Below are 57,671 nucleotides of genomic sequence, written 5' to 3' on the forward strand. Positions count from 1 at the left end.
TTGCCGCTCCGGCGAGCGCGCTGATGCCGCGGGTCACCCGCTTGGAGATGCCGAACACGGCGAGCGTGACGAACAGCAGCGAAGCGAGCAGGGCCAGGATCTGGTAGATGAGGATGCGGTTCGTCGCTTCGGAGATACTCGCCTGTGCCGCAAACAGCGAGGCGTAGATTTCCCGCTCCGGTACGACGATGCCGATCGACATGGTCTCGCGGCGCACCGGGCCGGATACCCAGAGGTTCTCCGGCTCGAGCTGCTTCAGGAGTATGAGATAGGGGACCTTCTCACCGGCTTCGTCGAGCAGCACGCGCTGAATGGCGCCATCGGTGCCGAGCGGCAGCTCGGCGATGGCGGGCTGCGCGCTGCGGCGCAGCGAGCGCTCCAGTCCGGTGACGCCTTGTCCACCCGTGTCGCTGGATCGCCGCAGGCCGATCACCTTTTCGCCGACCGGATTGATGGCAAGCACGTTGCCGTCGGACATCACCAGAAATCCGAAGCCGCTGTCGCCGACCTTGACGCTTTCGACGACCTCGGCCAGCTGGTCGAGCGTGATATCGGTTCCGGTCGCTCCGGCGACACCCTTGCGGTCGGGTGTCCAGAGCGGCTGGAAGAAACTGACGATCAGCTTGCCCGAGGCCGCATCGGTGTAGGGGGCCGTCTGCGTGGTATCGGCTGCAACGGGCCTGAGGCTTGGGTTCTTCGCCCATTCCTCCCAGGAGTCGTACAGACCGGGGAAGAAGAAGTTCCAGAAGTTGGCTTCGTTGTGGCCGGGATAGAGACGGTCGAATGTCTGCGCCTGGTCCGCATAGGGCGCCATCCGCAAGATCGGCCGTTCCTTTGGCCCGACGTAGTACATCTGCAGTTTGGAGCGGCCGTGCTCAAGCAAGGCAGGCGCAACCAGATCGAGAACGGCACTGTTCTCGATATCGGCCTGCACCTCGGGCAGGGGTCGGTGGTCGGGGCCAAGCAAGTAGCTCCACACGCTTACGCTCGAGAGCTGCCCCGGAAGGTTCTGCGCCCACCCACCTTTGGCATCGTAGGTGACGGTAACGGATTCCGGTGCATGCCGCGCAAGCGCTTCACCGACGTCGGAGCGGCGCACGGGGCGGTCGATCTGCGCCTGGATTACGCCTGCGAGCGTGGCGACGTCGGCGTGAACCTGGCCGAGCAGAAGATTAACCCGTGCGGCCGTCGATTCCGCATAGGTGAGCATGTAATCTTCGTTGGCGTTTTGCAGGCCTTGTCCGACCTCCGTCGTCGCGTCGCGCGACAGCCTTTGAACGTTCCAGAGCGCCAAGCCGCCTGTCAGCAGGAGATCGAAGAGCACGGCGCTGCCGACCACCAGAACGAACTTGGCGCGAAAGGATCTCAAACCGAACCGGGGACGTTGGATATTGCTCGCGTTCATAGTGGTTTGCGCCCGGACGCTGCCCAGATCGGCCAGCCCGCATAACCCTTCGGATGCAGGGCAGCGAAGACGTGATCCCGGAAGCCCTGACGGAACCGCTCAATGAATTCGGGTGTTTCGCCGTGCCTCACCGCCATGTCCGCAAACATCTTCTCCCAGCCGGCGATGATATCGGCGAAATCCTGTGGATCACCGTCCAGATTGGTGACCATGAAGGATTCGACCAGGATGTCGTCGAAGCCCGTGTCGGCGAGATAGCGCCGGCTCTTCGGCCCGAACTCCACATCGATCTCGAAATTGGTCAAAAGCCGCGCGAGCTCATTGTAGGTCCATTGGATGCTTTGCGCTCGCGGCTCGCCGAGGCAGTGCGAGTTCTTCTCGTTGGTTATGTAGACGCGGCCGCCCGGCTTCACGATCCGATAGAGTTCCTTGAGAAGCAGCTCCGGCTGATTGAAGACCTGCAGCGAGTGGCGGCAGCTCACGAAGTCGAACTGGTTGTCCTCGAGCAGCATCTCCGACGCATCGCCGTAGGTGTATTCGATATCCGTAACGCCGAACTCGGCGGCCACCTTGCGGGCGTAGGCAAGGCTCGGCTTCGAGTGGTCGAGGGCGACGATCCGCGACGGCTGGAACTCCTTCTGCGCGAGCACGGCGAAATCGCCGATGCCGCAGCAGATGTCGGCCACGGCGATGCCGGGCCGCATGCCGTGGCGCGGCAGGATGGTGCGCTCGTGACGCCAGGTCAATTTCGTCTGCGCGCGAAGGATTGGAATGAAGCTCGTATCCTCGAAATAGTCCTGGCCGGGATAGAACATCGAATCGTAGACCTCTACTGAGATCTGCGGCTCGATCGTGCTCAGGTGCCGGAACATGCGCGTCGTCCAGCTGACGACGCTGGACGTGACGACGATCAGGCGCAGGTCCGACCGCTCGCGGCAGGCGTCGAGGGCCACCCGGATGAAGGCCTGGAAGGCCGTGTTGTTCATCTGGATGAGGCGCTTCACATCGATATAGAGAACGCCGCGCACCGTATCGATCGCTTCCCGCAGCGCATGGATACTCTCGGCGATTTCATCGATCGACCGCGGACGGATCGTTCCGGCAAGCGAGAAGATCTGGCTGTTCGGATCGAAGTCGACCTTGAAACGCTGAGGAAGGCTCGCTGCGATCAACTCACCATTCCTTCAAGGGGAAGATCCACGATCAGGGTGATGGCCGGGGCCGCCTCCTCGTCAAGCCGAAGACGGGCGTCATAGTTGACCGCGAGGTCCAGAAGCACCGATTCCCGGCTGGGGGCAAGGTCGTTGGAAATGGCGTCGAGATAGCGGGCCTGGACATCGCTCTCGCGGGTTTTCGAGACCGCCTCGCGATAGAAGCGCGCCTGACCAGGCGGGCATGGAAAGCTCAGTTGAACCCGTTCCGTGGCGCCTTGGCGATAGATCGACAGGCCGATCTTTCCGTCGGTGGTGCCGCCGCGAAACGAAACTTCCAGAAGCTCGTTGAGGGCGGAGGAAAAGAAGTTCGAATGCCGTACCGGATCGGTCCTGTTGTGGCTGATCATCCGGGCGAGATAGCTCGAGACATGATCGCAATGGTGCCAGTCCGAAAGGAAATCTTCCATCTCCATATCAAACTGAAGCAGCGGCTCGAAAGCCGCTTCCGTGGTCTTGTTGACACTAGCACCCATGCAGCAATGTCCTCCGCACCCCGAACTCTGCCACGGCCATACGCCACTTTCTATAATGATTTCTAACCACGCAACCCGGGATCTTGCAGAAAGACAACCCGGGTTTTACCTCGCGTCGCATCGGGCGCAACGCACGGATGCGGAGGCTACAGCGTTGCCATTGCAGATGAGCGGCGAAGATAGGCGCCGATCGCGTCCGCCGGCATGGGCATGCCCAGGAAATAACCTTGTAGACGGTCGCAACCCTCTTTTCGAAGCCAGACGGCCTGCCCGATCGTCTCGACACCTTCGGCGGTCACGCGCATGCCAAGACCGTGAGCAAGACCGATGATCGACCGGACGATCGTCTGGCTCTTTTCGTCGCTTTCCAGATCCTTGATGAAGTAGCGATCGATCTTGATCGTATCGAAGGGGAAATTCTTGAGGTAGCTGAGCGACGAATAGAAGGTGCCGAAATCGTCGAGCGAGATCTGGATGCCGAGCACGTTGAGCGTGTTCAGCGTGTCGAGATTGTTGGTCGTGCGTTCAAGCAGCACCGATTCGGTGACCTCCAGCTCCAGCCGGTCGGCTCTCAGGCCCGACATGTCGAGCGCTTGGGCGATCCGGTCTGTCAGGCCTTCCCGCAGGAACTCCGCCGGCGACAGGTTGACGGCGACGGTGAAGTGCGACGGCCAGGTGGCAGCCTGCCGGCAGGCCTCCTCCAGAACCCATTGGCCGATTTCGTTCATCAGGCCATCGGCTTCCGCCATCGGGATGAAGACATTGGGCGGGATCGTTCCGACCAGCGGATGGTGCCACCGCACCAACGCCTCGAAGCCGACGATCGAAAACGGTGGTTCGACGAGCGGCTGGTACTCGATCGAAAACTGCCTGTCCTGCAGCGCGGTGCGCAGACTGCGGCGCAGCATCTCGCGCTGTTCCAGCACGATCAGCATGGAGCGGCTGAAGGTCTTTGCCCGGCCCCGTCCGTCCTTCTTGGCGGCATAGAGCGCGATGTCCGCCGCCTTCATCAGCTGCTCGATGTCGTTTCCGTCATTTGGCGCAATGGCAATGCCGATGCTGGCGCCAACGAAAACGGAGATGCCGTCGATGGTGAAAGGTTCGCTGAATGCCTCAATCAGGGCTTCTGCGAGATATTCGGCGTCCGCCGGCTGGTCGCTTTGCCGCTGGATGACGGCGAATTCGTCGCCGGCCAGACGATAGGCGACTTCGCGGTCGCGAAGTGCGCCGCGAATGCGCTCGGCCGCCATCTTGAGGACGGCGTCGCCGGCGCCGTGGCCCAGCGTGTCGTTGACCGGCTTGAAATCGTCGAGGTCGATCTGCATCAGCGCCAGCTTCTCGCCGGGTGTCGGCAGGATGCTTTGCAGGTCGTCGCTGAACTGCCGCCGGTTGGGCAGGCCCGTCAGCACATCGTGGGTCGCCTGGTGCAGCAGCAGCGCGCGCTCGCTTTCGCCATGGCTGCCGACCTCGCGGCGTGTGGCGCGGCCGCTCGTTTCGAGCACGCCGATGCCGCGCATGGCGCGGAAGACGAGCAGCGTGCGTCGCGACTTGGTAACGGCGTCGACCACTTCGACGCTGCGCGGCACGCCGTAAGCGATGACGGATTCGACCGCCGCCTTGGAAACGGGCGCAAGCAATTCGGGATAGAGGTGCCACAGGGTGGCATCGACGAGCGTGCCGACTTCGTAGGTTTCCTGCAGCGCCGGCGAGGCGCTGGTCAGATGAAAGGCTTCGTCATAGAACGAGAGGACTTCGTCCATATGAGCCGCAACGGGATCCTGCACTGAAGCTGAAGCAGACAAGGTTGCATCAGTGTCCGGCATGCTTGCCTTTCCCTCTCTGTTTCGAACGCGCCGGAAGAATACAAAAGCCCGCTCCGGCGGAGCTCCGGTTCGGCTCGTCCTTCTGCAAAGCTACCGCGTCGCCCGCCCGGGTCAATGCCAATAGGCTGCCTGCGATCTTACCTGTGGAAACCTCGCTTCGAAGCATGGCGAGCGCTGCTCGATATCCTTTGCCCCACACGGTTGTATATAAGCTTCCTCTTGTATCATTTGCCATCATTGCATGCAATTTGGGGCGGAACGGCTGTGGGCGCTTCGGCCCCGCCTGCGCGCATGTCCCATTGTGGGACGCCGTATCAACAGGGGTTTCAGGTGTCTACTGCGGCCGGTCGCAGTCAAGCAAACGGCACATACGCCTGGGCAACAGACCTAGTTGGCTCCGTTTAAGTATCGGTTAACCATAAAGGAAGTTTTCAGGGGATTATGTGGCTTCACCCATCCCGCGATCACCCGGAATTAAGAACCACGGGCCCGTTGGCCACCGGGTTGCCGGTGGCCAATCGCTGTCATGCTCAGTGCGTGCTCAGAATCACGTCGGTCTTCTGGAAGGTCCGGACGTCGATCAGGCCCTTGTCGGAAATCCTGAGTTCCGGGATGACGACGAGCGCCAGCAGCGAGTGCTGCATATAGGCGTTGTTCAGCCGGCAGCCGCAGGCGCGCATCGCCTCGACGATAGCGGCGGCCTTTTCGGCGACGATCTCTGCCCGCTGGTCCGACATCAGCCCGGCGACGGGCAGCTCGACCAGGGCCAGTTCGCGGCCTTCCTTGATGACGACGATGCCGCCGCCGACCTCGTGCAGGCGGTTGGCGGCCATAGCCATGTCCGCCTTGTTCGTGCCGACGACGATCATGTGGTGGCTGTCATGCGCGACGGTGCTCGCCATGGCGCAATCGCAGTCATAGCCGAAGCCGGAGACGAAGGCGTTGACCACGTCGCCGGTGCCGCGGTGGCGCTCGACGAGTGCGATCTGGCAGACGTCGTTGGCCCGGTCCATCTGCACGAGGCCGTGTTCGATCGCGACTTCGGCCTGAAGCGCCCGCGTCGGCGCCTGGTTCTCGACGACGCCGATCACGTTGACCCGCGCGCGTGTCGCCCGTGCGTTGGATGGGATGTGGAAATCCGCGGCCGCCAACAACCGGCCGAGGTGGACGGTGTTGCGGGCGCTTTCCGGGTAGACATAGGCCGGGATATCGCGCGCCAGTGCGCCGTTTTCGGCCATCAGCTCGCCGCGGGCAAAGACCATTTCGATCGGCAGCGCGGCGAGATCCGAGGTGACGATCAAGTCTGCCCGGCGACCCGGTGCGATCGAGCCGATTTCGCGCTCGAGGCCGAAATGCTGCGCGGTGTTCAGCGTCGCCATCTGGATCGCGGTGACGGGCTTCAGGCCTTGCGCGATGGCATGGCGGACCACGCGGTTCATGTGTCCGTCGTGAACCAGCGTGCCGGAATGGCTGTCGTCGGTGCAGAGCAGGAAACTGCGCGGGTCGAGGCCGGATTCGGTAACGGCCTTGATCTGTGCCGCAACGTCGTACCAGGCCGAGCCGAGGCGCAGCATGGCGCGCATGCCCTGGCGAACACGGGCGATTGCGTCGTCGACCGTCGTGCCTTCATGGTCGTCGGCCGGGCCGCCGGCGGCATAGGCGTGGAACTCGCGGCCGAGATGCGGCGAGGCATAGTGTCCGCCGACGGTGAGCCGCGCATCCTGGGTGGCGGCGATTTCGGCCATCATCTTCGGGTCGTTTCCGGCGACGCCGGGGAAATTCATCATTTCGCCAAGGCCGATGACGTTCGGCCAGGCAAGCGCCTCGGCAACATCCTCAGCCGAAAGCTCGGCGCCGGCGGTCTCGAGACCCGGCGCACTCGGCACGCAGCTCGGCACCTGGACGAGCACGTTGATCGGCAGGCTCTGCGCTTCCTCATTCATCAGCCGGACGCCGTCGAGGCCAAGCACGTTGGCGATCTCGTGCGGGTCGATGAACATCGTGGTGGTGCCGTGGGGAATGACCGCGCGGGCAAATTCTGTGACGGTGACGAGACCGCTTTCCACATGCATGTGCGCGTCGCAGAGGCCGGGAACGAGATAGCGGCCGGCGGCGTCGACGACCTTGGTGCCGTCGCCGATCGTGTGGCTGGCGTCCGGGCCGACATAGGCGAAGCGGCCGGCTTTGACGGCGATGTCGGTGCCGGGGATGATTTCGCCGGAGTAGACGTTGACCCATTTGCCGTTGCGGATCACGAGATCGGCGGGCTTGCGGCCCATGGCGACGTCGACCAGTTCGGGTGCGGTCTTCGACCAGGATTGAAGCATGACAGTTTCCTTCGGATGGGCGATGTCGGCGCCCCACCATCGAGGGCGCCGAAGGATTTTCTGGCGGTTACTGGGTCTGGGCGACGAGTGCTGCGGCAAGCAGCGCCACGAACCACATGACCGGTCTTACATCGCCGGCCCGGCCGCAGACCAGCTTGATCAGCACATAGGCGATGATCGCAAGCGACAGGCCGAGCGTGATCGAGAAGGTGAGCGGGGTCAATACGATCGCAAGGAAGGCCGGGATCGCCTCGTCGAGCGCGCTCCAGCGGATGTTGCTGATCGGCTCGGACATGAAAAGGCCGGTGAGGATCAGCACCGGTGCGGTCGCGACCGCCGGCACCAAAGAAAGCAACGGCGACAGGAACAGGAAGGGCACGAAGAGAAGACCCGCCACCAGCGCGACGAGACCGGTGCGTCCGCCCTGCTGGATGCCGGCGCCGGATTCGAGATAGACGGTCGCCGGGCTGGTGCCGAGCGGTGCGGAAATCAGCGCCGCGATCGCGTCGACATGCATCGATTCCCTGATGTTGCGCGGCATGCCGTTTTCATCCTTGAGGTCGGCCGCTTCGGCGAGGCCAAGGAAAGTCGAGAGCGCCTCGATGAAGTTGGTGAACAGAAAGACGAAGATGAAGGGCAGGTAGATTAGGTTCAGCGCGCCCAGGAGATCGATCTGGCCGACGAAGCTGAAATCGGGCGCGGCGGAGAAGCCGCTCCAGTTGACGAGCGTATGCACGTCAGGCGTCTCCGGCCAAAACGCCGCTCCATCGCCCCACCAGCGGCCGATCGGGATCGAGAGGATCGTCGTCAGGATCATGCCGGCCATCATGGCGCCGGGCACCCGCCGCACCACCAGCGCCACGGTCAGCACGAAGCCGGCGATGAAGGTGAGGGTGACCGGGTTGAATTGCGTCAGGCCGACGATCGTGTCGGGGTTGGCGACGATGAACTTGGCGTTTTCCAGGCCGATCAGCGCGATGAACAGGCCGATGCCGCAGGCGATGCCATAGCGCAGATCGACCGGGATTGCCTCGATGATGGTCTGGCGCAGGTTGAAGAAGGCCATGACGGTGAAGAGCACGCCGGCCCAGAAGACACAGCCGAGCGCGACCTCGAGCGGCACCTTGGCGCCGACCACCATGGTGTAGGCAAAGAGCGCGTTGATGCCCATGCCGGGCGCCACCAGGATGGGGCTGCGCGCATAAAGCCCCATGGCGCAGCTGCCGATGAAGCTGACGAGCACCGTCGCCGTCACGCCGGCCGAAAACGGAATGCCCGCATGCGCGAGGATCGAGGGATTGACGACGATGACGTAGGAGGCGGCGAGAAAGGTGGTGAGGCCTGCGAGGATCTCGGTGCGGACGGTCGAGCCGAGCCGCGAAATCTGGAAGTAGCGGTCGAGTAGCGCTGCGAGCCAGGATGTCTCCGGGCTTGGTGCCGCCTCCACGGACTTGTTCTGATAGTTCATCTTGTTCCCCTTTTTTTTGAACGAAGAAGGGGGCCAGCGTGACCGGCCCCCTTCCAAGGCATCATTCCGCAGCGACGGCGCGCTCGTCCCCGCCGGCGGGCGAAAACGGCGAGATCACCTTCAGCCCGACACAGTCGACGACACCGAGATCGGTGATCGCATATTCCGGGATCGCGGTGATCTGCAACACGAACATGTACATGAAGGGCCAGGGCAGCGGGCAGCCGAGCGCCCGAGCCGCATCGTCGAGCTGGTCTTCCAGCGCCGCCATCTCGGCCGGCTCGATGTCGGAGACGATGCCGCCGATCGGCAGGTGCAGGAAGGCCTCGACCTTGCCGTTCTGGACCACCACCTGGCCGCCATTGTTGGCGATCAGGTGATTGATGGCGATGCGCATGTCCTCAAGATCGGCGCCGATGCAGATGATGTTGTTGTCGTCCGGGGCGGTGGAACTGGCGATCGCCCCTTGCTTGAGGCCGAAGCCGGAGGTGAAGGCGACCGGGCGGTTGCTTGTCTTGCCGTAGCGCTCGACGACGGTGACATATTGGACGTCCGCCGCGGGATCGGCGAGCACCTGGCCGCCCTTGACCTTCAGCGTCACGTCGCGGCGAGTGCGCACGAAGATCTTTTCCGGGGTGACGGCGATCGCCATCGCGTCCGCCGTCTCGCCGGCGCCATGATAAGCAACCTTGAGATCGCCGGGCTGCAGCGGTTTTACCTTGACCGAATTGAGCAGCGCGACGCTGCGCTCAGGCGGCGTCAGCTCGATCGCCATCTTGCCATCGCGGGCGACCACCTCGCCCTTGGCGACGACGGTTTCGATGTTGAAATTGCGCAGGTCGTTAACGAGCAGGATGTCGGCGGCGCGGCCGGGCGAGATCGAGCCGACCTTGTCGTCGATGCGGAGCGCATCGGCGCCGTTGATGGTTGCCATCTGGATCGCCGCCATCGGCGAAATGCCCATGGCGATCGCCATGCGCACCATGTTGTCGAGATGGCCGCGCTTCAAGATGTCGCTCGCCACCACGTCGTCGGTGCAGAAGCTGATGCGGCGCAGCGCCTTGACGCCCATTTCCGTGACGATGCGCAGGTTGTCGGCAAGGAAGTGCGAGATCGAGGATTCGCGCACGACCACATGCATGCCGGCCCGCAGCTTTTCGAGCATTTCTTCGGGCGTGTAGCTTTCATGATCGGCGCGCACGCCCGATTGCTGGTAGCCGTTGAGCCGCGCGCCGCGCGTCATCGGGCAGCAGCCGAGCACCGGCAGGCGGCTCTTTTCGGCAAGTTCGAGCGCCGCCAGGACGTCTGCGTCCTCTTCCTGGATGAATTCGCGCACGGTCTCCCAGATGCCGACGCATTCCGGCCAGTGGTGCGTCGCCTGGTGATCGGCCGGGCTGAAATAGTGGCCGACGGTCGAACGCGGCATGGTGTAGGGCGTCTTGCATGGCGCGCCCCAGAAGACCTTGAGCGGCGTTTGCTTGGCTTCATCGAGGAACTCGCGCGCAGCGGCGGGGCCGCCGACGACGATGATCTGGTCGAGACCGGTGACGATCGAGGTGGTGCCGAGCGGCACGACAGCCTTGGCAAAGCTCGTCAGCGACATCTTCGAGCATTCGACATGCAGATGTCCGTCGATCATGCCGGGTGCCAGGTACTTGCCGGTGGCGTTGACGATCTTGGTCTCGGGCCCGATATAGTCGGAGATGTCGCCGACCGCGATAATGCGTTCGCCATAGATGGCGACGTCGGCCTGATAAATCTCTTCCGAAACGACGTTAACCAGGCGACCGCCGCGGATTGCCAGGGTTGCCTTGCCGCCGGTGCCGGATGCGGCGCGAATGAATTCTCTGATATCGCTCACTGGAACCTCTTCTCCCTTAGCTCCAGTGAATATTCCCAATTCCCCGTCGTTTACACAATGGGCCGAAATAGGCTAATCTCTGGACATATCGTACAAGATTTTGGACGAAAAATGGATCTCTCGCTTATCGACTGCTTCGTGAAGGTTGCGGATTCGCGTTCGATTTCAGCGGCTTCCAGGCGCCATCGCCTGCCGAAATCGACGCTCAGCCATAAGATCCGACAATTGGAGGACGAGTTCGGCATCGAACTCTTCGTGCGCGAGGGCCATCAGTTGCATGTGACCGATGCCGGCGCGGAGTTCCTGCGCTACGCGCGCCTGATCCAGTCGAATTGCGACGATGCGGCAACGGCGATGGCGGAGATGCGCCAGGAGGTGGCGGGCACGCTGCGCGTGGGCTCGACCGGCGAATTCGGCACGACGATCACGTCCGAGCTGCTCTACGCCTTCCGCCAGCAATATCCGCAGGTCAATCTCGACGTCGTGTTCCTGTCCTCACGCCAGCCATTCTCCGACGTCACCGAACAGGCGCTCGACGGCATCTTCCACTGGGGCGAGCCTTCCGACGTGGACTACATCAGCCGGCGGCTTTCGGTCTCATCCTACGGCCTCTTCGCCAGCCCGCAATACATTGCCCGCCATGGCCAGCCGGATGATCCGGATGCGCTCACCGGCCATCGCGGCCTCGTCTTCCGCCAGCCGACGCGGTTGCAGTCCTGGTATCTGACGCAGCCCGGCGAGGACGAGGTGGATCTGCTTCCGACCGCCACCTGCACCACCAACGACTATTGGACGATCAAGTATTTCGCCGTCGCCGGCGAGGGCATCGCCTATCTGCCCGACTTCTTCGTCGAGACCGAGCGGCAGGCGGGGCTGCTCGAGCCGGTGCTATCGGACTGGCGCTCGCCGCAGACGGCGATCAACCTCATCTATTCGCGCCGCCGGCACGTCTCGAAGCGGTTCAAGGCCTTCGTCGATTTCTGCATCGACTTCTACCGCGACCGGGACCGGGTGAAGATCCCGCGCTACTACGTGGAGCGCGTCAGTCTCTAGAGGCGGGGCAGGGCCATGCAGCGGCGCCTCTAGCCCAGCAATGAAGGCAGCACGCTGGCGCCGTCGATATTGCTGCCGCAGAGCAGGACGACATTGGTCTGGCCGGCGCATTTTGCTGCGATCTGCCGGAAGCCGGCGAGCGCGAGAGCTGCCGCTCCTTCGACCAGCATATGCTCATCGAGAAGCACGTCTCGCATCGCCGCGGCAATCTCGGCTTCGGAGCAGGTCACGACCTCATCGACGACGGCCATCGCAAGCCCGAGTGTCATGCTGTCTTCGTCAAGACCGCCGGCGACGGCATCGGCGAGCGTGTCGAGGTGTTCTGTTTCGACCACCCGACCAGCCTTCATCGAAGCCGCGAGCGCCGCCGAATTTTTAGCGGAGACGCCGATGACGCGGGTCGACGGGCTGAAGCTCTTCAGCACCGAACCGATGCCGCTGATCAGCCCGCCACCGCCCATGGCGATGAAGATATTGTCGATGCGCTCGGCCTGCTCCAGCAGTTCAAGCGCGATCGTGCCCTGGCCGGCGATGATTTCCGGGTCGTTGTAGGGCGAGACGTAGCCGAGCTTTTCGGTCGCGGCCAGTTGCTGTGCATGCTGTTCGGCAAGCCCGGTTTCGGAACCGTGGAGGACGACGTCGACGCCGTAGGCGCGGATGCGCTCCAGCTTCGCCGGCTTGACGATCTCGGGCAGCACGACCGTCAGCTTTTGCCCGATCGCGCTTGCCGCATGGGCCGCACCGATGCCGTGGTTGCCGGAGGAGGCGGTGATCACCTGCTGGTCCCGCGGCAGCGAGGTCATCTTGCTCGCAGCACCGCGGATCTTGAAGGAGCCGGTCAGTTGCAGATTTTCTGCCTTGAACAGCACCGTCGAGGATGTCTGCTGCCCGATCGCGCGCGAAGGGATCAGCGGCGTCTCATAGATGAAGGGGCGGATGCGCTGGCGCGCGCGGACAGAGCGCGCCGCCGTTTCGAGGATATCTTTGGTCATTGGGTTGTTCCTTGCGGGCGGCCGAGCAGGCCGAGTTCATCGAGCGCGGTGCGGGCGATGGCGATGTCCTGCGTCGCGATCCCCGTGAGGTCGGCGATGGTGATGTCGCGGTCCGAACGCCGGCCTTCGGCCGCACCGGAAAGGATCGCGCCGAGCGCGACGCAGCGCTCCTCTTGGATCAGCCCAGCCCGCGCCGCTGCAGAAAATTCGCCATGGTCAAGGCATTGCTCGGCGAGATCGGCGACCAGCCGGTCGGCGCGCACAACGAGAGCAATGTCGAGCTCCTGCTTGCCGGGTGCGTCCGCACCCATGGCGGTGACATGGGTGCCAGGCGCGATCCAGTCCGATCGGATCAGCGGCTCCTTCGATGGCGTCGTGGTGACGATCGCATCGGACTGGCGACAGAGGGTTTCGAGATCGGTCGTTGCAGCGATGGAAAGTTCGAGGTCCTCAAGGTCGGCAAGCACGGCGTTGGCCCGTTCCATGGATCGCCCCCAGACCGTGAACCGTAGCGGTCGATCCGAGAGTGCGGCAAGCGCCCGGATCTGGATGCGCGCCTGCGTTCCGGTGCCGACGATTCCGATCCTCCGCGCGTCCTTGCGCCAGAGCGCCATCGTCGCGATCGCACCGCCGATGCCGGTGCGAAGATCGGTGAGCAGCCCCTTGTCGTCGAGCACGGCCACCACGTCGCCGGTCTGCGAGGATACCGCGACCATCATGCCGTTGCTCGAGGGCAATCCCTTGGCCGGATTGTCGTAGAAGCCGGAGGCGATCTTCACGACGAAGATCGGATCGCCGTCGATGTAGCCATATTTGATATGGCAATCCGCATTGCGCCCCGGAAGCGGCAGATAGCCGACCGGCGGCACGTTGGCGCGGCCATCCGTGACGGCGATATAGGCGTCGCGGATGGCCGGTGCGGCAAGCGTCAGCAGCGGCAGGGATGCGAGTTTCTCGCGGCCGACGACAATCATGGCGCGCTCCCCTGGCTCAGATATTTGTAGACGGTTGCGCGGCCCATGCCGAGGATGCGCGAGATGTAGGACGCGGCATTCTTGCCGCCGAAGGCGCCGTTTGAAGAAAGCGCGATCACCAGCGCCTGCTTATCGGTCCGGCTCAATGTTGAGATCGTCAGCCCCCGGACAGCCGTCCACTGCTGGACATATTCGTTGACGCGCTCGTGCCAGTCCTCCTTGAACAGGCTCTCTGGTTTGTCGGCGTCGACGGGAACGCGGACGAGCGCGTTGAGCGTGCGGAGTGCTGCATGGAAGTCCGAGACATCGGCATTGATGCAAAGCACGCCGATCGCCTTGCCGGCCGCATCGCGCAAGACCGCGCTGATCGCCTTGATCGAGCGCCCGTCCCAGTTGACCTTTTCGTAGGGGCCGATGATCCCATCGCCTTCCCTGAAGCCGATTTCGCTCAGCAGCGAGGGTTCGCCGATCTCGCGCTTGGAGAAGTTGCCGGCGATATGGACGACGGTTTCGGTTGCGAGGTCATGCAGCACGACCTCGGCATAGGGTTGGAACAGCAAGGCGACCGCGTCGCAGACCAGGCTATAGGGGCGGAGTTCTGGGGTCACGGCGTTCCTCTTCCTCGATGGCGCCCCTTAGAACATGCGTAGACAAAAGTGTCTATACTGGATTTATAGTCTTGAGTTGGTGCTGCCCAAAACGACAACAGCGGCGCGCGATGAGTTCGCGCACCGCTGTCCACGCAGCCGACAGGGAGGCGATCAGCTAGCTCGTCGCGGTCTTCATGCGCTTCGCCTTCCTCCAGCCGACAAGAAGCGGCATCACGGCCATGGCGCCCGCCAGAATCCAGAGGATGATAGAGATTTTGCTCTGGAACAGGATCGAGATGTCGCCGCCGCTGATCGCCAGCGCATTGCGCAGGTTCACCTCCATCACATGCCCGAGCACAAAGCCGAGGATGATCGGCGCCATGTCGAAGCCGGCCTTTCGAAGCATCCAGCCGATAACGCCGATGCCGAGCATCAGAAGGATCGAGAACACCGACGCGTGGGTCGAATAGACGCCAACGATCGACAGCACCAGGATGCCCGGAACCAGCAGCCAGTTCGGCACTGTCAGCACGCGGGCAAAGATGTTGACGAGCGGCAGGTTGAGGAGAAGCAGCAGCACGTTGCCGATGAACAGCGACGCGACGAGGCCGCCGACCACTTCCGGCCGCTCGGTGATCAGCATCGGGCCCGGCTGGATGTTGTAGAGCATCAGCGCGCCGAGCATGACGGCGGTCGTGCCGGAGCCGGGCACGCCGAGCGTCAGCATCGGCACGAAGGCGCCGCAGGCGGTGGCGTTGTTGGCCGCCTCCGGTGCCGTAAGGCCGCGCACGTCGCCCTTGCCGAAGGTGCCCTCGGTGTCGGAGATGCGCTTTTCCGTGGTGTAGGAAACCGCGCTCGAAACCGATGCGCCGGTGCCGGGCAGCACGCCGACGATAAAGCCGATGACCGAGCCGCGCAGCGTCGCGCCGATCGATTTGCGGATGTCGTCGAGGCGGGCGGTCATGCGGCCGAGCTCGCGGATGACCGTGACGCCGCTTGCCTGGTGCTCGAGGATCAGCAGCGCCTCGGACACCGAGAACAGGCCGATGACCAGCACGACAAATTCGATGCCGTCACCGAGTTCCGGCTCGTTGAAGGTGAAGCGGTAGGCGCCGGAGGTGGCGTCGAGGCCGACCGTTGCGAGCATCAGGCCGAGCGTGCAGCCGATCAGCGTCTTTACCGGCTGGCTGCCGACCATGGAGCCGAGCGTGGCGAAGGCAAAGACCATCAGCACGAAATATTCGGCCGGGCCGAAGCCGATCGCGAGGCCCGCAAGCAGCGGCGCGAACAGCGCAAGCCCGACGGCGCCGAAGACCCCGCCGACGAAGGAGGAGAGGCCCGAGAGCATCAGCGCCTCGCCGGCGCGGCCCTGGCGAGCCATCGGGTTGCCGTCGAGCGCGGTCATCACGGCGCCGGCATCGCCCGGCACGTTCAGAAGGATCGAGGAGATGCGGCCGCCATACTCGGCGCCGCAATAGACGGCGGCGAGCAGGATCATCGTGCTTTCGGCCGGCAGGCCCATCGTATAGGCGATGGGCAGCAGCAGCGCGATGCCGTTGATCGGACCGATCGCCGGCAGCGCGCCGACCAGGGTGCCGATAAAGCAGCCGGCAAGGCCGATGAGCAAGTTCTGCATCGTCAGCGCGACGGTAAAGCCGTTCCAGAGATAATCGAGGTTCATTGATATCACTCCATAACCGGCGGGTCAGCCAAACAGCCGGCCGGCGGGCAGATAGACGTCGAGCAGGTAGGAAAAGACAAACCACCAGAGGGCGGCCTGCCCGACGGCGCCGACGACGGCGAGACGCAAGGGCGCGCCGAAGATCCAGCCGACGCCGAGGGTGAGAAGGAAGATTGAGACGGCAAAGCCGGCGGGCTCCAGGAGCAATGCCGATGTGAACAGCAGCAGCGGCACCGCGGCGATCTTCACGAGCAACTGCCCCTTCGGGAAGGCTTCCGTCGAACCAGGGCTTTTCAGATAGAGAAGGCAAAGCGCCGTGAGGATGATGGCGAGCAGTACCGGCACAACGCGCGGACCGAGCGGGTCCGAAGCGAAGGCATATTCGATCTGGCTGCCGCCGATGCCATAGGCAATCGCCAGCGCAAGCATCAAGAGCCCGCCGATCCTGCCAACGAGGGAGGATGAGGATGGAGTGTCTGACATGTTGGGTTTCCCGATGATCACGTCGTCACGGAAAACGGGCATTCCTTCACGGCCAGGCGGATCGCCCGTGCCCGTGTGCCCGCAGGATGATGGCGATCGGAGCGGGAGGTCGTCCCGCTCCGATCCTCGGCATTACATGCCGGCTTCCTTGGCGATGATCTTGAAGCGTGCCACGTCCGACTTGACCTGCTGGTCGAAGGCATCGCCGACCTGGTTGTATTCGTAGAGGCCGCGCGCCTCGCGCTCCTTCACGAATTCCGGCGTTGCGACGAGCTTGGTGAAGGCGTCGGCCCACCATTTATAGTCCGCGTCCGAGACGTCCTTGCCGACATAGTAGCCGCGCCAGACCGGCCATTCGATGTCGACGCCCTGTTCCTTGGCGGTCGGCACTTCGGCGAGTTCGCCCGGAAGGCGCTCAGGCGCCATGACGGCGAGCACGCGGACCTTGCCGGCGGCATGGTGCTTGGACATTTCCGCCGCATCGCCGGCGCCGACCTTGACGTGGCCGCCTTCGAGCGCCGTCAGCACCGCACCGCCGCCTTCGAGCGCCACATAGCGCATCTGCTTCGGCTCCTGGCCGGCAGCCTTTGCCAGGAGCGAACCCTTCATCCAGTCCTGCGAGCCGACGGCGCCGCCGCCGGCGACCGAGAAGTCGGTCGGGCTTGCCTTGTAGGCGGCGATCAATTCGCCAAGCGTCTTGTAGGGCGAGTCGGCGGCAACGACGAGCACGCCGTAGTCGGCGCCGAGCGCGCCAAGCCAGCGCACGGCCGTTTCGTCATATTGGCCGAACTTGCCCTGGGCGATCAGAAGCGCCGAGCCGGACGAGGCCGCGGTGATCAGGTTGCCGTCGGTGCCGCGCTTGCCGATGACGTGGTTGTAGGCAACCGCACCAACCCCACCTTCCATGTAGGTGACAGCCATCGGCTTGCCGATGATCTTGGCTTCGAGCAGCGCATTGGCGGCGAGCCGGCAGGTGAGGTCGAAGCCGCCGCCCGGCTTGGCGCCGGCCAGGCACTCAGGCTTGCTGGGCTCGGCGCCGGCCGGCGATGCAACGGCGGCAAACAGTCCGGCCGCCAGAAGGGTCTTTACGAAGGTTCGGGTCATGGGCTCTCTCCCATCCATGAGTTGTTCTTTCGAAGGCGCTGTCGCGCGCCTGCCCCACCGTGACATCCAGGGCTTGGACGGGCATCGACCAGCATCGACGGACCGCGTGTGCGGCCGCCCGAAAATGCCCCGGCGATGATTGTCCTCCAGACCCTGGCCGCATCTCCCGTTGTCGCGGTCAGGCAACCCTCTTTCCTCCCCGAACCTGTCACCACGCTGTCACGAAAGCGGTCATATCCGCCGGGTTGATCGGCGGAATCTTCCGTGTCACTGCTTGCTCATGCGCATCTTTCTGGTGGAGGACACGAGGGATGTCGGGGAGGCTATCAGCCGTCGACTGGAAAAGGTCGGGCACACCGTCGATTGGCAGACGGACGGTCAAGCCGCCGCCGACATACTCGAATTTACCGATTATGATCTCGTGATCCTCGACGTCATGTTGCCGGGGCTCGACGGGTTCGAGATCCTGCGCCATCTGCGGGCCCGGCGAAAGACGACGCCGGTGCTGGTGCTGACGGCGCGTTCCGAAATCGAGGACCGGGTCGGCGCGCTCGACCTCGGCGCCGACGACTATCTCGTCAAGCCGTTCGATTTCCGCGAGCTCGAAGCGCGCACACGCGTGCTCCTGCGCCGCCGCCAGGGCGATCCGACCAACCTCATCGAGTGCGGCGATCTGGTGCTCGACCGCAACAGCCGCTCGGTGCGGGTGGGCAATCGCGAGGTCCAGCTCAAGCGCCGCGAGATCACGCTTCTGGAGGTACTGGCCACCCGGCCGGGGCGGGTTTTCAGCAAGGACGAGCTGCTCGACCGGCTGTTCGGCTTCGACGAAAACGTCAACCCCAATGCCGTCGAACTCTATGTCGGAAGGCTGCGCAAGAAGATCGAGGGCTCGTCGGTGCGCATCGTCACCATCCGTGGTCTCGGCTATCAACTGGTGGCCGATGAAGCGGCGTGAAACCTCTCTCTTCTGGCGGCTCGTGCTGCGCGTGGCGCTGGTGCTCTGCGGCGGGGCGGCGCTGCTTTCCGCCGCTGCCTGGTACTATGCCCGCGCGGCTGCCGACGATGCCTACGACCGGCTGCTGCTCGGCGCGGCGATCCAGATCACCGCGAACATGACCGTCGACGCCGGCAACCTGGGCGTCACCCTGCCGTCGTCGGCCTTCGAGCTCCTTGGCCTTGCCGAGCGCGACCGCATTTTTTATCGTGTGGTGGGACCGGATGGCCGAACCCTGACCGGTTACGACGATCTCGACACCGGCGTCGACGTGACAGCGGCCCGGGCCGGCCCAGTGTTCCTGACGACGGAATATCGCAAGGTGCCGGTGCGCGTGGCTGTGGTCTCGCGGGCGCTTTCGGACCCGTCCTTTTCCGGCTGGGCCTATGTGGTGATGGCGCAGACGACCGAAGCGCGGCGCGGGCTTGCCGGCGAACTGACGACGCGCGCGATGATCCTCGTCGGCATCATGAGCCTGCTTGCGCTTGCCGGCACCGTGCTTGCCATCCGCTATTCGCTGCTGCCCGTCGATGCCCTTGCCGCGACGCTGCGTGCCCGCGATCCGAAGGACCTGACCCCCGTCGAGGCCGACATGCCAAGGGAGCTCAAACCCTTCGTCGGGTCGATCAATCATTTCATGGGCCGCCTCGACGAACGCGTCACCCTGCTTCAGCGCTTCATAGCCGATGCGGCCCACCAGATCCGCACGCCGCTGACGGCCCTTTCGGCGCAGGTCGACATGCTCGAAGACGACGACCTCGACGCCAACCGCAGGCGGCATCTGGGGCGGGTGCGCGATCGCGTCAGCCAGCTGGCGCGGCTCACCAACCAGCTGCTCAGCCATGCCATGGTCATCCACCGATCCGATTCCGTGCGTTTCAAGCCGGTCGATCTTGGCGATATCGCCCGCAAAGCGTTTCGCTCGACGGTACCGATTACCGTCGACCCGGATGTCGTCGTCTCCTTCGAAGACTGCAGCGAGCCGGTCTATGTACTCGGCGATGCGGTGAGCCTGCGCGAGGCGATCGCCAACATCATCGACAACGCGCTGCAGCACGGTGTCGCGCAACGGCTGGCCGTGCGCGTGCGGCGCGACGACGATCGGGCCCTGGTGGAGGTCGCCGACGACGGTCCCGGCATTCCGTCGGGCGAATGGGCGGCGGTGACCACACGGTTCGTCAGTTCGAAGACGGGAGAGGGAAGCATGGGACTCGGCTTTGCAATCGCGGCGGAGGTGGCGCTTGCCCATCGCGGCACGGTCCGGTTTCTAGAGAAAGGCGCGCACGACTTCACCGTCATTCTCGATGTTCCCCTTTATCGGGAGGGACCATGAGGATGTGGCGACAGCTTCCTTCGATCGCACTTGTCGCGGTCCTTGGCCTTGCCGGCCCGGCGGGCGCGGTCGAGGGGACGCGCGCGTTCTTTCCGGCGCTCGACGCTGAACGCGGCCGGCTCGTCATCAACGGCGCGACCGACATCGAGGCGATGGAGCCGCTGATCCGCGACTTTCAGCTGACGGCGCGGGATGTCGCCATCGACTATACCGACTACGTGACCAACGAGCTTTATCACGATGCCGACATCGCCTGCCGATTGCAGCAGGCCTTCGGTGACCTCCTGCTGTCGTCCTCCGTCGACCAGTTGGTGAAGCTTGCGAACGACGGCTGTGCTCTGCAGCATGTCTCGCCGGAAACCGGAGACGTTCCGGCCTGGGCGAACTGGCGCGACGAGGTCTTCGGCTTCACCTTCGAGCCCTCCGTCATGGTCTATCACAAGGACTTCGTGCCGCCGGAGGACGTGCCGCACACCCATGGTGAGCTGACCGATCTGCTGCGCTTCAAGCCGGATTACTATCGCGGCCGCATCGGCACCTATGATCTGCGCCAGTCCGGCATCGGCTACCTGCTCGCCTTCCTCGATGCGCAACAGGCCTCGACCACCTACGGCCGCCTGCTCGAAAGCCTGAGCCGCGCCCAGGCGGTGCTGCGCTGCTGCAACAACGCGGTTCTGTCGGAACTCGACAGTGGCAACGTCTATATCGGCTATAACATCCTCGGCTCCTACGCCTATGCCGCCTCGCGCCGGAACGCCAAGCTCAGGATCGTGCTGCCGCGCGACTATACGCTGATCCTCAGCCGCGGCGCGCTGGTCCCGGTGGGGGCGAAACGCCGCGATCTTGCCGGTCGTTTTCTCGATTATCTGCTCTCCGAGCGAGGGCAAAAGGTGGCGCGAGAGAAAGCCTTCTTCTTTTCGTGGAACGGCGCACTGCCGGCCGAGGTCGACGGCCCGGCAAAACTCGTGGAGTCCGGTATCGGCCGGCCGATCCGTATCGGCCCGGCACTGCTTGCCGCCCAGGACCGGCTGCAGCGGTCCCGCTTCATCGACGACTGGACCAAGCTGATCGTCGATACGCCGGTCCGGCTGCGCCCGAATTGAAGGACGGCGCCTGCGGCAGATGCAGGCGCCGGGATCGTGCAGCCTATCGCCCGCCCTTGCGCCACGCGCACAGCAGGTGATCGAGCGACAGCTTGCCGGCACCCGAGGCCATCAGCGCGAGCGCCATGGCGGCCCAGGTAATGTGGATCGGCCAGCCGTCCGGCACGGTCAGCTGCACGACGATCGTCATCGCAAGCAGGCCGAGGGCGGCAAATCGGGTCGCCAGGCCGAAAACGAGCAGAATGGGCAGAACGATTTCCGCCGAGCCGGCCGCAAAGGCCGTTACGGCGGGAGCGGGGTAGGGATAGGGTCCGCCCGGCAGATGCAGCTGGAACTCGGAGCTGAAGAGCAGCACCGCCACGTCGTTCAACTGCAGGAAGCCGTCCCACTTGCTCATGCCGGATCGGAAGAACGGGACGGCGAGGCCAAAGCGCAGCACAAGCTGGGAGAGCCAGAGCGGCGCAAGCACGCCGACGGCGCGGTTCGCTCGACGGGCCCATTGCGAGACGTCGGCAGGACTGCCGTTCTGCGAAAATCTGGATGCGGACATCATGGTTTTATCCTCCGTGATGAATGGCCGCAAAAGCGCCGGCTTCGAGCGCGGTGGCGATTGCGGCTGTAAGATCGAGCGTGGGAGATCGGGTTGAAGCTTCCGCGGCGGCCGCGGCGAGGGGAACGCCTGCCAGCAGGCGCGAAAGCAGGAGATCGGCGTCGGGCGCGAGGTTTCGAACGATGACATCGAGACCGGGCCGGGTAATCAGCGCGCTCTCCGGATCAGCCGTTTCGATGCGCCCGACCGGTCCGCGCCCGCGGTTGACGGCAAAGATCGTGACGGCCGGATAATCGGAACGCACGATCCTGCTTGCCGGATGCGGTTCGAAAACGACGTCGCCAAGCCGCTCGGGCGGAACCAGGGAAAGCGCCGACGGCGCAAGCGCCGGCGCATCGGCGGCATGATAGGCGTCGAGCCAGGCGCGCTCGATCCTGGCAACGTCGGCAAGCCAAGGCATTCCCTTCGCGTATTCGTAGCGCGCGATGAAATCGGGAAAGTCGTGGCCGTATTCGAAAAGCAGCGGCGAGGTCGGCGGCGTCTCCCGCACATGAAAGCGCGCCATGGCGCGGAAGAAGGCCTCGCCGGTGATCCGCTCGGTTGCCGGAAAGGTCGCCGCCAGCGCCTCGATCAGGCTGACCGTGACGTTGTTGCGATAGACATTGAAGCGCTTCACCGCCGCCTTGCCGTTCGGGCCGGCGACAAGGGCCGGTGTCGGCCGGTCGGGTGCAAGCAACGGCGGCACGAAACCGGCGGCATAGCTGCCGGCTCGGCCGATCGGGATGGGGAGCGTTGCGTCAGGCGCGGACACGGATCTTCTCCTGCGACGGCCGCTGCCCGTGAGCATCGAGGATCGCTTGCGCCGCCATGGCCTCGCGCTTCAGCACCGGCCACTCGGGAATGGCGCTGTCCCATTCGATCAGCGTCGGGATGGCGCCGCTCCTGGCGACGACGATTTCGTAGAGTTTCCAGACGGCGTCTGCGACCGGGCCGTCATGGCTGTCGATCAGCAGAAGCTCGCCCTCGTCGTCTTCCTGCTCCGCATGCCCGGCAAGGTGGATCTCGCCGACATGCTCCAGCGGAAAGTCGCCGAGGTAGTCGCGCGCCGAATAGCCCTGGTTGGTGGCCGAGACGAAGACGTTGTTGATGTCGAGCAGCAGCCCGCAGCCGGTGCGTTTCACCAGTTCCCGGATGAACGCCGTTTCGCTCATCGTCGATTCCGGGAACGTCACATAGGTGGAGGGATTTTCGAGCAGCAGCCGGCGTCCGATCGTCTCCTGGACTTCGTCGATATGCGAGGCAACGCGCGCAACGGTCGCTTCGGTATAGGGCAGCGGTAAAAGGTCGTTGTAGAAGGTGGTTTCGTGGGTCGACCAGGCGAGATGCTCGGAGACGAGCGCCGGCTCATAGCGGTCGACCAGCGCCTTGAACCGGGCGAGATGCGCCTTGTCGAGCGGCTGCGGGCCGCCGATCGACATGCAGACGCCATGGAGAGAGACCGGAAACTGCTCGCGGATGCGGGTCAGCGCCGCGTGCGGCGGGCCCCCGGCGCCCATGTAGTTTTCCGCATGAATTTCGAAAAAACCGCCCGGGGCTTCGTCGGCGAGGATCGCCTGAAGGTGCTGATGCTTGAAGCTCGTTCCGGCTAGCCCGGCAATTTGATGGTTCGGCAGGCGAGGGCTCACCGGGGCAAGTCCGCTGCCATCGTTGGTTGAAGTGCGCATTGCCAATCCCGTTCCAATCCTGTGAGCGTTGATGGCGGGCGGGAGCGTTGCTCGACCGGCCATCCCCTTGAAAACCAAAGTGCAACGGGAGGCGATTGCCCCGCCTCCCGTTTCCGTCTGGTCGTGGATCAGGACGCCATGTCGCGGGAGAGCGGTTCGGGCGAGCCCTTGCGGCCGTCGGGCAGTTCCATCGTCGTGCAGGTGCCGCCATCGACGAATTTCCAGGCGTTGCCCTGGTAGTCGACCGTCGAGGTTGCCTGGCAGGTGGTGCCAGGGCCGGCAGCGCAATCGTTCTGGCCCTTGAGTGCGACGCCGAAGCATTTTTCCTTGCCCGCATCCATGGCGGACTTGACCTGTGCCTCGGTGAGCGGTGCGGCGGTCGCAAGCGACGACAGGGCCGCAGCCACTGCGCCTGCCAACATTGCGGTGCTGATCGTGGACTTCGTGGACATGAATGTGTCTCCGTGTTGAATTGACCGAGTGCGCTCGTGACTGAGGCGCACATCGGGTCTTTCGCCACGCAGGCGTCGGGCGTTACATAACGTTGGCAACACGCTTTCGTGATGGGTTCGCGAGGCCGGTTCGAGCAGACAGCAGCCGTGAATTTGCGATAGCCGTGTAACAAATGCCGGGAATCGGCGAATGGGAGGAAGGGCCCGGGTGAGCGGCGCGGACGACGAACATCTCGCAGGGCTTCTTCGCGCGGCCGTGGCCGGCGACGAAAAGGCCTATGCCGACTTCCTGCGGGACGCGGCACAGGTGATCCGTGGCTGGGCCCGGCGCTGGACCATCGGCGGCGGCGTCGATGCGGAGGACGTCGTGCAGGAGGCGCTGCTGGCGGTGCACGTCAAACGTCATACCTGGCGGGAGGACGCACCCGTCATGCCGTGGCTGCATGCCGTCGCCCGGCACAAATACGTGGATGCCGTGCGCCGGCAGGCCCGCCGCCCGACGGTGGGCATCGATGGGCTCGAAGAGACGCTGCCGAGCGTCGAAACCGAGACGGCCAGGGATTGGGAGATCGGCCGGGCGCTGGAGGGGCTCGCTCCGGGCCAGCGTTCGGTGGTCAGTGCGATCTCGGTCGAGGGGTTCACCGTGGCCGAGACGGCGCAGAAACTGGACATGAACGAAACGGCGGTTCGGGTGGCGCTGCACCGCGGCCTTGCTGCAATCGCCCGCCGATTTGGACGAAACTGAGATGGATACGAACGACCTCATCAAGGCTCTCGCAGCGGACAATCGGCGACCCGGTCTGCCGATGAACACCGTATGGCCCGCTGTGGCGATCGGCGCGCTCGTCCTTGCCGGTGTCGCGTTTTCGATCCTGCTCGGCCCGCGGCCGGATATCGCCGCCGCTGCCGAGACGGTTCGGTTCCTGTTCAAGTTCGTGGTGACGATCGCGCTCGCTGCGGCTGCCTTTGCGGCCATGCGCGTTGCCGCCTGGCCCGATGCGGACCCGCGCCGGCTGGTGCCTTTTCTTGGCATCGCGCCGCTGCTCGTTGCCGGTGGCGTACTGTTCGAGCTTCTTGCCGTGCCACCCGACGCCTGGGCGACGAAACTCGTCGGAACCAATTATCTGGTGTGCATGACCTTCATTCCGCTGATCGGCCTTGCACCCCTTGGATTGTTCCTTCTCGCGCTGCGCCATGGCGCGCCGTCGCGCCCCGGCTTTGCCGGCGCCCTGGCAGGGCTTGCAGCCGGCGGCATTGCCGCGACCTTCTACGCCGCCCACTGCCCGGACGATTCGCCACTCTTCGTCGCGACCTGGTACACGATCGCAGTCATGATACTGACGGTGCTTGGGGCGTTGGGCGGCCGCTGGGCCGTGCGCTGGTAGCGGCTAGACGGGCACCTGCCGGTGCTGAAAACAAAAAAGGCCGGCAATGCCGACCTTTTCCCGTTCGCGGCGTCACACTGCCAGTACATCCGTGGTCAGCGTTTGCGCGCGAACTACGCCCGGAGCCTTCGGTTGATCATATCCGTCGCGCTCCACGGGCAATTCGTTGATGCCTATGTGTGGTGTCGGGTGAAGGGTTTCAAGCCCCCGGCAAAATTCGCTGCCGGCATCCCTCGGCACTAGCTCCCCCCGACGCTAGCAATGAACGCTGACGCCGTGCTCGCGCAGCAGGGCGACGATCTGTTCGTCGGGCAGCCGGTCCGTGACCAGCGCATCGATATCGGCAAGCGATGCCAGCCGTACCAGCGCGCGCCGTCCGAACTTGCTGCTGTCGACGGCGAGAATGACGCGCTCGGCCTGGCGCATGGCGGCCGAGACAGCGGCGACTTCGGCATGGTCGTAGTCGCCGATATCGCCGTCCTGGTCGATGCCGCTGACGGAGATGATGGCGACGTCGAATTTGAACTTGCGGATGTAGTCGGCGGTCTCCTCGCGGAACACGCCGGCATCTACCTGGCGCACGAAGCCGCCGGGCACGGCAACGGCAAAGCTGCTGCTTTCGCTGAGCGTGGTCGCGACGCGCAGGCTGTAGGTGACGACGCGCAGGTCGCGGCGCTTGAGCAGGCCGCGCGCCACCGCCTCGCAGGTCGTGCCGGTGTCGAGGAAGACGGCAGCGCCGTCGGCAACAAGCTCCGCGGTCAGTTGCCCGATGCGCTCCTTCAACTCCGCGTTGTCGATGCGCCGCTGGCGGTAGATGTTGGGATCAACCGGGGTCGCAATGGTCGCGCCGCCGTGGAGGCGCCGCACCTTGCCCTCCTGTTCGAGCGCCATGATATCGCGGCGCGCCGTCTGTGTGGTGACGCCAAACAGGCCGGTAATTTCCTCGATCGAAATATAGTGGTTCGTTTCGAGGTGGCTGAGAAGCTGCGCTTGCCGGCGCGCCTTCTTGTCCCCACCCGCAATATCCCGATCGTCCATCACCCTCATCCTCATTGCCCATCAGCACGTTTTGCTACCATAGGGCCAACGCCGATCTCCAAGGAAGCCGGCGCAGCACCTGTGGGCCGCGCGAAATTTTATGGCGCCCTATGAAATGTTGTAAAACTGACATTTGACTCGCCTAATGTCCGTAATCGTACATTTCAGTGAACTCTTCCGCTCATCAACACCATCGCCGTGAAGGTCTTGTGACGGAGCGTGTTCGCATCGCGACATTGGAGCAGATAATGAGACAACGTGGACACGACCTCCGCGGGGTGCGGGCTTTCGCGCGCCTTACGCAACCGTTGCGCCTGGCGACGGCGATCCTTCTGTGCGGCACGAGCCTGACGCTTTCGGCGGCCGAGGCGCGCGCCGCCGACGACAGCATGAAGATCCTGACGCTGAACACCTGGTTGGACCGCTTCAAGGCCAACCCGAGCGTCATGTCGGACTTCTTCATCAAGGGGAACTACGACATCCTGACGTTCCAGGAGTTCCGCGCCAACAGCACCTACGCGCGGGACATCCCGGGCATCCTGAAGAATGCCGGTCTCGGAACCTACGCCACCCGCCAGGACAGCGATACCGGCGTGTTCTCGCGCCTGCCCGGCACCTTCGGCGCCAGCACACTCGGCGACATCGTGACCTATACTGTGGTCGATCCGACCGTCAGCAAGCCGCAGGTGGTCGTCGGCACCACCCACCTCAATTATTACGACCCGGCGACGACGCGCATCAGCGAGGCCAAGGGCATCAACCAGTGGGCCAAGGGCGAGACGCGGCCGATCATCCTCACCGGCGACTTCAATGCCGGCGACGTCTCGGAACGCGGCCTGCATTCGGTCAGCCAGCAGGAATTGCTGCTGAAGACCTATGTCAAAAGCCCAAGCAACAGCTTCTATCTGAGCCTCCTGCGCGACTACGCCAAGGACCAGCAGAAGCTCGACGCCTATATCGCCGAGTGGAAGGGCAAGGGCACCGCGGCGATCAACGCCTCGACGGTGCCGTCAGGCCTGTTTGCCGATGAAATGTATCCGGTTGCCGGCAACTTGCCGCAGACGATGAACATCCTGAAGAAGCAGTTCCAGATCCTGCAGCTTCCGAACGAGCGCGAACAGTTCTCGCCACATGCTCTGAACGACGGCAGCGTCACCTGGCCGTCGCACGGCGAGGACGCCACCAACACCTGGGCGAGCTGGCACCGGGTGAAGATCGACCACTTCCTGGCCTCGCGTCCGTTCGGCAAGTGGTGGACGCTCGCCGACGATCCGAAGGATCGCTATTCCGGAGTCATCACAGACGTCAGCTACGTGACCAATCCGGATGGATCGAAGACGCCGCTTTCGGATCATGAGCCGGTTGCGCACACGGTGCGCTGGGTTGGCCCGGTGCTGCAGAACTACACGGATCCGGCGACCTCGGCGGCAAAGACCCGCATTGTCTGGGGTGACGAGGCGTCGACCTTTGCCGAGAAGGGTGGGGTGTTCAACCTCAGCCGCAACAACATGCGCAATGACGTCTATCTCGGCCAGATCGCCGACGAGAACGGCCTGCCTATCCTTGCCGGCCTGACCGACCAGGAAAAGAAGACGCTGCTCGATTGCAGGAGCACCGACTCCCGCTTCCAGCAGGCGATCCGCGACTATTGCATCGACGATCACTCCTTTATCGGCGAAACGCTGGTGACCGACGGCGGTACCGTTGTGGTCGAAGAGGATGCAGCCCTCGGCAGCGCAGCGGCGAAGCTCCGGCTCGACGGCGGCGCGCTCCGGATCGCCGGCCGCGACATGCACCAGATCAACCGCGATATCGTGCTCGAAGCGGGCGGCGGTTCGCTCGACGTGGCGGACGCTGCCAACGTCGTTGCCGTCAACAAGGCGATCAGCGGCAGCGGCGGTCTCACCAAGCTCGGCGCCGGCGCGCTCGTGCTCAACGGCCAGAACACCTATACCGGCGCGACCGTGGTCAAGTCCGGCCTGCTCTCGGTGCAAGGGTCGATCGCCTCGTCTTCGGGGCTCACCATCGAAAAGGAGGGCGCCATCGGCGGCATCGGTACGTTCGGCAGCATCACGATTGCCGACGGCGGCGTGATCGCGCCCGGCAATTCGGTCGGTACGCTCAACGTTACCGGTGATATCAGTTTCGCGGCGGGCTCCACCTATCAGGTCGAAGCCAACGACAAGGGTGAAAGCGACAAGATCATCGCGTCAGGCAAGGCGACGCTCAACGGCGGCTCGGTCCTGGCGCTTGCGGCCAATGGCAGTTATGCGCCGCAAACCAGCTACACGATCCTGACGGCGGCCGGCGGCGTGACCGGTACCTTTGCCGACGTCGCATCGAGCCTCGTCTTCCTCGACCCTACGCTCGGCTATGACGCCAACAGCGTGACGCTGACGCTCAGCCGCAACGATATCCGCTTCGCAGATGTCACCGAGACCGCCAACCAGCGGGCAACGGCGATCGCGGCCGAAAGCCTCGGCTTCTCCAATGCCGCCTATTCGGCGCTCACCAACCTCGACCGCGCACAGGCGCGTTTTGCCTTCGACCAGCTCTCGGGCGAGATCCATGCCTCGACCAAGGGCATGCTGCTGCAGGACGGTCTGCTTCTGAACGCGGCAGCCACCAACCGCATCCGTGCGGCCTTCGGCGATGACAGCACCAAGGCGACGCCGGTGCTCGCCTATGGCGAAGGCGGCATCGAAAGCGTTGCGGCCGATACTGCGCGCTTCGCCTTCTGGAGCCAGGCCTTCGGCACCTGGGGCGATACGGACAGCAACGGTAATGCGGCGGGCTTCCAGCGCAATGTCGGTGGTTTCCTCATGGGCGCCGACGGTCTTGTCGGTGACAACTGGCGCGCCGGCCTCTTTGGCGGCTACAGCCGCTCGACCTTCGACGTGGTCGATCGTCGTTCCTCGGGAGACAGCGACAACTACCATATCGGCGCCTATGCCGGGACCGGGCTTGGCGCGCTGTCGCTGACGGCGGGTGCGACCTATAGCTGGCACCGCATCGAAACGAGCCGCAGCGTAGCCTTCGGCGGCTTCGACGACAGCCTGTCGGCAGCCTATGATGCCCGCACCGCCCAGATCTTCGGCGAGGCGAGCTATGCGGCAAGTGCCGGTCGCTTCGATTTCGAGGGCTTCGCCAATCTCGCCTATCTCAACCTCGACACAGACGGTTTCCGTGAAAAGGGCGGAGCAGCGGCGCTCTCGGGCCGCTCGGACAACACCGACACGACCTTCACGACGATCGGCGTGCGTACGTCGACCGACGTGTCCTTCGGCGAAACGGCGGCGGTTCTCAGCGGCACGGTCGGCTGGCGCCATGCATTCGGCGATGTCGTGCCGACCTCGACGCTCGCCTTTGCCGGCGGTCAGGGCTTTACGGTCGGCGGCGCGCCGATCGCCCGGGATGCCGCACTCGTCGAAGCCGGTATCGACGTCAAGATCGCTCCGACCGCGACCTTTGGCGTCAACTACACCGGCCAGATCGCCTCCGGCGTTTCCGACCACGGCGTCAACGCCAAGCTGAAGGTGAGCTTCTAAGGGGGCGGCAATCCCTCTGAATATCGAACGCCGCGCATGGCTTCCATGCGCGGCGTTTCTTGTGGCTGGTTGCGGCAGCCTCGTCGATTAGATCCAGACGGTCCTTCCGGCGCCATCGCAGCCAAGGGCGCGCAGGATGTTGAGAGGCACGTCGAGCATGGTCTCGCGGCCTGCTGTCAGAAGGAACGAGGCCGTCTGCGGTTCGCGATAGGCAAGAATCTCGTCGCGCGAGGCGGCGGTGTAGATGCCGCGCAGCGCCCTGAGGCAGCCGCTATGGGTAACCACGACATGGCGCCGGCCGCGGTCGAGCGTGTCGATCCAGGCTTCGAGGCGCGCTGCAAGCGCTGTCCGGCTTTCGCCTCCCGGCATCGAATAGTCGAACGGGTCGGCGCTGTGCGCCTCGTACTGGTCCACAAGATCGCGCTCGATCTCGTCATGGGCGAGCCCCTCCCACGCGCCATAGGAGCGTTCTGCGAGGGCGGCCGCCTCGGCAAAACGATCGAAGGGGATCGACCAGGTGTCGGCGAGGATCGATGCGGTCTGGCGGGCGCGGCCGAGCGGGCTCACCCAGAAGGTCAGGTTCTTGTCCTCCTCGGCGATCCGTTCGGCAAGGCGCAGGCCGACGGCGAGCGCCTGGCGCACGCCATTGGCCGTCAGCGGCGTGTCCTTGCGGCCCTGCAGGCGGCCGGCGACGTTCCATTGGGTTTCGCCGTGGCGGATGAGGATGAGGCTTGGAAGATCTTTTTTCATGCGGAACTCAAGAAAGCAGCGATCTCGCGATGCTTGAATGGATGAGGGGCGCGTCCGCCGGTCAGACCGGCGGACGCGCATCGTATGCTCTAATGGGCGAGCCATTGCGCCGACGACGGCTTGAGGCCGAGCGTCGTTGCCGCACCGGGTTCGAGAAGCGCGTCGCCGGAATGGAACGGCGCGTCGATCAGCACCGTCGCAGCCCCGATCCTCACGCCATAACGCACGGTCGCGCCCAGGAATTCGCGATGCGCGATGATGCCTTCGAGCGCGACGGCGCCGGGCTCGAGGCTGCCGATCGTCGCATATTGCGGCCGGAAGACTAGTTTGGCGCCGACGGGCACGTCGGTGCCGGCCGGGATCGGGATGGAGCCGCCGCCCACGACCTCGAAGCTCCTGGCAGCGCCGCTGCCGGCCACCTTGCCGTCGAGGATGTTGGCCGTGCCGAGGAAGTTGGCGACGAACAGGTTGGCCGGCTTCTCATAGAGGCCCATCGGCGTTCCCACCTGCTGGATGCTGCCCTCGTTGAACACGGCGATCCGGTCGCAGACGGTGTTGGCCTCTTCCTGGTCGTGGGTGACGAAGATCGTCGTCAGCTGCAGCCGCTGCTGCAACTCGCGCAGCTCGCGCCTGACTTCGACGCGCATCTTGGCGTCGAGGTTGGACAGCGGCTCGTCGAGCAACAGCACCTTCGGCTCGATGGCGATGGTGCGGGCGAGCGCCACGCGCTGCTGCTGACCACCCGAAAGCTGCGACGGGCGTCGGTCGGCAAGGTGCTTGAGGCCGACGAGGTCCAACGCCTTCTGGACGCGACTTTCGATCTCCGCGCGCGGAAGCCGACGCTCTTCGAGGCCGAAGGCGACGTTGGCGGCGACCGTCATGTGCGGCCAGAGCGCATAGGACTGGAAGACCATGCCGATGTCGCGCTTCCATGCGGGCATGTCCAGCACGTCCTGTCCCCCGATCACGACCTTGCCCTGGCGGGCATTGTTGAAGCCAGCGATCAGCCTCAGAAGCGTGGTCTTGCCGCAGCCCGATGGGCCGAGGAAGGCGAAGAATTCGCCCGGCCGGATCTCGAGGTTGATGTCCTTCAGCACGTGCAGCGCGCCGTAGTAGAGATTGACGTCGCTGATGCTGATCGCCTTGGCGGGGCCGGCGGCGAGTGCAGCGCTGTTGATGTTCACTGTCATTGTTTTTCCTCCCGAATTACTTGGCCGTACCCAGCGCCTTCTGGCGACGCTCGATGACGTAGTGGGACAGAAGCGTGCAGAGCGCGACCATGATCACGGCGATGACGCCGAGGGCTGCACCCGGTCCGCGACCGGCCGGCGATTGCATGAAGACGTAGAGCCCGTAGGCGATCGGCGCGTCCGAATTGCTCTGGATCAGCATCAGCGTTGCCGACAGTTCGACCGCTGCGGTCGAGAAGCTGGTGACGAAACCGGCAAGCAGGCCCCCCGTCATCAGCGGCAGGACGATGCGGCGGATAGTTCGCTGCTTGGTCGCGCCCAGGTTTTCGGCGGCCTCTTCCAGTGACTCCGACACCTGCTGCAGGGCTGCGTAGCAGGCGCGAAGCGCATAGGGCAGGCGACGGATGGCAAGCGCTAGAACCACCATGACCCAGAGGGTCGCGAGCGGCGTGCCGTCGGGCAGCGTGATGCCGTAGAAGGTTCTGAGATAGCCGATGCCAAGCACGACGCCGGGGATGGCAAGCGCGGCAGTTGCCGCCCAGTCGAGCCAGCGACGGCCGATGACCTTGGTGCGCAGCACGAGATAGGCGATGGCGCCGCCGATGACCACGTCGATCAGGCCGGCAAGGCTGGCGTAGATCAGCGTGTTCTTGATGTAGAGCGAGCTTTCGCCGAAGACCCGGCCGTAATGGGCGACGGTGTAGGCATCGGGCAGCGGGCTGAACGACCAGACGGTCGCGAAGGAGAGCAGCAACAGGCCGATATGCGGCGACAACACCAAGAGCAGGATCAGCGCGACGACGCCATAGGCGATGACGCTCTCGCCGCGGCTGAGCTTGCGCCTGGAAAGGCCGCCACCGCCGCGCTGCACCGTCGAATAGTCCTTGCCGCGCATGGCGACCGCCGAAAGCCACATGGCGAAGATCGAGACGGCAATCAGGATCACCGAGATGACGTAGCCCATCGGATCGGTGAGGCCGACCGAGGTGACGCGCAGATAGGCCTGCGGCGCCAGCATGTCCTTGACGTTGAGGAGCAGCGGCGTCGCCAGGTCGTCGAAGACCTTGACGAAGACGAGCGACGCGCCGGCGAGATAGCCGGGCATGGCGAGCGGAAAGACGATGCGACGGAAGAGCCGGAAGCCGGAGGAACCGAGGTTCTGGGCGGCCTCTTCCATCGACCGGTCGATGTTGCGCAGGCTGGTCGACAGGTTGATCAGGATGAAGGGGAAGTAGTGCAGCGACTGCACGAAGATGACGCCGTTCAGCCCCTCCATGAACGGGATGCGGATGCCGAACCAGTCGTTCAAGAGCAGGTTCACCGTGCCGTTGCGACCGAAGAGAAGCTGCATCGCCACCGCGCCGACGAAGGGCGGCATGATCAGGGGCACGAAGCCGAGCGTCTGAATGATGAGCGAACCGCGGAAATCGAAGCGGGTGGTGAGCACCGCGAGCGGAAGCGCAATGGCGCTCGCCCAGACGACCGACATGCCGGACACATAGACGGAGTTGAAGAAGGACCGGCGGAAGAGGTCGGTGTTGAAGAAGTCGATGAAGTTGACGATGGTCAGCGCACCGGTGCCCTTCTCGGTGAAGGCGGTGTAGATGACCGTGCCGGCGGGGATGACCAGGAAGATCGCCAGAAACAGGGCGATCACCGAGACCGCCAGGATCTGGCCAGGTTTGGCCGCGGCGGGCCGGATGGGAACGGAAGCGACGAGCGCCATGGGGCAGACTCCGGAGTGAGTTCGGCCAGCCCGGCGCGAAAGGCGCGCCAGGGTCGGCGAAGCTTGAATGTTTGCGGGAGCTTGACCGCCCGCCGGGATGGGCAGGCGGTCGCTGTCGTCGCTTAGTCGACGAGGTTCAGGGCTTCGTCAGCCTTAGCCTTGGCGGCGGCATACTTCTCCGTCGCGAAGGCGGCCCACTTCTGTTCCAGTTCCGCCTGGCGCGCGGTCTTGTCCTCGCCGCCGGTAAAGGCGTCACGGGTCTCCTTGCTCGCCGCCTCGTCCGCCGTGATCGGCATGGCGGCAACCAGGGCCTTGGCTTCATCGAGAAGTGCGCGGGCGGCCGGCTGCTCGTTGGCGGCAAGCGCCTTTTCGGCCGCATGGATCGCCTGAGTGGCGCCCTTGAGGTTTTCGAGCTGGAAGGAAATCAGCTGGTCGAACAGCGTGTCGACAACATCCGTGCGCTTCTTCGAAACGTCGCTGTCAAAGGTGATCATCGACTGGAAGCGCGGATCCTTGAAGGGGTTCGGGAAGCCTTCGGGCGCCTTGGCGTAGAGCGCCGGGTTGATCGGCAGGCGACGGATGGCCGGCTCGAGCAGGACTTCCTGGCCCTTCTCCGACAGGATGTAGTTGACGAAGGCCTCGGCACCGGCCTGGTTCGGCGCATTGGCGACGATGCCGATATTGGCCGGAACGACCGTCGTCACCGACGGATAGGCGAAGCTGACCGGGAAGCCGCTCGCCTGGGCCGAGAAGGCGAAGAAGTCGATGACGATGCCGATGCCGGTCTGGCCGGAGTTGACCGCATCCGGAACACCGAAGGAGCGTTCGGTCACCTGCTGGAGGTTGCCGCCGATGCCTTTCAGCGTACCCCAGCCCTTGTCCCAGCCTTCGCCCTGCAGGATCGTCTCGATCGTCAGGTGTGTGGTTCCGGAACGCGACGGGGCGGCGATGGCGACGTGGTCGAAATATTCCGGCTTGGCGAGATCGCCCCACTCGGCCGGCTTCGGCAGATTGTTGGCTTCCAAGTAGCGGTCATTCGACATGATGCCGTAGCCCGATGCGGCAAAGCCGAAGTAGAAACCATCAGGATCGTTGACCGGATAGGAGCCGACCTTTTCCGGCAGGCCCGTCACCGACGGGGTGAACTTGGCGAGCAATTGCCTGCTCTTCAGGCTGTCGAAGGCGTCAGGGGCCGATGCCCAGAACAGGTCGACCTGGTTGTTGACCTTGGTCTCGTCGATGTACTTGACGCCCGAGCTGGTACTCTTGTTCTGGACGTCGAGGGTGAAGCCGGGGTTGGCGGCCTCGAAGCCGGCCTTGAACGGGTCGGTCACGTCCTTGGAGAACGAGGTGACGATCGTCACCTTGCCGCCGTCTTGCGCGTGGGCCGTCACGATGAAGGCAGCCGACATCAGCATCGCTGCTGCGATGGTTTTCAACATAGGTATCTCCTCCCAATAGACCGCCAATGCTTGGCGGCTGTCCTCTTGAGAGCAAGGCCCGTGCCAGATCGAAAAACCCGGAAAACCGGGCGATTTCAGCTGAGAATGGGTAAGAAAGGTAACATCGGGGCCGGTGAGGCGGGGTCAAAAGGGTAACATCACCCCTCGTCGCCATCGGCCCGGGCATCGATGTCGAACTTGCGCATCTTCAGATAGAGCGTCTTGCGGGAGATCCCGAGCGCGTCGGCGGTCGCACCCACGCGGCCTTCATGCCTGGCGAGACTGTTGATGAGGATGGTCCGCTCCAGCCGATCCATCTGTGCTTCCAGAGTCTCGCCGCCTGCCGTCGCGGCTTCGGTGTCCGGGCGCTCTTCGAGCCCGAGCATGAAGCGTTCCGCGACATTGCGCAGCTCACGCACGTTGCCGGGCCAGGGCCGGGCGTTGAGGTCGGCGAGATGCTCGGCGCCGACCGGTGGCGGCGTGCGTCCCTGGCGTTTGGCGGCAAGGCCAAGGAAATGCTGGAACAGGAGGCCGACATCGCCCTTGCGACGCGCGAGCGGCGGCAGTTCGACCCGGGCGATGTCGAGGCGATAGGCAAGGTCTTCGCGGAATTCTCCCCGTCGCGCGGCATCGTGCAGGTCGGCCTTGGTCGCCGCCACCACGCAGATATTGACCGGCAGTTCGACGTTCGAGCCGAGGCGCTCGATCACGCGCTCCTGCAGCACACGCAGCAGCCGCACCTGGGCTGCGAGCGGCATCGACTCGATCTCGTCGAGAAACAGCGTGCCGCCATCGGCATATTCGATCTTGCCGATGCGTTTTTCCCGAGCGCCGGTGAAGGCGCCGGCCTCGTGCCCGAAAAGCTCGGATTCGAGCATGGTCTCCGGAATGGCGCCGCAATTGACGGCGACGAACCGGCCCTTGCGGCCGCTGAAATCATGAAGCGCCCGTGCCGTCACCTCCTTGCCGGTGCCGGTATCGCCGATGATCAGCACGTCGGCGCTGGCCGCCGCAATGCGCTGCAGCTTGTCGCGAAGCGCCACCATCGGCGCGGAGTGCCCGATCAGCCGCGTTTCCCAACCGTCCTTGTCGACGGAGAGCCGCAGCCGCCGGTTTTCGAGCAGCAGCCGCCGGTGATCGCGGGCGCGGCGCACGGTCTCGATCAGGTGGACCGGATCGGCCGGCTTTTCGAGGAAGTCCCAGGCGCCTTCGCGCATCGCGCGCAGCGCCATCGGGATGTCGCCATGCCCGGACATCAGCACGATCGGGATATCGGGATCGATCTTGCGCACGGCAGCGACCAGGTCGAAGCCGTCATGATCGGGCATGCGGACATCCGATACGATCACGGTGTCGCTGTCGGCGCGCAGGCCGGCGAGCGCCGAGATGACGGAACCGTGCGGGGCGACGGTGAAGTCCTCCAGTTCCAGCACCTGGCAGCAAGCTTCAAGCACGCTGGCGTCGTCGTCGATCAGGATGATGTCCACTTCCGGTCTCATTCCAGGCCTTTCAGGGATACGAGGAATCGTGTGCCGGTCGGGCCGGTCTCGAGGATTGCGATGTCGCCGCCGAAATCCTTGACGATGTTGTAGGAGATCGACAGGCCGAGGCCGAGCCCCGAACCAACCGGCTTGGTGGTGAAGAACGGATCGAAAACGGCCGGCAGGTTTTCCGCGGCGATGCCGTGTCCGGTGTCGCCGACGATCAGGCGGGCGGCGCCACCGGTCATTTCAACGCCGACTGTCACGCGCCGAAGCGATTGGTCGGAGACCGCGTCAAGCGCATTGCCGATGAGATTGACGGCGACCTGCTCGAGCCGGACCGGTTCGGCCATGACCATTGCCGGGCCGCCTTCCGGCAACGAAAGCTCGAGCACGACGCTCTCCTCCTCGAAACGATGTTCGAGCAGGCTGAGGGCGTCCCGCACCGCTGCGGTGAGATCGACCGGCCGCAGTTGCGCGTCCGGCCGCCGGGCAAAGCGGCGGATATGGCTGATCTGGTCGGCCATGCGTCCCGTCAGCCCCTTCATCTTGTCGAGGTTGTTGACCGCCTGTTCGCCTTTGCCGCGGCCGATCAGCGTGGCGGCGTTGTGGATGTGTGCGCGAAGGGCGGCCAGCGGCTGGTTGAGTTCGTGGCCGATGCCGGCCGCCATCTGGCCGAGGGCCGCAAGCTTTGCCGACTGGATCAGCTCGTCGCGGGTCTGGCGAAAGAGGGTCAGCGCGCGCGAGAGGTCTCCGAGTTCGTCGGCTTCGGGCGGCGGGATCGCTGCGGAATGCCGGCCCGCGCTGATCGCGCCGGCGGCCGTCGCCAGCAGGCGGATACGGGCGATGAGGTTGCGGTGGACGTAGAAGTAGCCGATGGCGCTCGCCACCAGCACCGAGAGGATGGCGATTGCGAGGAGCAGGCTACGCCCGGTTTCGATTGCCGCGGCCGCGCGTCGCGCGGCGTCCCCGGCGCTCGCCTCGATCGCCACCACCTCCGTCTCGATCTTGCGACCAAGCTCTTCGACCAGCCGGCCGTTTTCGCTGGCAAGTTCGGCAAGCGTGCCGGCCTGCAGCATTTCCGAGCGCTTGCGATTGGGGATGCCCGTCGAGGCGTTGGACTGGTCGAGAATGCGCCCGGCCAGCTGCCGCACGGTGATGCTGTCGGGCCAGCTGTCGAGCGAGCGAATGCGGCTCGCCAGTTCGTCGGCGCTATCGCCGAGGAAGGCGTTGGTCTCCTGCATTTCCTCTTCGGTCGTGGCGTTGACGAGCCGCCCGATGAGACCTGTCGCAAGGTTTGCCTGGGAGACGACGGTCAACAGCGCTTCGCTCTTCTGCTGTTCGGCGAGCGCGGCCGCACCCTGGCCCTTGCGGGTTTCCGCTTCGATGTTGAAGCGGATGTCGTCGACCAACGGGTCGGCTTCTTCCAGAAGATCCGCCTGGACCCAGCGAAGCTCGTCGATGTCCGAGCGCATGGCCTCGCGCAAAGTGAAGCGCTTGCCGGCCGCAAGGTCGATCTTTTTCAGGTTGGCGCCGATGGCCTCGGCAAGCGGCAGCAGCGCCGCCGTGCTCGATTGCGCCGTGTTTTCTTCGAGTAGGGCTCGAAGGGTCTGGAGGCGCGTCGCGTAGACGGCGCGGATCTCGTTGTATTCGGTGCGGTTTTCGGCGCCGGCAAGCACCGACGTCACGGAGCCGATGTCGGCCCCGGCCTTGGAGAGGCGCGACGCGAAGGCGAGCTGCGGCATCTGCTCGTCGGCCATGCGCGACAGTTCGCCCGACAGCCGCTCATAGGAAAGCCAGCCGACCACGCAGGCGCCGACGGCGAGCCCGACGATCGCGACGAAGGCGAGCACGAGGCGGGCGCCGATACCGAAGCGCCAGCGCGGCTGCCGGGCGGTCGTTTCGATCACCGCCATCGTCACTGCCGCCACGGATGGAGATTGACGGGGCCGCCGGATCGCGCGGCCGAGGACAGCAGCTGTTCCGCCTCGCTGAGGTTCTGCTCGATCCGCGCGCGCAGGCGGCTCGCGAGTTCCGCATGGGCAGGGGAGCGGGCGACGCCACGCGGCCATTCGCCTTGCAGGGCCTCCGCCACATTGGCGACTTCGCTAGCTGAAAGCGGAGGCTGGCCCAACAGCCGCCGTGCCCGGGCCAGCATGCTCAGCCGTTGCGCGTCTTCGATGTTCATCGCCTCCAGATCCGCGGTCCTCTTCCACAGGCGGGCAAGGGTTGCCCGGCGGCGCACGATATAGTCGTCGAAAATCAGATTGACGAGCCCGTATCTGCGCGCCGAAAGCGCCGCGTCGAAGCCACCGGATTTCAGCAGGCGCTCGCCGTCTTCTTGCGGCAGCAGGCCGCTGTTGAGCGCGGGATTGACCGGTATGCGGGCGATTGCCGGCGACAGCAGGAGTTTCTGGCCAGCCTCCGAAAGCACGAAATCGACGAAGCGTTCGGCTCCCGGCACGTTGCGCGCCCGGGTGAGGATGCCGATGCTTGCCGGCACGAACACGGTGTCGGGCGGCAGGACGAAGACATTGCCGGCGCCGGCGAAATCCGGCGAGGTGGCGAGGAAGTCGATGGTGATACCGATGCTGAAGCGCCGCTGCGCCACGCCGGAGGCCACTCCGAAGCTGCGGGCGGTAACCGTCGAGAGATTGCCGCCGAGCTGCGACAGCATCGCCCAGCCTTTCTCCCAGCCGTAGGTTTGCAGCAAGGCCTCGACGATCAGGTGCGTCGTGCCCGAGCGGGACGGCGTGGTGATGCCGATCTGGCCGGAATAGACGGGGTTCAGCAGATCCTGCCAGTTCTCCGGCACGGGCAGTTTGCTGCGCGCGAGATGGGCGGGATTGTAGACGAAGCCGTAGCCCGACAGCGCGAAGCCCAGATAATAGCCTTGGGGGTCGTTCACCGGGTAGCCGAAGACATGATCCGGTGCGCCGGTATTGCGCGGCGCGATCTGACGCAGGCTTCCGTTGCGCTTCAGGAGCTCGAAGGCATCGGCCGCCGAGGCCCAGAAGATGTCGGCCGGCACATCCGCCTTCTCGATGACGAAGCGGCTGGCGCTCGCGGTGTTGCGCTGCACGATCGTCACCCGCATGTCGGCATTGGCGCGTTCGAACGCAGCGCGGAAGGGCTCGAAGAAGGACGGCGGATAGGAAGTGACCACCACGAGTTCCTGCTTCTCGACAGCACGTGCAGGGCCTGCAAACGCCATGAAGCCAAGGGTGATCAGCGGCAGCAGGGCCGCAACGATATAGAACCGGAACCTTGTCAATTCACTCCCACCGCGCATCGCCGTCCGGTCATTGCCGGTGCCGGTTGTCGCGGACCCTCCCCAAGATGCCGCCGTTTCGTGCCATGCACGGTCGGCGATCGCGGCGTACTCTGCTACGAACAGCACATCGCCGTAAACCCCGCAGGCATGTCGGAGACTGTTGCAAACAGGTCGCAGCCGCGACGATTGGCGCCATGGCAAGATTTCTGCACTTGGCGGTTGCGCGCGATTCGCCTATAGGTCGTCTTCCGGCAACCAATCAGGGAGGTTTCAAAAGATGCCAGCTTTTTCTTTCTCCCTACGGGGCGGCGTGCAGTCTTGAACTGGGCCGGGAAGGGCATTTTCGCCTTTCCGTCTTTTCCAGGTCGGATTTCGTTTCGCTGACCTTGGCCCTTCCTCTCTCGAGGATACGGTCACTCCAATGATGCCGCATCGGAAGCTGGGTTCCTTTTAACGGCATATTCCATTCTGATCTTGTTTGAGGCCGATGCGTCGCGCATCGGGCGATTGTTATGGCTTTTACTCGTATTGACCTGCGCGGCGGTGCGTTCCGCAGCGTTCTCGGATTCACCTGGTCGCACTGGAAAGCGCAGCCGCTGCGCATCAGCGTCATTCTCGGCATGGTTCTCCTGTCGACGCTTGCCGACGTCCTGACGCCGCTCTATTCGGGCCGGCTCGTGGACGCCGTCGTTTCCGGTGTGGCGACCGATCAGCTTGCCTGGGATGCGGCGCTTGCCGCCTTCTGGATGCTGATGGCGCTGTCGCTCGGCGCGATCATTCTCAGGCACTTCACCTTCCTGGGGGTCACCGATCTGACCCTCAAGATGATGACCGACATCGCGTCGGCTGCGTTTTATCGCATCCAGCGCTTCTCGACCGACTGGCATGCCAACAGCTTTGCCGGATCGACGGTGCGCAAGGTGACGCGCGGCATGTGGGCGCTCGATCTCTTGAACGACACCTTGCTCGTGGCCCTTTTTCCGTCCGTCGTGATGCTGGTCGGATCGACAATCCTGATGTCGTTCTACTGGCCGATGATGGGCGTCATCATCGGTATCGGGTCGATCGTCTTCATCCTGATGACGATCGTGCTGTCGCTTGGTTACGTCGCGCCGATGGCAAGCCTTGCCAACCGGTGGGACACCAAGCTCGGCGGGGCGCTCGCCGATGCCGTGAGCTGCAACATCGTCGTCAAGGGTTTTGGCGGCGAAGGCCGCGAGGACGCGCGCCTAGCCAAGGTACTCGCCAAATGGCGTGACCGCACGCGCCGCACCTGGATCCGCGGCACGACCAACGGCACGTCGCAGGGCGCCATGCTGCTTATCCTGCGCGCGGCGGTGATCGGCTTTGCGTTGTTCCTCTGGTCGAAGGGCCAGGCGACAGCCGGCGACATCACCTTCGTGCTCACCTCGTTCTTCATCCTGCAGGGTTACCTGCGTGAAGTCGGGCAACACATCCGCAACCTGCAGCGCTCGATCAACGACATGGAAGAGCTTGTCGACATCCACGGCCAGTCGCTCGGCATCGACGACAAGGCGGATGCCAAGCCGATCCGGATCACCGACGGCCGCATCGAGTTCAAGGATGTGACGTTCCACTACGGTGCGCACCGCAAGCCGCTCTACGACCGGTTCTCGGTGACCATCCGGGAGGGCGAGCGTGTCGGTCTCGTCGGGCATTCCGGTTCGGGCAAGACGACCTTCGTCAAGCTGATCCAGCGCCTGCACGACCTGAAAGCCGGCGAGATCCGCATCGATGGTCAGGACATAGCGTCGGTGACGCAGACCTCGCTGCGCCAGCAGATCGCGATCGTCCAGCAGGAGCCGATCCTGTTCCATCGCTCTCTGTCGGAAAACATCGCCTATGCGCGGCCGAACGCCACGCAGAGCGAGATCGAGAAGGCGGCGAAGCTTGCAAGCGCCCACGACTTCATCACGGCGCTGCCGAAAGGATACGGCACGTTGGTGGGCGAACGCGGCGTCAAGCTCTCGGGCGGCGAGCGCCAGCGCATCGCCATTGCCCGCGCGTTTCTCGCGGACGCACCGATCCTGATCCTCGACGAGGCGACATCGAGCCTCGATTCGGAATCGGAGGTGCTGATCCAGCAGGCGATGGAGCGGCTGATGCTCGGGCGCACGACGCTGGTCATCGCGCACCGGCTGTCGACCGTTCGCGCGCTCGACCGGTTGCTGGTCTTCGACCACGGCCGGATCGCCGAGGAGGGCACACACGACGCGCTGATCCGTCTCAACGGCGGGATCTACCGTGGTCTCTTCGAGCGCCAGGCGCTGGAACTGACCAAGGGGCTGGTGTTGAACGACCAGTAAGGCTTTGACGCCACTTGAAACGATCGCCGCGCCTGGCAAGGGCGCGGCAATTTTTTATGACGCTCGGCTAAGCCAGCGATCGAGCCCGCGCGCCGCCGCACAGCCTGTGGCAAAGCAGGCGGTCAGCAGATAGCCCCCGGTCGGCGCTTCCCAGTCGATCATTTCGCCGGCGACGAAGCTGCCGGGCATTGATTTCAGCATGTATTCGTCATCGATCGCGGACCAGGCGATGCCGCCGGCCGACGAGATGGCTTCGGCGATCGGGCGCGGGCGGACGAGCCGGATTGGCAGCGCCTTGATCAAGGCCGCAAGTTCTGAAGGTGGCAAACGCGCGGCATCAGGCGAAACCTCACGCACCAGCGCCGCTTTCACCCCTTCGAGGCTAGCCCCCTTGCGCAGGCGATTGGAGAAACTGGTCTTGCTGTCGAAGCGGCCAAGGTCTTTTGCCAATTTCTCGACGGTGCGCCCCGGGGTAAGGTCGACCACCAGGTCGGCCGTTTCGCCGCGCGACAGTCGGTCCCGAAGCGCGCTCGTGTGTGCATAGACGAGACTACCTTCGATACCGGTCTCGCTGACGACGAATTCGCCCGGGACGGTGCCCGCTTCCGAGGTCGCGGTGACGCCCTTCAGCGCCGCGCCGGCGAAGCGATCGCGGAAGGTCGCGCTCCAGTCGACATCGAAGCCGCAATTGGCGGGTTGGAACTTGGCGACAGACACGTCCCTGTGTTCCAGCCATGGTGTCCAGGCGGCATCGGATCCGAGGCGCGGATAGCTGGCGCCACCGAGCGCAAGCAGGGTCGCATCGGCGCTGACAAGCGTCTTGCCGTCGGGAGTATCGAACGCAAGCGCGTTGCCCTCAAAACCTGTCCAGCGGTGCCGCGTCAGGATGCGAACGCCGCGGCCTTCCAGCGACTTGAGCCAGGCGCGTAGCAGCGGCGACGCCTTCATCACCTCTGGGAAGACGCGGCCCGAGGAACCGACGAAGGTCTCCGTGCCGAGCGTCTTTGCCCAACGCCTGATGTCATCCGGCGTGAACGCGTCCAGCGCTGCGCGCAGTCGCGGCGAGGCATCGCCGAAGCGCTCGACAAAGGCGGCATAGGGCTCGGAATGGGTGATGTTCAGACCCGACTTGCCGGCGAGCAGGAATTTGCGCGCCACCGTCGGCATGCTGTCATAGACGGTGACCGCGTGGCCGCGCTCGGACAGCACCTCGGCGGCCATCAAGCCGCTCGGTCCGCCGCCAATGACGGCGATGTTTTTTTGTCTCATGCGCTTTGCCCGGTCACAGATTTCGCTTCGGCGCACTCTTGGCCCGGCGGCGCGTGGCACGCAACCCCCGTCGGATGCGCCTATCGGCGATGGCCACCGTTGAGCTTCCTCTCCAGCCAGAGGCTGTAGCGCGAGCCGGTGAAGCAGATGGCGAAATAGATGAGCGCCGCAAAGATATAGGCCTCGCTGTAAAAGCCGAGCCAGGCGGGATCGGTGGCCGAGGTCTTGGCGGCATTCAGCAGATCGTAGATGCCGATGACGGCCAGCAGCGAGGTGTTGAGCACGATGCCGATCGACAGGTTGACGATCGCCGGGATGACGGCCCGCAGCGCCTGCGGCAGCACCACCAGCCGGAGCATCTGGATCCGGCCAAGGCCAAGCGACAGGGCCGCCTCTTTCTGACCCGCCGGGATCACTTGCAGGCCGGCGCGGATGATCTCGGCGAGATAGGCGGAGAAGAACAGCGTGACGCCGATCTGTGCGCGCAGCAACTTGTCGATGGCCGCGCCGCTCGGCAGCGCCATCGGCACGATCAGCATCGCCACGTAGAGAACGGCGATCATAGGCACGCCGCGCAGCACTTCGATGAAGGCGATGGCCAGGGACCGAACGATGCCCATGTCCGACTGGCGGGCAAGGGCCAGCAGCAGCGCGATCGGAAAGGCGAAGGCAAGGCCGGCGATCGAGACTGTGAGCGTGATCGGCAGCCCGCCCCAATGATTGGTCGAGACCGTTTCCAAGCCCGACGTCCCCGCCATCAGCAGCCAGATGCCGACGAGCGCCAGCAACCAGACCGGCACCAGGCGGAAGCTCCAGAAACGGGGAATGGCGGAGACCGTCAGCAGCGCAGCGATAAGGACGATCACCAGCACGGGGCGCCATTGCAGCGGCGGTGGGAAGAAGGCAAACAGCATGAACCGAAACTTGGCGCCGACAAAGGCCCAGCAGGCGCCAGCGCCTTCCGCGGCGCAATCGGCCGCTGTTCCGGCCCAGACGGCATCGATGACGGCCCAACGGACAAAGGGAAGAGCAAGCCAAAGGAGCGCGGCGAGCGTTGCCAGCGTGACGAGGCCATTGGCCCAGCCACTGAAGAGGCCTTCGCGCCAGCGGTGCCAGTCGGGTGCAACCGGTGGCGCAAGTTCGATCTGGCTCATCGTTTTCCTTCTCCGCGCAGGACCACGCGCCGGTTGTAGAGGTTCATGAGGGCCGAAACCGAAAGGCTGATGGTCAGGTAGACGGCGCCGATGAGGATGATCGCTTCGAGCGCCTGACCGGTGGTGTTGGCCGTCGTGTTGGCGACGCTGACGAGATCGGGGTAACCAATTGCGACCGCGAGGCTCGAATTCTTGGTCAGATCGAGAAAGCTCGAAATCATCAGCGGCGTGATCATCCGAAGCGCCTGCGGCAGTACGACGAGGCGCATGATCTGCGCGGGCTTCAGCCCGAGTGCGCGAGCGGCTTCCCATTGACCCGATGCCACCGACTGGATGCCGCTGCGCACGATCTCGGAAATCGAAGCGGAGGCATTGACGACGAGGCCGATCAGCAGCGCGGCGAATTCCGGGGTCAGCGATAGGCCGCCGCGAATGTTGAAGCCGCCCTTGGCAGGCACTTCGACCGATGCGCTGAAGCCGAGGGATACGAGAGCGAAATAGAAGATTGCTAACGCGCCGAGTACGGTGCCGGCGGTTTTCGGCAGATAGAACGTCGCGCCCGCCAGCAGGCGCCTGGAAATGACGAGGGCCGCGAAGACGGTCAGGAGCACCGCGGGCAGCCATACGGAGGCCGGCAGGCCGTCGACCGAAAGCGAGGGCAGAAAGACGCCGCGATTGCTGAGATAGACGCTGCCCAGAAACGTATAGGCGCCGCGCGGCGGCGGAAGCGCGCGGATGATCGCGCTCCAGAGAAACAGTTGCAGCAACAAAGGCGTGTTGCGCAGAAGCTCGACATAGCCATGGGCGAAGGTCGCGAGCAGCAGATTGCCGGACAGCCTGAAGATGCCGAGTGCGACACCGAGTACGATTGCAAGCAGACATCCGACGAGCGCGACCTTGACGGTATTGGCGATACCGGCGGCAAGCGCCCGGGCGTAGCTGTCGCCGGCCGCGTAAGGAAGAACGCTTTCGCCGATCTCGAAATTGGCCTGATGGGAGAGGAACGCAAAGCCCGGCGTCAGTCCCATGCGGTGCATGCTCTCGGCGGTGTTCTGGCCGAGAAAGGCAAAGAGCAGCAGCACGCCGACAAAGAGCAGGCCTTGCTGCAAAGGCAGAGGCCCGATCCAGGACATGAGGCGCGAGACGGGTCCGGGCCCCGAAGGGCCCGGTTGGAGTTGGCGTGTCATGGGAAGGACCATGAACCGGCTCAACGGAACGGCGGCGAATAGAGCAGGCCGCCTGCCGTCCAGGGCTGGTTGTAGCCGCGCTCGAAATTGAGCGGCGTGCCCTTGCCGACATTGCGCTCGAAGATCTCGCCGTAATTGCCGACGGTCTTGACGATGTTGTAGGCGAATTTCGGATCGAGACCGATGGCTTCGCCGAGCGATGGGTCGACGCCGAGGAAGCGCTTGATCGCAGGGTCTTCGCTCTTGAGGAAGGTATCGACATTGTCCTTGGTGATGCCGAACTCTTCCGCCTGGATCGTCGCGTAGACGGTCCAGTTGACGATTTCGAGCCATTGGTCGTCACCGGCGCGAATTGCCGGTGCCAAGGGCTCCTTCGACAGGCGCTCCGGCAGAAGCACGTAGTCGTCGGGCTTGGAGAGCTGGGTGCGCTTGGCGGCAAGGTCGGTCGCATCCTGGGTCAGCGCGTCGACACGGCCACTGTCGAGCGCCTTCAGGAACTCGCCGGTCTCCTCGATCGTGACCGGCGTGAAAGCCTTGCCGGTCTTGCGGAAGAAATCGGCGATGTTGAGTTCGCCGGTGGTGCCGCTCTGGACGCCGATCGTCGCACCGTCGAGCTCCTCGCCCTTGGATACGCCGAGGTCCTTGCGCACCAGCAGGCCCTGGCCGTCATAGAAGACGACGGGGCCGAAGTGGAAGCCGAGCTTGAAGGCGCGGCTCACCGTCTGGGTGACGCCCGAAAGCAGAATGTCGAACTCGCCAGATTGCAGCGCCGGCAGACGCTGCTGCGGCGAGGAATTGGTGAACTCGACCTTTTCGGCATCGTTGAAGACGGTAATCGCGATGGCGCGGCCGAAGTCGACGAAGAAGCCCTGCCAGCGGCCGTTGCTATCGGGCGAGAAGAAGCCTGGCGTGGTGCCGACGCCGACCTTGATGACGCCGCGCGCCTTGATCTTGTCGAGCGTTTCGCCGGCAAGCGCCGAAGTGGCGATCAGGCCGGCCGCCAGCGCTGCCGTCGCGGCAAAGGCTTTTGTGAAAAGTTTTCGGTGAGTGGAAGTTCGCTGCATAAGGGTCCCCAAAGCCAAAGAATGTCATTGCGCCACCGGCCAGAGCCGCTTGAGGCGTGCCTAAAAATTAAATCTATAGAAATTATATAATAGGTATGATTGTGCGAAATAAGCGCGGGACCCGAAACAGATTTCGCCGCCTCGTTTTTGCCGGGAACGTTTTTGACAAGAGCTCATCAGTTGCTGGCGATGACCCCAGAAGGGGGGCATTGCATTTGCCCTCGACCGATGACCGGCAGGCTGCAGCGCAAAACTCCGGCTGCATATGCAGGCCTATGCCTCTTGTTGAGATCGGCGGAAGCTCCTAGGTTCCGCCCGTCGATTGGTTTATCTCCTTGGCGATGCAGCTTTTTGCGGGAAATTGGCGGGAACGGATGGGATGGGGCGCACCGGTGTCGGTCGCCCTGCACCTCGTCGTAGCCCTTTTCCTTTTGTACGACCTGCCGTTCGAGCTGCCGAAGCCGCCGAAGGAGCAGACCGTCAACGTCGAACTCGTTCCGCCGCCGGCAGAGGCGAAAGAGCCGAAGAAGGCCGAGCAGAAGCAGGCAGAACAAAAGAAGGCGGCGCCGAAAAAGGGCGAAGAGAAGAAGGCCGAACAGCCGAAACCGCAGCCCAAGCCTCAGCCCCAACCGAAGGCAGACCCGAAGCCGCAACCCAAGCCGGCGCAGCAAATGCCGCAATCGTTCGCCTCGGCGATGGCCAAGACCAAACAGGACAACAAGGAGGCCGAGCTTCCGCCGGCCGCGCGCGAGACGGAGAAAAAGACCGAGGCTTCCGAGCCGGCAAAGGCCGTGGACGACAAGGCAAAGCCGTCGGATAAGCCGGCAACGGCGCCTTCGACCGAGAAAAAAGAACCGGTCAAGGAGCCGAAGCCTCCGTCAACGCTTGCCGTGCCTGCGAGATCCACAGACAGCGCCACACAGAAGGCGGATGAAAAGCCTGCGGTAACGGTGGCCGAAGCCAAGCCTGAACCAAAAGAGACGCCTGACGCCAAGGCGCAGACGGCCAAATCGGAAGGGACCACAAAGACCAAGCCGGCCGATGCTGCGGCAAAGGTCGAACTCAAGCCCGTTCCGAGCAAGTTGACCGAAGCAAAAGAACTTTATTCTGCAAAGTCGATTGCCGATCCGCGGGTGAAGCAGGCCTTGATCAACCTGCCGGTCAAGAGGCGGATCCTGCAACTGTGCAATCTCGAGGCACTGGAACAGATCCGCAGTCAACGGCCGGATACCCCACCCGAAGGACTGGTGCCGTTCGGACCGAAGGGCGGCTTCATCGCCAAAAACCGTATGGACGCCAGCGGTGGGGCCTACCAGAACAAATCGAATTGGTACGACGTCGACTTCAATTGCGTCGTCAATGAAGATGCGACCGAAGTGACCTCCTTCAGCATCGCGATCGGTGGCGAAGTGCCGAAAGCAGCCTGGAAGGAGCGGCGGCTTCCGGGGAATTGATCTTGGCGACGTGGGTGGAGGGGTGTGTGGTCTCCGACGAGCCCACTACGCTCGCTGTGTGCAGCGCTCGCCGTGACCCCCGGTCGACGCGCTGCGCTGAGAATCGCTTTGCCTGCCGAACCCAATGAGCCCGGCAGGCGCAGGTGCGAGTTGCCACTCCCGCACCAAGCTGATGCGATTGTTGTTACTCCGCCGGTTGAAGAACCCGCTCGCGATAGACAGACACCAGCGAGGTGCCGAGCATCGCGGCCACGGCGGCAAAGAGGAAGACGCCGGCCGGGCCCTGCAGTTCGACGAGCAGGCCGCCGAGGATTGCGCCGGTGGAAATGGCGATCTGGAAGGTGGTGAGCGTTGCGGCCCCCGCACCTTCGGCCTCGTCGCCGGCAGCCCGGCTGAGGAACGACTGGACACTGACCGGCAGGGCGCCGAAGGCGAAGCCCCAGGCGGCGATCGCAACGATCGCGACGGCCGGTAGCGCGCCTGCAAGCCCCAGGATCAAGGTGGTGGAGGCGACGCCGGCCGCCGCCGACATCATCGCAAGGCGTGTGCTGCGTTCGGCCAGAAAGCCGCCGGCAATGTTGCCGAAGAAGCCGCCGACGCCGAAGGCGAGCAGGATGGCGGTGATCGCCTCGACGCCGAACTGCGGCACCTGTTCGAGGAACGGGCGGACATACGTGAAGCCGGCAAAGTGACCCGTGACGACGAGCAGGATGGTTGCCAGGCCGAGCCGGATCGCGGGACGCTTCAATACGTTGAGGATGGTATTGAGGCCGGTGGTCCCCTTCGGCGGCAGGCGCGGAACGGTCAGAGCCTGGACGATGAAGGTGACGATGCCGACGGCGGCGGCAAGCAGGAAGGCGTAGCGCCAGCCGAGCGTCGCGCCGATCCAGGCGCCGACCGGGGCCGCGCAGACGGTCGCGATCGAGACACCGGACATCACGATCGCCATGGCGCGCGGCATCAGCCGGCCTGGAACGAGCCGCATGGCAAGCGCCAGCGACAGGGCCCAGAAACCGCCAAGGCCAATGCCGAGCAGGAAGCGCGCGACAAGCAGCATCGGAAGGCTGGATGCGAAGCCGGCGATCAGGCTGGAAATGATGAGAAGCGCCGTCAACGTGAGCAGCACGTTGCGGCGGTCGAAGCGACCGGTGTAGACGACGATCGCCGGGCCGGCGATGGCCGCGACGACGGCCGTGGTCGTCACGGATTGTCCGGCCGCGCCGACGGTAACGCCGAGATCGGCCGACATCGGCGTCAGCAGGCTTGCCGGCAGAAATTCCGCCGTGACCAGGCCGAAAACGCCGAGCGCCAGGGATACGACCGCCGCCCATAGCGGCTTTTCTTGTTCATCCGCCTCGCCCGAAGGCCTTGCGACGATGCCATCCATAACTTTCATCTCCATTGCAGGTGAGATGAAAATATGCATGTGCAACTGGAGTTTCTATGCTAGAAAATCCAAAACACTATGCCGTTTGTCCAAAGCTGGAGTGACCCATGACCGATGCGCTGACCGACATCCTGCGCGGCCTTAGGTTAGACGGAGTGGAATATGGGCGTTGCCAGCCCTGTGCGCCATGGGCAACCTCCTATCCGGCGCAGGAACCAGCGCGTTTTCACTTTCTCGCGTCCGGTTCGGCCCATCTCCAGAGCCCCGATGGCGCCTGGGTGGAGCTGACGCCGGGCGATGCCGTGCTCTTGCCGCGCGGCGACGCGCATGTGCTTGCCAGCAAGCCCGGCCTGCCGACGATCTCGATCCACGACCTGCCGAAACGGCAGCTTTGCGACGGCATCGTCGACGTGCAATGCCCCAATTCCGATGCCCAGAACCTGCTGTTCTTCGCGGTGATGCAGTTCAATGTCGACCGGCTGCACCCGCTCCTGCAGCTCATGCCGTCGGTGATGCGCACCAGCGATCTTGCCTCAAGCGAGCCGTCGATCCCGTCGCTGCTCGATACCATGACGCGCGAGGCGGCGATGCAGCGCGTCGGCTCCGGCGGCATCCTGGCGCGGCTTGCCGACGTGCTGACCGCGACGATCATCCGCGCCTGGGTGGAGCACGGCTGCGGCACGTCGACCGGCTGGCTTGCCGCCGTGCGTCATCCGGAGGTCGGCCGGGTGCTCGCCGCCATCCATCTCGACCCGACGAAGGACTGGACCGTACCGGAACTGGCAAAGCTCATGGGCGCGTCGCGCTCGGGTTTCGCCCAGCGCTTCGCCGATACCGTCGGCGAGACGCCGGCGCGCTACGTGGCACGGATGCGCATGCACCAGGCGCATCAGTGGCTGCGCGAAGGGAAGCGCGTCGCCCATGTCGCCAACCGTCTCGGCTATGATTCGGAGGCGTCCTTCAGCCGCGCCTTCCGCAAGATCATGGGCGCGCCGCCAAGCCATTCGCGAAACCTGATGCCGGCGCCCGAGCAGATCGCTTCGTGACCGGCGTGGCCAGCGGCTGCTAGAACTTGACGGCGAGATCGGCCCGCACGCCGTGATCGTGAGCGGCCGAGGCGATCTGCCCCTGATAGGAGATCCCAAGCGTTGCCGCCGGTGTAACGGCAAAGTCGAAACCGGCCTCGATGAGGGCGCTGTCGCGCGCGATCGGTGCGCCGGCGACCGAAAAGGCGTCGCTGCCGGAAAACGTCTGGGAAACCGCCGGCGTGACGTCGCCATACGCGTGTCGCCAACCAATGACGCCTCGGGCGGTAGCTTTTGCCGTTCCAAGGTCGAAATCGGTCGCCAGCCGCAGGCCGAGCGTGGTGAAGGTCATGTCGTCGGAGCCGCCGCGTACGGATAGCGCCGCTGCGCCGCCCTTCTCCGTGAAGCTGTCGGTCTGCACGTTGACATAGGCGAGATTGGCAAAGGGCTCGAATGAAAGACTGCCCGCCTGCATGCCATAGCCGAACTCGCCGAACACCTGCGTGGTGCCGGCGCGGTAGTCGGCGGTCAGGCTGTCGACCAGCGCCGGCGAGATCACATTGCGGCTGCTGTCGATATCGCTCCACGTATAGGCAAGGCCCGAGCGGAACGACAGGGCGCCCCACTGCGTGCCGCCATAGACGCCGAGATGATAGTTGTCGCTGGAGGTCGAAGAACGGCGGTCGTCCACCTTGAAGCTCGACGAACTGTACCCGGCGAGGAAGCCGAGTCTCCAGTCATCTTTGACGAGGCCGTCGACACCGGCGACGAAGCCGCCGGTGGAACGCGACAGCGCGGCGGCGTTGCCGTCGCCATCCGTATGGCCCCAGGCGCCGAAGGCGGAACCCCAAGCGCCGTAACGTTCCGCTGCCGCGATCGACCCGGTGGTGAGATCGTCCGCTGCCACGATCGGCCGTGCCTTCGCGCCGACGGTCTCGAAGGCCGAGCGCAGCCGGTCGTTCATCTGGTTGCCGATGACTTGGCTGTTTTCGATCAAGCCGGTCACGGTCGAGCCGTAGACTTCGCCGGGCAGCTGGCCGAAAAGATCGGAGGCGGTCGCGGCGTCAAGGGTCACCGCGAGATCATGCAGGGATCGGCCGATGCCAAGACGCTCGATTACGGCAGCGGTTGCCGCAGCGTTGCGGGTGGTTGCTACATCGGCGAAGGCCACGCCGTTGCGGGCGACGTCGAGATAGACGGTGGTCGGGTCGTAGGCCAGTGAGAGATCGAGGAAGGCATGACAGCCACAGTCATCCTCGAAACGCCCGCTTACGCCGCTCGCTGCGGACAGGATGGTATGGCGGCCGTCACCCCGGTAGTTTTCTGGCCTCACTCTGACATCCACCATACCGGCGATGTCCGCCGTGCCGGTGACATCCAGCCGGCTGGTCCCGTCGGGGGCGTCGAGATTGACGAGGAACCAGGCGTCGGGCGACTGGCGGTAGTTGCCGTCCACGGTGAGTGTACCGCCCTTGCGGCCCCAGCCGGGATTGACGGCGCCGTCATTGTTGACATTGCCGTAGATGGTGCCGTTGCCGGAGAGTGTGCCGTTCCCGTCAGCAAAGGTCTCGGAGGCAATGCTGCCGGCAATCGCAAGAAAACCGCCATCGACGCGTGTGGAGCCGTGATAGGTGCTGTCGCCGGCCAAGATCAATATGCCGTCGCCCGACTTGATTAGCCCTCCTGCGCCGGTGATGTTGTTTGACCACTCGCTTTCGCCGTCGGTAATCACGGCATGGAAATCACCCCAGTCGAATTTTCCGGGGCCCCGTACCGCCCGGCCGGCGCTGACGAGGCCGTAGCCGAAAACCGGATCGACGCCAGGAAGCCCGATGTCGGTGGCGGTGCCCAGCAATACCTGCCGGATCTGAGCCATTGTCATATAGGGAAAGGCCTGCGCTACCAGGGCTGCCGTTCCCGAGACGAAGGGGGCGGCCAGCGATGTGCCGGTTTCTCTGCTGTATGCACCGCCGGGAACCGCAACCATGATGTTGTCTTGCGGGTTCGCCCATACCCACTCGCCTTTGTCTGAATCCCATAGTGTCGCGTCGCCGCCGCCCGGTGCAGTCAGGCACCAGTTCATGGCAACGCCGCACCTGTTCGACCAATCGGGAATATGCGTTGGACTGGTCGCCACGACGGCAAGCCAGCCCTGTTCCAGTTCCGGGAAAAGGTGTGGAAGACCGGCGCCCACGGAAGGTTGTGTGGCACCGTCGTTCATCGCTGAAAAGACGAGGAGTCCTCCGCGCGAGACCGCGTAGCGATAGGTGGACAGATTGTCTGAGAGCTCCGCTTCAACTTGTTCGGCGGTCGTTTCCGTAATGAAGCCATCGCCAAAGCTGTTGTTGATGATCTTCACACCCCGGTCGATGAGCGTGCGGATTCCGTAGTTGGCGGCATCGGTATTGATGTAGCCAGGGATGTCCGAGGCCCCTACCTGAACGATAGTCGCGCCTGGCGCAACGCCGTGCATGCCGGCGCCATCGCGATTGGCCGCGATCACCGAGGCGACCGTTGTCCCATGCCCCTCCGCCACGAACGTCCATGGTTTCTCCGGGTCGTAGGTAATTCCCTCCGCATAGCGCCCGGCGAACTCGGGATGGGTGATGTCGAGGCCGCTGTCGACCACGCCGACCTTGATCCCGCTGCCGTCGTAGCCCAGCATGTAGGCATACTCGGCGTCGATCCTGCCAAGCCCCCACTGCGCCTCGAATTCCGGCGTGCGCCAGGTCTCCGGATCGCCGGGGTCACCCACATCCTGTGCGAGCGCAAATGGCGACAATGCGGTCGACAGCAGGAGCGTGGCGAGGTGGATAACGATACGGGGGTTCTTTTCCAAGGCAGTTCCTCAAGGGCCTGGCATCGCGTTGCGTCCGTGGCGCAGGGTATTGAAGGAAAACGGAAATTCACGAAGTAGGCGCGCGGAGGCTAGCCTCGCATGTCGGCCGACGAAATACGGCAATTGCCGTATTTCGTCGGCGTGGTTCATCGAATTCTCGATCTGCGCCTCGAGCCGGCAGGGCCGGCAGTCTCTCGGTCAGGGCGCAACCGACGCTTGATCTGCTTGTGGCACGTCAGACGGCCCGCGGCTCATCACGACTTTTCCGACCATTGCGCCGCCCTCCACCAGGCGGTGTCCCTCTTCCAGGTTTTCGGCCGAAAACGGCGACAGGCATTTCGTCATGGTGGACCGCAAAACGCCCGCATCCGTGAGCGAGGCGACCTCCTTCAGGATGTGATGCTGCCCGATGAGATCGGCAGTGCCATAGAGCGGGCGGGTGAACACCATTTCCCAGTGGAGCGAAAGGCTCTTGGCCTTGAGTGGTGCGGCATCGAGGCTGTCGTGATCGTCGATCACACCGATCTTTCCATGCGGCTCGATGATCTCGATCAGCTCGGCAAGGTGCTGCGCGGTGTGCGTCAACGAGGCGACATAGCGCACCGGCGGCGCTTCCAACGCTTCCACCTGCTGTGGCAACGGCCGGCGATGGTCGAGGACATGATGCGCGCCCATCTGCAAGCACCAGTCTCGGCTTTTCTCGCGCGACGCGGTCGCAATCACCGTCAGGCCGGTCAGTCTGCAGGCGAGTTGCGTCAGCACGGTGCCGACCCCGCCGGCACCGCCGACGATGGACGACAAGTAGCCGTTCACCGAAGGACGAGGGGCGGCGGCTGCATCCACCGCCCCTTTTTCTTGGCTATTGCGCCGGCTGGCTCTCTGCCGGCAACACGGCCGCCGGTGAGCCGGCGGCGGGTTGCACTGTGCTTTCGGCCGGTGGGACCGGTGAGCGCGTTCGCAGCGTTTCGGCGCGATGGCGGCCGACCGAGACCCAGAACAGCGCGACGAGGGCTGCGACCGTCACGGTGACGGTGACGTAGCGGATCCAGGTCGGGGCATGGCCGCCGGGGTCGATGTGCTTCTCCTCGATCTCGCGCTTGCGGGTGATCGCGGCCGAGTAGAAGACGATCGTCGAGATCACGAAGATCAGCGACCAGCGCGTCTGTTCACCGTCGGAACCGATCAACGCCACCAGGCTGTAGATCGCCGCGGCCAGGCCGATGATCACATACCAGTTGTATGTGCTTGCCGGCATCTTCTTGTAGCCGAGCACCTTGATGGAGATCGCCGAGTAGATGTAGGGCAGCAGCGTCATGATCACGGCGATCGAGGCGATCTTGCCGAACTGCTCGCTGGCCGTCGGCGACATCGTCGCAAAGACCTGCACGGTCATGATCACCGCGACGATCGCAAGGCCGGCCGAGGGAACGCCCTTGGAGTTGACCTTGGCGAAGATCGAGCCGAAGAGCCCGTCATCTGCCGCAGCCTTGGCGGTCTGCCCTACGAGCAGCGTCCAGCCGGCAAGCGAGCCCAGGCAGCCGAGGGCTGCGCAGATCGCGACGACGGCACCGGCCGTATCGCCGAGCGCCAGGCGCGCGGCATCGGCAAAGGGCGCCGAGGAAGCGATCAGCTCCTTGTTCGGGATCATGCCCATGATGACGGTCGACGACAGGATATAGGCGACGGCGGCGAGGATAACGCCGCCAACGGTCGCGATCGGCACGTTGCGCTGCGGGTCACGCACGACGCCCGCCGAGACCGAGGCGCTTTCGACGCCGATGAAGGCCCAGAGGGTGAAGTTGAGCGTTGCCATGATCGCCGCCCAGCTGTCCTTGCCCGACACGTTCCACCCTTCGGAGAAGGTCGCCGGCGAGAACCAGAACCAACCGAAGATCGCCATGCCGAGGATCGGCACCAAAGCGAAGGAGGTGGTGAAGGACTGCAGCCTGCCGACGACGTTCGGCCCGAGAATGTTGGCGTAGGTGAAGAACCAGATCAGCGCCACCTGCGCCAGCGCCGAGACCAACGGATCGCGCAGCATCGGGAAGAAGGCGGTGAGGTAACCGAGACCGGCGACCGCCAGGCCGACATTGCCAACGACGTTGGCGAGCCAGTAGATGAGGTTCGTCTGGTAGCCCATGTAGTCGCCGAAGGCCTTGCGCGTATAGGCGTAGGGCCCGCCGGCGGCGGGGTCGATCGCCGCCAGCTTGGCGAAGGTCAGCGCCAGCGCGATGGCGCCGGCAATGGTGATCAGCCATCCGAAGACGGCGATGGACCCGACCGCGGCAAGGTTCGCCGGTAGCATGAAGACGCCGGAGCCCATCATGTTGCCCGCGACCATCAAGGTCGCGGGCACAAGGCCGATCTTGGCGGATTCCGCGACGCCCGCGGATGTGGGTTTGGAAGCGCTATCGACAACAGCCATGTTCGTCGCTCCTGAAGCCGGTTCAACGGGTCAAGACATAGACGCGGTAAAGGCCATCCTCGACCTCCACCCCGTGCGTGTCATGGGTGAAACCGGGGAACCGGAGGTCATAGGCCTCGAGCGCCTTGAGATAACCGAGGACCGGACCATCGGCGGGGCCGGCGTTTTCGCCCGGCATCAGCAGCGGAATGCCCGGCGGATAGGGCACGACGCCGGTCGCGACCGTGCGGCCGGCCAGATGGTCGAGCGTCACCTGTTCCACCTCGCCGCGCACCAGCCGCTCATAGGCGCGCACCGGGCTCAGGTCCGGATGCGGCAGCACGGAGAAACCGGCAGCCATGGAGGCCGTGGTCTTCAACTGGTCCATCGCCGAGAACATCGTGTCGGCAAGATCCTTGAGGCCCATGCCGGCGTAGCGCTCCGGGTGGTCCTCGATCAGCGACGGGATCGCCACTTCCAGGGTGAGGTTGGCGTCGTAGTCGCGCTTGAAGTCGCAAAGCGCGCTGACGAGCGAGCCCCACTTGCCCTTGGTGATGCCGAGCGAGAAAAGGAACAGGATGGTGAAGTCGGTTGTCTTCTCGACGACGATGCCGCGGGCATCGAGATAGGCGGTGACGAGGCTCGCGGGGATGCCGACCGGCATCAGACCGCCGCCGGGCGCAACACCCGGCGTGACGATCGAGACCTTGATCGGGTCAAGCATGCAATAACTGTCTTCGATCTCGCCGAATCCGTGCCATGCGGCTCCCGGCTTCAGCACCCAGCAGGACGGATCGGTCGCAAGGGATTCCGGCGAGGCTTCGTGGAAGGGGCTGGTGCGGCCGGTCTTCGGGTCGCGCACCGTGTCCGGCTGCCAGCAATCGAAGAACCAGTCACCGCGCTCGGCAGCGTCGTTGGCGAGCCGCGACATCATCAGGCGGAAGGAGACCGCTTCCTCGATCGATTCATTGGTGAGCGCCGCTCCGCCGGGGCCGTCCATCATCGCAGCCGAAACGTCGTTCGAGGCGATGATCGCGTAGTTCGGCGAGGTCGAGGCGTGCATCATGAACGTCTCGTTGAAGATGCCGTGCGGGATCGGCTTCCTTCCGTCGCGCACATGGATGAAGGAGGCCTGAGAAAGGGCGGCCAAAAGCTTGTGCGTCGACTGGGTGGCAAAGACCGTCGGCTTGTCGGCCGTATGCGCCTTCGGATCGCCGTGCATGGCGTGGCGGTCGCGATAGATCGGGTTGAAGCGGGCGTAGCCGTACCAGGCTTCGTCGAAATGCAGCCGGTCGACGCTGGCACCGAGCAGTTCCTCGACACGGGTGACGTTGTAGCAAAGACCGTCATAGGTCGAGTTAGTGATGATCGCGTGCTTCGGCTCTTTGTCCGAGAGGTCGGCGGCAAGCGGGTTCTGGTCGATCGCCTTGCGGATCGCCACTGCCGTCAGCCGTTCCGGCGGAATCGGCCCGATGATGCCGTAGTGGTTCCGGGTCGGCACAAGATAGGTCGGCACGGCGCCCGACATGGTCATCGCGTGTTCGGCCGACTTGTGGCAATTGCGGTCGCAAAGTGCGATCTGGTCGCGGCTGACGCTCGCCATCAGGATGACGCGGTTGGATGTCGAGGAGCCGTTGGTGACGTGGTAGCTGCGGTGCGAGCCGAAGACGCGGGCGGCATATTTTTCGCTGGCGCCGATCGGGCCGGAATGGTCGAGCAGCGACCCAAGTTCGCCGACAGAAATCGACAGGTCCGAGCGCAGCAGCGGCTCGCCGAAGAACTCGAAGAAGGCGCGGCCGGGCGGGGATTTGAGGAACCCGGTACCACCGGTGTGGCCCGGCGTGTGCCAGGAATATTCATGCACCTGCGAGAACTGGGCGAGCGCCTTGAACATCGGCGGCAGGACGGTGGAACGATAGCGCTCGATTGCCGCCTGGATGCGCCCGCCGACGAAGTCCATCGTGTCTTCGAGCATCCAGACGAAGTCGTCGACCTTCGCCATGATGTCGGCGGGCACCGACGAGGCGACGCTGCGGTCGGCAAGCAGCAGCAATGGAACGGTGCCGTTGCGCTTGCGCAGCGCCTCGACGACGCCGATCGATTGTTCGTGACCGTCCGGCCCG

Annotated in this window: 44 protein-coding genes (2 of these 44 only partly in view); 10 read left to right on the forward strand and 34 right to left on the reverse strand. The window is 64.4% G+C overall.

Annotation, left to right across the window (positions count from 1 at the left end; all coding sequences use genetic code 11):
* The 7 genes from IB267_RS21235 to IB267_RS21265 all read right to left on the reverse strand — a co-directional run.
* A protein-coding gene (locus IB267_RS21235; protein WP_192449442.1) for a SpoIIE family protein phosphatase crosses the window boundary here: on the reverse strand, nt 1-1,405 show its 5' portion. 956 nt of this gene lie to the left of the window's left edge; only the first 1,405 of its 2,361 coding nucleotides appear in the window; its start codon is at nt 1,403-1,405; its stop codon lies off the left edge, out of view.
* Nucleotides 1,402-2,577 carry a class I SAM-dependent methyltransferase gene (locus tag IB267_RS21240; RefSeq protein WP_043624447.1) on the reverse strand — a complete coding sequence of 392 codons (1,176 nt, stop codon included), beginning with the start codon at nt 2,575-2,577 and terminating at the stop codon, nt 1,402-1,404. The genes IB267_RS21235 and IB267_RS21240 overlap by 4 nt, the downstream gene beginning before the upstream one ends.
* Nucleotides 2,574-3,092 carry a ubiquinone biosynthesis methyltransferase UbiE gene (locus IB267_RS21245; RefSeq protein WP_192449443.1) on the reverse strand — a complete coding sequence of 173 codons (519 nt, stop codon included), beginning with the start codon at nt 3,090-3,092 and terminating at the stop codon, nt 2,574-2,576. The genes IB267_RS21240 and IB267_RS21245 overlap by 4 nt, the downstream gene beginning before the upstream one ends.
* 146 nt (nt 3,093-3,238) lie before the next feature.
* Nucleotides 3,239-4,915: a bifunctional diguanylate cyclase/phosphodiesterase gene (locus tag IB267_RS21250; protein ID WP_192449444.1), complete on the reverse strand. Its 1,677-nt coding sequence runs from the start codon at nt 4,913-4,915 to the stop codon at nt 3,239-3,241.
* Between the two features lie 530 nt (nt 4,916-5,445).
* Nucleotides 5,446-7,242 carry an adenine deaminase gene (ade, locus tag IB267_RS21255; protein ID WP_192449445.1) on the reverse strand — a complete coding sequence of 599 codons (1,797 nt, stop codon included), beginning with the start codon at nt 7,240-7,242 and terminating at the stop codon, nt 5,446-5,448.
* A gap of 67 nt (nt 7,243-7,309) precedes the next feature.
* Nucleotides 7,310-8,710, reverse strand: coding sequence for an NCS2 family permease (locus IB267_RS21260; protein WP_192449446.1), 1,401 nt, complete (start codon nt 8,708-8,710; stop codon nt 7,310-7,312).
* 61 nt (nt 8,711-8,771) lie between these two features.
* Complete coding sequence (locus tag IB267_RS21265) at nt 8,772-10,571, reverse strand: adenine deaminase (protein WP_192449447.1); 1,800 nt, start codon at nt 10,569-10,571, stop codon at nt 8,772-8,774.
* Between the two features lie 111 nt (nt 10,572-10,682).
* On the opposite strand from IB267_RS21265, the gene IB267_RS21270 reads away from it, so the two are divergent.
* A complete protein-coding gene (locus IB267_RS21270) occupies nt 10,683-11,624 on the forward strand; it encodes a LysR family transcriptional regulator (protein ID WP_192449448.1) in 942 nt (313 codons plus the stop codon).
* 29 nt (nt 11,625-11,653) lie between these two features.
* Here IB267_RS21270 and IB267_RS21275 read toward each other — a convergent pair whose 3' ends face one another.
* From IB267_RS21275 to IB267_RS21300, 6 genes are all read right to left on the reverse strand, one after another.
* Nucleotides 11,654-12,616, reverse strand: coding sequence for a pyridoxal-phosphate dependent enzyme (locus tag IB267_RS21275; RefSeq protein ID WP_192449449.1), 963 nt, complete (start codon nt 12,614-12,616; stop codon nt 11,654-11,656).
* A complete protein-coding gene (locus IB267_RS21280) occupies nt 12,613-13,590 on the reverse strand; it encodes an ornithine cyclodeaminase family protein (RefSeq protein ID WP_192449450.1) in 978 nt (325 codons plus the stop codon). Before IB267_RS21280 ends, IB267_RS21275 begins: the two co-directional genes overlap by 4 nt.
* A complete protein-coding gene (locus IB267_RS34010; protein WP_192449451.1) occupies nt 13,587-14,198 on the reverse strand; it encodes a transcriptional regulator in 612 nt (203 codons plus the stop codon). The genes IB267_RS21280 and IB267_RS34010 overlap by 4 nt, the downstream gene beginning before the upstream one ends.
* Nucleotides 14,199-14,355: 157 nt before the next feature.
* Complete coding sequence (locus tag IB267_RS21290) at nt 14,356-15,861, reverse strand: tripartite tricarboxylate transporter permease (RefSeq protein WP_192449452.1); 1,506 nt, start codon at nt 15,859-15,861, stop codon at nt 14,356-14,358.
* A gap of 24 nt (nt 15,862-15,885) precedes the next feature.
* Nucleotides 15,886-16,344 (reverse strand): tripartite tricarboxylate transporter TctB family protein, encoded by a 459-nt coding sequence (locus tag IB267_RS21295; protein ID WP_192449453.1) that lies wholly within the window; start codon nt 16,342-16,344, stop codon nt 15,886-15,888.
* Between the two features lie 132 nt (nt 16,345-16,476).
* Entirely contained in the window at nt 16,477-17,448 is a 972-nt protein-coding gene (locus tag IB267_RS21300) for a tripartite tricarboxylate transporter substrate binding protein (RefSeq protein ID WP_192449454.1), read from the reverse strand.
* A 280-nt stretch (nt 17,449-17,728) separates the two neighbouring features.
* On the opposite strand from IB267_RS21300, the gene IB267_RS21305 reads away from it, so the two are divergent.
* The 3 genes from IB267_RS21305 to IB267_RS21315 are packed head-to-tail and all read left to right on the forward strand — an operon-like array spanning nt 17,729 to nt 20,878.
* Nucleotides 17,729-18,403 (forward strand): response regulator transcription factor, encoded by a 675-nt coding sequence (locus IB267_RS21305; protein ID WP_192449455.1) that lies wholly within the window; start codon nt 17,729-17,731, stop codon nt 18,401-18,403.
* The gene (locus IB267_RS21310) at nt 18,390-19,775 is read left to right on the forward strand and encodes a sensor histidine kinase (protein ID WP_192449456.1); all 1,386 of its coding nucleotides are present in this window, start codon (nt 18,390-18,392) and stop codon (nt 19,773-19,775) included. The genes IB267_RS21305 and IB267_RS21310 overlap by 14 nt, the downstream gene beginning before the upstream one ends.
* Nucleotides 19,772-20,878: an ABC transporter substrate-binding protein gene (locus IB267_RS21315; protein WP_371742604.1), complete on the forward strand. Its 1,107-nt coding sequence runs from the start codon at nt 19,772-19,774 to the stop codon at nt 20,876-20,878. The genes IB267_RS21310 and IB267_RS21315 overlap by 4 nt, the downstream gene beginning before the upstream one ends.
* 43 nt (nt 20,879-20,921) lie before the next feature.
* Here the strand turns inward: IB267_RS21315 and IB267_RS21320 are convergent, their stop codons facing one another.
* From IB267_RS21320 to IB267_RS21335, 4 genes are all read right to left on the reverse strand, one after another.
* A complete protein-coding gene (locus IB267_RS21320; protein WP_371742605.1) occupies nt 20,922-21,431 on the reverse strand; it encodes a DoxX family protein in 510 nt (169 codons plus the stop codon).
* A 4-nt stretch (nt 21,432-21,435) separates the two neighbouring features.
* Entirely contained in the window at nt 21,436-22,239 is an 804-nt protein-coding gene (locus IB267_RS21325; RefSeq protein ID WP_371742606.1) for a putative DNA-binding domain-containing protein, read from the reverse strand.
* Nucleotides 22,226-23,152, reverse strand: coding sequence for a DUF692 domain-containing protein (locus tag IB267_RS21330; RefSeq protein ID WP_192449458.1), 927 nt, complete (start codon nt 23,150-23,152; stop codon nt 22,226-22,228). Before IB267_RS21330 ends, IB267_RS21325 begins: the two co-directional genes overlap by 14 nt.
* Before the next feature lie 128 nt (nt 23,153-23,280).
* Complete coding sequence (locus tag IB267_RS21335; RefSeq protein ID WP_043624401.1) at nt 23,281-23,604, reverse strand: DUF2282 domain-containing protein; 324 nt, start codon at nt 23,602-23,604, stop codon at nt 23,281-23,283.
* 208 nt (nt 23,605-23,812) lie between these two features.
* Here IB267_RS21335 and IB267_RS21340 point away from each other — a divergent pair, with 208 nt between their 5' ends.
* Entirely contained in the window at nt 23,813-24,349 is a 537-nt protein-coding gene (locus tag IB267_RS21340) for a sigma-70 family RNA polymerase sigma factor (RefSeq protein WP_192450007.1), read from the forward strand.
* A 1-nt stretch (nt 24,350) separates the two neighbouring features.
* On the forward strand, nt 24,351-24,989 hold the full coding sequence (locus tag IB267_RS21345; RefSeq protein ID WP_192449459.1) for an NrsF family protein: 639 nt from the start codon (nt 24,351-24,353) through the stop codon (nt 24,987-24,989).
* A gap of 255 nt (nt 24,990-25,244) precedes the next feature.
* Here IB267_RS21345 and IB267_RS21350 read toward each other — a convergent pair whose 3' ends face one another.
* The gene (locus tag IB267_RS21350) at nt 25,245-26,036 is read right to left on the reverse strand and encodes a DeoR/GlpR family DNA-binding transcription regulator (protein ID WP_371742607.1); all 792 of its coding nucleotides are present in this window, start codon (nt 26,034-26,036) and stop codon (nt 25,245-25,247) included.
* A gap of 239 nt (nt 26,037-26,275) precedes the next feature.
* Between IB267_RS21350 and IB267_RS21355 the strand changes: the two genes are divergently transcribed.
* Nucleotides 26,276-29,575 carry an autotransporter domain-containing protein gene (locus tag IB267_RS21355; RefSeq protein ID WP_192449461.1) on the forward strand — a complete coding sequence of 1,100 codons (3,300 nt, stop codon included), beginning with the start codon at nt 26,276-26,278 and terminating at the stop codon, nt 29,573-29,575.
* Nucleotides 29,576-29,662: 87 nt separating this feature from the next.
* Here the strand turns inward: IB267_RS21355 and IB267_RS21360 are convergent, their stop codons facing one another.
* From IB267_RS21360 to IB267_RS21390, 7 genes are all read right to left on the reverse strand, one after another.
* Nucleotides 29,663-30,325, reverse strand: a complete 663-nt coding sequence (locus IB267_RS21360; RefSeq protein WP_192449462.1) for a histidine phosphatase family protein — start codon at nt 30,323-30,325, stop codon at nt 29,663-29,665.
* Between the two features lie 89 nt (nt 30,326-30,414).
* Nucleotides 30,415-31,515: an ABC transporter ATP-binding protein gene (locus tag IB267_RS21365; RefSeq protein ID WP_192449463.1), complete on the reverse strand. Its 1,101-nt coding sequence runs from the start codon at nt 31,513-31,515 to the stop codon at nt 30,415-30,417.
* Between the two features lie 16 nt (nt 31,516-31,531).
* Nucleotides 31,532-33,241, reverse strand: coding sequence for an iron ABC transporter permease (locus IB267_RS21370; protein WP_043624382.1), 1,710 nt, complete (start codon nt 33,239-33,241; stop codon nt 31,532-31,534).
* 122 nt (nt 33,242-33,363) lie between these two features.
* Nucleotides 33,364-34,683 carry an ABC transporter substrate-binding protein gene (locus tag IB267_RS21375; protein ID WP_192449464.1) on the reverse strand — a complete coding sequence of 440 codons (1,320 nt, stop codon included), beginning with the start codon at nt 34,681-34,683 and terminating at the stop codon, nt 33,364-33,366.
* A 158-nt stretch (nt 34,684-34,841) separates the two neighbouring features.
* On the reverse strand, nt 34,842-36,182 hold the full coding sequence (locus IB267_RS21380; protein WP_192449465.1) for a sigma-54 dependent transcriptional regulator: 1,341 nt from the start codon (nt 36,180-36,182) through the stop codon (nt 34,842-34,844).
* Entirely contained in the window at nt 36,179-38,080 is a 1,902-nt protein-coding gene (locus IB267_RS21385) for an ATP-binding protein (protein ID WP_192449466.1), read from the reverse strand. The genes IB267_RS21380 and IB267_RS21385 overlap by 4 nt, the downstream gene beginning before the upstream one ends.
* 2 nt (nt 38,081-38,082) lie before the next feature.
* Nucleotides 38,083-39,438 carry an ABC transporter substrate-binding protein gene (locus tag IB267_RS21390; RefSeq protein WP_192449467.1) on the reverse strand — a complete coding sequence of 452 codons (1,356 nt, stop codon included), beginning with the start codon at nt 39,436-39,438 and terminating at the stop codon, nt 38,083-38,085.
* A gap of 512 nt (nt 39,439-39,950) precedes the next feature.
* Here IB267_RS21390 and IB267_RS21395 point away from each other — a divergent pair.
* Nucleotides 39,951-41,765: an ABC transporter ATP-binding protein gene (locus IB267_RS21395; protein WP_192449468.1), complete on the forward strand. Its 1,815-nt coding sequence runs from the start codon at nt 39,951-39,953 to the stop codon at nt 41,763-41,765.
* Between the two features lie 54 nt (nt 41,766-41,819).
* On the opposite strand, the gene IB267_RS21400 is transcribed toward IB267_RS21395, so the two are convergent.
* The 4 genes from IB267_RS21400 to IB267_RS21415 form a co-directional block, all read right to left on the reverse strand.
* Nucleotides 41,820-43,034, reverse strand: coding sequence for a TIGR03862 family flavoprotein (locus IB267_RS21400; protein ID WP_192449469.1), 1,215 nt, complete (start codon nt 43,032-43,034; stop codon nt 41,820-41,822).
* 80 nt (nt 43,035-43,114) lie between these two features.
* Nucleotides 43,115-44,188, reverse strand: a complete 1,074-nt coding sequence (locus IB267_RS21405; RefSeq protein ID WP_192449470.1) for an amino acid ABC transporter permease — start codon at nt 44,186-44,188, stop codon at nt 43,115-43,117.
* On the reverse strand, nt 44,185-45,375 hold the full coding sequence (locus IB267_RS21410; RefSeq protein WP_192449471.1) for an amino acid ABC transporter permease: 1,191 nt from the start codon (nt 45,373-45,375) through the stop codon (nt 44,185-44,187). The genes IB267_RS21405 and IB267_RS21410 overlap by 4 nt, the downstream gene beginning before the upstream one ends.
* A 20-nt stretch (nt 45,376-45,395) precedes the next feature.
* On the reverse strand, nt 45,396-46,439 hold the full coding sequence (locus IB267_RS21415; RefSeq protein WP_192449472.1) for an amino acid ABC transporter substrate-binding protein: 1,044 nt from the start codon (nt 46,437-46,439) through the stop codon (nt 45,396-45,398).
* Nucleotides 46,440-46,813: 374 nt separating this feature from the next.
* Here IB267_RS21415 and IB267_RS21420 point away from each other — a divergent pair, with 374 nt between their 5' ends.
* Nucleotides 46,814-47,893, forward strand: a complete 1,080-nt coding sequence (locus tag IB267_RS21420; protein WP_192449473.1) for a DUF930 domain-containing protein — start codon at nt 46,814-46,816, stop codon at nt 47,891-47,893.
* Between the two features lie 184 nt (nt 47,894-48,077).
* Here IB267_RS21420 and IB267_RS21425 read toward each other — a convergent pair whose 3' ends face one another.
* A complete protein-coding gene (locus IB267_RS21425) occupies nt 48,078-49,280 on the reverse strand; it encodes an MFS transporter (RefSeq protein WP_192449474.1) in 1,203 nt (400 codons plus the stop codon).
* A gap of 107 nt (nt 49,281-49,387) precedes the next feature.
* Between IB267_RS21425 and IB267_RS21430 the strand changes: the two genes are divergently transcribed.
* Nucleotides 49,388-50,326 carry an AraC family transcriptional regulator gene (locus IB267_RS21430; protein WP_192449475.1) on the forward strand — a complete coding sequence of 313 codons (939 nt, stop codon included), beginning with the start codon at nt 49,388-49,390 and terminating at the stop codon, nt 50,324-50,326.
* A 19-nt stretch (nt 50,327-50,345) separates the two neighbouring features.
* Here the strand turns inward: IB267_RS21430 and IB267_RS21435 are convergent, their stop codons facing one another.
* The 4 genes from IB267_RS21435 to IB267_RS21450 form a co-directional block, all read right to left on the reverse strand.
* Nucleotides 50,346-53,144: an autotransporter domain-containing protein gene (locus IB267_RS21435; RefSeq protein ID WP_192449476.1), complete on the reverse strand. Its 2,799-nt coding sequence runs from the start codon at nt 53,142-53,144 to the stop codon at nt 50,346-50,348.
* Nucleotides 53,145-53,342: 198 nt separating this feature from the next.
* Nucleotides 53,343-53,987: a zinc-binding dehydrogenase gene (locus IB267_RS21440; RefSeq protein WP_210335956.1), complete on the reverse strand. Its 645-nt coding sequence runs from the start codon at nt 53,985-53,987 to the stop codon at nt 53,343-53,345.
* Nucleotides 53,988-54,003: 16 nt separating this feature from the next.
* A complete protein-coding gene (gene adiC, locus IB267_RS21445) occupies nt 54,004-55,569 on the reverse strand; it encodes an arginine/agmatine antiporter (RefSeq protein ID WP_192449477.1) in 1,566 nt (521 codons plus the stop codon).
* Nucleotides 55,570-55,591: 22 nt separating this feature from the next.
* On the reverse strand, nt 55,592-57,671 hold the 3' portion of the coding sequence (locus tag IB267_RS21450) for an Orn/Lys/Arg decarboxylase N-terminal domain-containing protein (protein WP_192449478.1). It continues 221 nt past the right edge of the window; only the last 2,080 of its 2,301 coding nucleotides appear in the window; its start codon lies beyond the right edge, outside the window; the stop codon is at nt 55,592-55,594.

Source organism: Ensifer sp. ENS09, from assembly GCF_014852425.1.
In the GTDB taxonomy this organism is placed as follows: Bacteria; Pseudomonadota; Alphaproteobacteria; order Rhizobiales; family Rhizobiaceae; genus Ensifer.

What these genes read in the sequence shown, in the direction of transcription:
- IB267_RS21290 (WP_192449452.1), bottom strand. Translation starts at nt 15,861, where the DNA reads ATGAACCTCGATTATCTCTGGAACGGCTTTACCGTCGCGCTGACGATG.
- IB267_RS21315 (WP_371742604.1), top strand. Translation starts at nt 19,772, where the DNA reads ATGAGGATGTGGCGACAGCTTCCTTCGATCGCACTTGTCGCGGTCCTT.
- IB267_RS21250 (WP_192449444.1), bottom strand. Translation starts at nt 4,915, where the DNA reads ATGCCGGACACTGATGCAACCTTGTCTGCTTCAGCTTCAGTGCAGGAT.
- IB267_RS21300 (WP_192449454.1), bottom strand. Translation starts at nt 17,448, where the DNA reads ATGACCCGAACCTTCGTAAAGACCCTTCTGGCGGCCGGACTGTTTGCC.
- adiC (WP_192449477.1), bottom strand. Translation starts at nt 55,569, where the DNA reads ATGGCTGTTGTCGATAGCGCTTCCAAACCCACATCCGCGGGCGTCGCG.
- ade (WP_192449445.1), bottom strand. Translation starts at nt 7,242, where the DNA reads ATGCTTCAATCCTGGTCGAAGACCGCACCCGAACTGGTCGACGTCGCC.
- IB267_RS21420 (WP_192449473.1), top strand. Translation starts at nt 46,814, where the DNA reads ATGGGATGGGGCGCACCGGTGTCGGTCGCCCTGCACCTCGTCGTAGCC.
- IB267_RS21395 (WP_192449468.1), top strand. Translation starts at nt 39,951, where the DNA reads ATGGCTTTTACTCGTATTGACCTGCGCGGCGGTGCGTTCCGCAGCGTT.
- IB267_RS21245 (WP_192449443.1), bottom strand. Translation starts at nt 3,092, where the DNA reads ATGGGTGCTAGTGTCAACAAGACCACGGAAGCGGCTTTCGAGCCGCTG.
- IB267_RS21375 (WP_192449464.1), bottom strand. Translation starts at nt 34,683, where the DNA reads ATGTTGAAAACCATCGCAGCAGCGATGCTGATGTCGGCTGCCTTCATC.
- IB267_RS21305 (WP_192449455.1), top strand. Translation starts at nt 17,729, where the DNA reads ATGCGCATCTTTCTGGTGGAGGACACGAGGGATGTCGGGGAGGCTATC.
- IB267_RS21260 (WP_192449446.1), bottom strand. Translation starts at nt 8,710, where the DNA reads ATGAACTATCAGAACAAGTCCGTGGAGGCGGCACCAAGCCCGGAGACA.
- IB267_RS21410 (WP_192449471.1), bottom strand. Translation starts at nt 45,375, where the DNA reads ATGACACGCCAACTCCAACCGGGCCCTTCGGGGCCCGGACCCGTCTCG.
- IB267_RS21355 (WP_192449461.1), top strand. Translation starts at nt 26,276, where the DNA reads ATGAGACAACGTGGACACGACCTCCGCGGGGTGCGGGCTTTCGCGCGC.
- IB267_RS21400 (WP_192449469.1), bottom strand. Translation starts at nt 43,034, where the DNA reads ATGAGACAAAAAAACATCGCCGTCATTGGCGGCGGACCGAGCGGCTTG.
- IB267_RS21295 (WP_192449453.1), bottom strand. Translation starts at nt 16,344, where the DNA reads ATGTCAGACACTCCATCCTCATCCTCCCTCGTTGGCAGGATCGGCGGG.
- IB267_RS21335 (WP_043624401.1), bottom strand. Translation starts at nt 23,604, where the DNA reads ATGTCCACGAAGTCCACGATCAGCACCGCAATGTTGGCAGGCGCAGTG.
- IB267_RS21360 (WP_192449462.1), bottom strand. Translation starts at nt 30,325, where the DNA reads ATGAAAAAAGATCTTCCAAGCCTCATCCTCATCCGCCACGGCGAAACC.
- IB267_RS21430 (WP_192449475.1), top strand. Translation starts at nt 49,388, where the DNA reads ATGACCGATGCGCTGACCGACATCCTGCGCGGCCTTAGGTTAGACGGA.
- IB267_RS21275 (WP_192449449.1), bottom strand. Translation starts at nt 12,616, where the DNA reads ATGACCAAAGATATCCTCGAAACGGCGGCGCGCTCTGTCCGCGCGCGC.
- IB267_RS21310 (WP_192449456.1), top strand. Translation starts at nt 18,390, where the DNA reads ATGAAGCGGCGTGAAACCTCTCTCTTCTGGCGGCTCGTGCTGCGCGTG.
- IB267_RS21320 (WP_371742605.1), bottom strand. Translation starts at nt 21,431, where the DNA reads ATGATGTCCGCATCCAGATTTTCGCAGAACGGCAGTCCTGCCGACGTC.
- IB267_RS21350 (WP_371742607.1), bottom strand. Translation starts at nt 26,036, where the DNA reads ATGAGGGTGATGGACGATCGGGATATTGCGGGTGGGGACAAGAAGGCG.
- IB267_RS21425 (WP_192449474.1), bottom strand. Translation starts at nt 49,280, where the DNA reads ATGGATGGCATCGTCGCAAGGCCTTCGGGCGAGGCGGATGAACAAGAA.
- IB267_RS21280 (WP_192449450.1), bottom strand. Translation starts at nt 13,590, where the DNA reads ATGATTGTCGTCGGCCGCGAGAAACTCGCATCCCTGCCGCTGCTGACG.
- IB267_RS21380 (WP_192449465.1), bottom strand. Translation starts at nt 36,182, where the DNA reads ATGAGACCGGAAGTGGACATCATCCTGATCGACGACGACGCCAGCGTG.
- IB267_RS21345 (WP_192449459.1), top strand. Translation starts at nt 24,351, where the DNA reads ATGGATACGAACGACCTCATCAAGGCTCTCGCAGCGGACAATCGGCGA.
- IB267_RS21405 (WP_192449470.1), bottom strand. Translation starts at nt 44,188, where the DNA reads ATGAGCCAGATCGAACTTGCGCCACCGGTTGCACCCGACTGGCACCGC.
- IB267_RS21270 (WP_192449448.1), top strand. Translation starts at nt 10,683, where the DNA reads ATGGATCTCTCGCTTATCGACTGCTTCGTGAAGGTTGCGGATTCGCGT.
- IB267_RS21370 (WP_043624382.1), bottom strand. Translation starts at nt 33,241, where the DNA reads ATGGCGCTCGTCGCTTCCGTTCCCATCCGGCCCGCCGCGGCCAAACCT.
- IB267_RS21330 (WP_192449458.1), bottom strand. Translation starts at nt 23,152, where the DNA reads ATGCGCACTTCAACCAACGATGGCAGCGGACTTGCCCCGGTGAGCCCT.
- IB267_RS21365 (WP_192449463.1), bottom strand. Translation starts at nt 31,515, where the DNA reads ATGACAGTGAACATCAACAGCGCTGCACTCGCCGCCGGCCCCGCCAAG.
- IB267_RS21415 (WP_192449472.1), bottom strand. Translation starts at nt 46,439, where the DNA reads ATGCAGCGAACTTCCACTCACCGAAAACTTTTCACAAAAGCCTTTGCC.
- IB267_RS21385 (WP_192449466.1), bottom strand. Translation starts at nt 38,080, where the DNA reads ATGGCGGTGATCGAAACGACCGCCCGGCAGCCGCGCTGGCGCTTCGGT.